This window comes from Vibrio owensii CAIM 1854 = LMG 25443, assembly GCF_000817815.1.
GTDB lineage: Bacteria > Pseudomonadota > Gammaproteobacteria > Enterobacterales > Vibrionaceae > Vibrio > Vibrio owensii.
The window spans coordinates 57,672-114,497 of the sequence record NZ_JPRD01000024.1; the positions used below are offsets into that span (position 1 = coordinate 57,672).

Below are 56,826 nucleotides of genomic sequence, written 5' to 3' on the forward strand. Positions count from 1 at the left end.
GTTCATTTTCTTCAGTAGGATTGGGATGGTAACACCGGCAACACCCGCGACCAGTAGGTTGGTCAGCATAGCTGCTGAGATAATCCCACCAAGCATCCAGTTACCTTTCCAAGCAACCACAATACCACCGATGATCAGCGCCCACATGATGCCGTTTAGTAAGCCGATAGCGGCTTCTTTCATCAAGAGTTCGCGTTTGTTCGAGTCACCGATATGACCGAGCGCTAAGCCACGGATAACAAGCGCTACGGTTTGGTTACCGGCCACACCACCCATGGAAGGCACGATCGTCATTAGGACTGCAATCGCAGCCATTTGGTCTAGAGTTGCTTCAAACATGTTAGAGACAGAAGCAGCGGCCAGTGCAGCAAGTACGTTGGCACCTAACCAGATACTACGTTTACGCGCTGATTTAACTACAGGCGCGAAGGTATCTTCGTCGTCATCCATACCAGCCATACTCATCATTGAGTGTTCAGCGTCTTCACGGATAACGTCGACCACGTCATCGATGGTAATACGACCGACAAGATGCTGGTTTTCATCCACAACAGGAGCGGACACCCAGTTACGACGTTCAAACAGGCTTGCTACGTCAGAGTCACTGGTATCTACTGTAATTGCATCGTCGGCGTCTTCCATGACTTCACTGACTTTGACATCAGGCTGCGTCGTGATCAGTGTTGTGATAGGCAGTTCACCAATCAGTTTGCTGTCATCATCTATCACGTACAGTGCATCGGTTGCTTCGGGCAGTTCGCCTTTCATGCGCAGGTAACGCAGGACTACGTCGACATCAACGTCACCACGAATGGTGATTACGTCGGTGTTCATTAGTCCACCTGCGGTATCCTCAGGGTAGGATAGGGCGGTTTCAACGCGCAGACGATCGGCAGAGTCCATCTGGGAAAGAACTTCGCGTGAGACGTCGTCAGGCAAGCTACGCAGTACGTAAGCCACGTCATCGGTGTCCATGCCTTCCGTCGCTTCTGCAAGCGCTTCAGGAGCCATTTTGGACACAAGACTGTCTTTAACGTCTTCGTTTAGCTCGTCAAGAATCTCACCGTAATCTTCTGGGTCGGTAAGTTGCCAAAGAACCTCACGACTTTTACGCGGGGAAGCTTCTAAAAGGTGGGCAATATCCTCAGGCTCCATGTCCTGAAGTTGGCGACGAACATGGACGAAGCGGCCGTTTTCCAGCGCTTCAGTGACTTCTTGGAGGGCTTGGTGAGCTTGGTCGAATTCTATTTGCTCTGCCATTCATTCCTCCCAATTCCTGATATTTACAATGCTTTGAATAATAACTTAATTCTAGGCACCTTTTAATAACAACTTATGAAAGTCGACAAAATTATTTATCGGAATTTAAGTCGGAGGTGAAACTTATGTGGGATATCTGGCTAGAGATAATAAAAAAGCGAGTGAATCACTCGCCTTCATCAAACTTGTCTTCAATCAAATGACAAACCGCATCAAGGGCTTGCTCAGATTGATCACCAGTGGCGTGGATAGTCACGTATTGTCCTTGGGCAGATTCCAGCATCAACAACCCCATGACACTGTCTGCGGTCGCGGTTTTGTCTTCTTCGTTGTCGATGGTGATCACCGCATCGAAGCTTTGCGCCAGTTCTACCAGTTTAACCGCAGCACGGGCGTGCAAGCCTAAGCGGTTTTGGATCAATACTTTACGACTTATTTCCACCGTTATTCCTTAACGTTCTTTTCCAATGAAGTGTGGCGAATTTGTACTTGGTGTCCTTTGTCCGCAAAGAACTCACCGATTTTTTGAGTTAAGTACACTGAGCGATGCTTACCACCAGTACAACCAATCGCAACCGTTAGGTAGCTGCGGTTGTTTTTCTCTAGCAGTGGTAACCAAGTCTCAATGAAACTCTCAATTTGGTATTTAAGATCAAGTACCGATTGGTGTTGTTCTAGGAAAGCACCGATTGGCGCATCTAAGCCGGTCAGTGGGCGCAAGGCTGGTTCCCAATGTGGGTTTGGCAAGAAGCGTACATCGAACACGTAATCGGCATCAGAAGGAAGGCCGTATTTGAAACCGAATGATTCAAACACCATGACTAAGTCTTTACGATCACGCCCTTGAACGCGCATACGGATCGTTTCGCTGAGATCATGCAAAGATTGACCGCTGCTGTTCAGCACTAAATCAGCGTGCGCTTTGAGTGGCATTAAGATCTCTTGTTCAAGCTCAATGGCCTGATCAAGCGACAATGACTGACTACCAAGCGATAACGGGTGAATCCGTCGTGTTTCGCTGTAGCGAGTAAGGAGCGTTTCTTTATTCGCGTCTAAGAACAGTACCGTCACATCCAGTTCAGCTTTCAGCTTCTCTAGGGTGGTGTTCAGTTCTTTGAGTTTCTTAGGAATGTTTCGAATATCAATGCTTACTGCAACGTTCTGTTTGCTCTCTGATACAGATTGAACAAACGCGTCAAGCAAGTTTACTGGTAGGTTGTCTACACAGTAATACCCCAAGTCTTCTAGTACGCGCAGGGCAACACTCTTCCCGGCACCGGAATGCCCGCTAACAACGATTAATCGCATGGTGATCGTCCTGATTACTGATGAATCATAATGTCGTAGAGTTCTTCATCACTCTGAGCGTTACGCAGGCTCTTTAGCACTTGCTTGTTGCTCAGGCGTTCTGCCATAGAGGATAGTGTTTTGAGGTGCTCTTTGCACTGTTCTTCTGGAACAAGAAGAGCAAAAAGAAGGTCGACAGGTCGGTTGTCGATAGCATCAAACTCAATCGCCTCGTCACATTGCAGTAATACGGCGATGGCTTTGTCGCTAGATTGCATTCTTGCGTGAGGGATAGCAATACCGTTGCCGATACCCGTACTACCCATTTTTTCTCTGCTGAGCATACACTCAAACAGTTCTGTAGAATCTTGGCCCGTGTTCTCAGCAACAATTTGGCTGATCATCTCTAGGGCACGTTTCTTACTTGTACAATGGACTGCACTTTTGGTGCAGTCCAGTGACAGTATCTCGCTCAATTGCATGATTAATGACTGTTTAGTTTTTCTTTGTGCTTGTTAAGTTGACGAACTAATTTATCCACCAGCGAATCAATTGCTGCATACATACTTTCGTCGTTCGATGACGCGTGGATTTCGCCCTGATTGATGTGGAGCGTAGCTTCCGCTATTTGGTTGAGTTTTTCAACTTTTAGTACGACTTGGACTTGGTTAATGTGGTCGAAGAACCTTTCGAGCTTCTGAAACTTAGATTGAACATAGTCTTGCATTGAATCGGTAAGATCAACGTGATGGCCTTGAATATTGATTTGCATAGACTTTCCTTTTCAGTTGGTGCCTTAAAGTAGGCGTTTACGCTGACTTGAAGGGGCGATACCCAAGGATTCGCGATATTTCGCTATCGTTCGTCTCGCGACTTGAATCCCTTGGTCAGCCAGAAGAGCAGCAATCTTGCTATCACTTAGTGGTTTAGCGGTATTCTCCGCTGCGACCAGTTTTTTGATAAGAGCACGAATTGCTGTGGACGAACATTCTCCACCATTGTCTGTACTAACATGGCTAGAGAAGAAGTACTTCAATTCAAAAATGCCACGTGGGGTATGCATAAACTTCTGTGTTGTTACACGAGAGATTGTCGATTCATGCATGTCCACATCCAATGCTACATCGTTTAGTACCATTGGTTTCATGGCTTCTTCACCATACTCGAAGAAATCTTGTTGATGTTCAACAATACATCTTGCAACTTTGAGAAGCGTCTCGTTTCTGCTTTCTAGGCTCTTAATCAGCCATTTTGCCTCTTGCAAATTGCTGCGAATGTACTGGCTATCCGCACTGTTGCCTTTGCCTAGTTGCGCATATTGTTGATTTACTTTTAGTTTCGGAATGCTGTCAGGGTTAATGGACACAGTCCACTTACCATGATCTTTAAATACAGACACATCCGGAATGACGTATTCAGTGTCATCGGGTGTGATGCGGCTGCCTGGGCGAGGGTCAAGTTGTTGAATCAACTTCAATACTTCACGCAGGTCAGCTTCTTTAAGCTTAGTCTCTTTGATAACAAGCTTGTAGTCGCGATTACCAAGGTGATCGATATGATCGCTAAGAATCATCTTTGCTTCAGCAAGCCACGGCGTGTCTTCAGGGAAAGTCGCAAGTTGCAGCAGTAGGCACTCTTGTAGATTGCGAGAAGCAACGCCAAGTGGGTCAAACTGCTGAATACGCTTACGTACTGCTTCTACTTCATCCAATTCTACTTCTTCGTTGTCGAAGCTCTCGTGAATTTCTTCAGGAGAAAGGGTTAGGTAGCCGTAGTCGTCGATGGCATCGATGATCGCGAGGGCAATGGTGCGGTCGGTTTCACTGAAAGGCGTTAAATCTAGCTGCCACATAAGGTAATCATGCAGCGATTCGGTAGTTTCACCTTGGTAGACAGGCATGTCGTCATCAAGCGCTAGGCCTGTACTGCCCGTATTTGCGCTATAAACATCATCCCAAGTGGTATCGATTTCTAGCTCAGAGCTGATTTCTGATTTCTCAATTACATCTGAACTGTCTGGCAGATCGGGCTCTGAGGCATCGTTGGCTTCGTTCGCACTGTTATCAGCAGATTCAGACGCTGATTTGTCTTCACCGTTTGCTTGAGGTTCTTCGTGGCCTTCTTCAACTTCCAGTAGCGGGTTGGAGTCCAGTGCTTCTTGGATTTCTTGTTGAAGATCGAGCGTCGACAATTGCAACAAACGAATCGCTTGCTGCAGCTGCGGCGTCATGGCTAACTGTTGACCTAGCTTGAGTTGTAATGAAGGTTTCATTCAGTGTTACTTACCTTGTAATGCTCAGAATCTTACCGTTCCTAATGTAATCATAGACGGAATTGTTCGCCGAGATAAACTTGTTTCACCTGCTCGTTATTGAGAACTTCATCCGGAGTTCCCGATGCAATTAGGTGTCCTTGGCTTACGATATAGGCTTTTTCACAAACGTCCAAGGTTTCGCGAACGTTATGGTCAGTGATTAACACGCCAAGGCCGCGATCACGCAAGTGTTCAATGATTTTTTTGATGTCGTTAACCGAAATTGGGTCAACACCCGCGAACGGTTCATCCAACAAAATGAATTGAGGGTTAGCAGCCAGTGCTCGCGCAATCTCTACACGGCGGCGCTCACCACCTGATAGTGCCATACCCGCACTGGTGCGTATGTGCTGTATGTGGAATTCTTCCAACAAATCTTCAAGCTTATCTTGGCGTTCTTCTCGAGTAAGCTCTTGGCGAGTCTCTAAAACAGCCATAATGTTATCTTCCACCGACAGCTTACGGAAGATCGACGCTTCTTGTGGTAGGTAGCCAATACCCAAACGAGAGCGGCTGTGCATCGGAAGGATACTGATATCCTGATTGTCGATAGTAATGGTGCCTTCATCACGTGGCACCAAACCCACGATCATGTAAAACGATGTGGTTTTACCCGCACCGTTTGGCCCCAAAAGACCAACGATTTGGCCAGATTCTACTTCGAGACTTACATCGGTAACGACCTTGCGCTTTTTGTAGCTCTTCGCAAGGTTCTTTGCGCTCAGTACTGCCATATTAGTTCTCGATTTGGTTCGGTTGTAGGATGGTGGTTACGCGCTCATCCTTCGAGCTGTCAGCGACAAGCTTCTGTTGACCAATTTGGTAACGGATCGACGAACCTTTGATGGTATTGCCGTCTTGTGCTAGTTGCGCTTGACCTTTCATGGTCAGTTCATCAGTAGAGATTCGGTAGTCTAACTCAGTTGCTTGACCACTGAGTGTTTTGCCATCGTCCATCAACTGAGAAAACTTCGCAGGTTTGCCAAAAGCTTGTATCTGCTTAATAGACTCAGTCTTAGGATCGCGAGTCACAACGATTCTGTCAGCATCGATATTGATGCTACCTTGCTTAAGCGACACATCACCTTTAAAGATCACCTGATTACTCTTCATGTCCACCTGTTGGGTGTCTGAATTGATGTAAACTGGCTGTTGAGTATCCGACTTAAGTGCTAACGCTTGTGGCGCTGCTAAAACCAATGCCAATAGGCTAAGGTGTAACGGTTTCATATCGACCTTGAACTTCATCAGTCAGAGTCGCAGTGTGAGCTTTTAAGTTGCCCTGCATTGCGCCTCCGGTAGTTTCAAATTGCGGTCCAACCAACATCACTTGTTGATCGGCTTTAAAATCACGATTGCTTAGATTGATGACCAGTTTGTCTGTTGCCATGGTGTCGAAACTCGCATCAGGCAATAGATTCTGCATAAGTACTTTGTCGTACAAGGTCAGAATTTGGTCTTCATCTAGCACTGCTCTTGTTGCAGTAACTTTCCACTCCACAACGCTACCTTCGCGGTAAACCATAAGCGTTGGGCTTTTAAAAATCGTGTCTCCACTCTTGGCATAATGATCCAAGTTAGTAGAACGGATGATGTAACTGCGGACACCATTTTCACCATAGGTGATGTTTTCTAGTCCAGTACCACTGAACATAGGCAGCTCTAAATTTGGTGCTACTTGGATATCTTCATTACCTTTTGGCGTGAGTAGGTAATAACCACACCAAGCGACAACAAAAACCAAGAGCAAATAAATAAGGCGAGTAAAACTCATAAAATAAAGGCCTTTATCTTAGCTCAGTACTTCCCTGACCATTGCCTTAATCTGTTAAATCAATTCGTTAAGTCTTTTGGGGGCGTGATCTTACATCACGCCTGCTTTAAGTAAATCATGCATATTCAGTGCGCCAACAATTTTATTGTCATCGCACAAGATCAGAGCATTGATGTTCTTGTCTTGCATTAAGTTTAGCCCTTCCACTGCCAGCATTTCTGGGTGCGCGGTGGTAGGGTTCTTCGTCATTACGTCACCGATCGCTGTGGTATGGATATCAATACGTTTGTCCAGAGTACGGCGCAAATCACCATCGGTGAATATACCAAGCATAGCATCGTGCTCATCGACAATAGCGGTCATACCCAAGCCTTTTTCAGAAATCTCGAGTAAGGCGTCACGAATCAGAGCATCCGGTGATACTTTTGGTAGTGCATTACCGAAGTGCATTATATCAGACAGTTTAAGCAGCAATTTTCTTCCCAGTGCACCGCCAGGATGTGACAAGGCAAAGTCTTCTGCTGAAAAACCACGAGCTTGCAATAGCGCAACCGCAAGGGCATCGCCCATTACTAACGTCGCTGTTGTGCTGCTTGTCGGAGCAAGGCCCAGCGGACAAGCTTCTTTAGGGACTGTAATTTGCAAATGCAGATCGGACAGTTTCGCCATATTTGATTCTGGCTTGCCTGTCATACTGATGATTTTGATGTTCAGGCGTTTCAAAACTGGGAATAGAGACAAAATCTCATGAGACTCTCCCGAGTTTGAAATCGCAATAACAATATCACCCGCGCTGATCATGCCTAGGTCACCATGCGCAGCTTCGCCAGGGTGAACGAAAAATGCCGAAGTGCCAGTGCTCGCAAGGGTCGCAGCAATTTTATTGCCGATATGACCTGATTTGCCCATGCCCATTACGACAACTTTGCCGTTATTGGAAAGAATCAATTCGCAAGCTTGTTCAAACTGCGCGTCAAAGTATTGGTCAAGTTGTTGTAAGGCCGTTACTTCGATATCGAGAACTTGTTTAGCAGCAGCGCGAAAATCAAATTGAGTGGACATATCAGTGCTCCAATTTGTCTTTACTTATTATGTTATTAAGCGGCCATGTTTGCGAATAGGTACACTTGGTAAGCCAAGAAACACACAAACAGGATGCCACCTTCAAGGCGGTTAATGCTGCGTGATTTACCAAGACACATCGCTACCAAGAGTAGAGATACACCTAGCATCACCCAGAAGTCACGACCCATTGCGTACTCGCTCAAGGTTGAAGGGTTAATGATGCCTGGTAGGCCCATTACCGCAAGAATATTGAATACGTTTGAGCCGATGATGTTACCTACAGCCATGTCGTCTTCGCCTTTTAGAACGCCAGCAAGAGAAGCTGCCAGCTCAGGAAGACTTGTACCAATGGCAATGATGGTTAGGCCGATAACGAGATCACTCATGCCGAAGTACTTAGCAATAACCACGGCGTTATCAACCAGCATGCTTGCTGCCAAAGGAAGCAGTATCAAGCCAATCACTACCCACATAACGGCTTTTGAGTTGCTCACACCGTCTGGAACTTCAGACTCTTGCTCATCAACGAAAGCATCGCCTGCTTTTTGTTCTTTGCGGCTGATTTGCAGCATGGCAAATAAGAAGCCACCAAACAAAACAAACAGCAGTACACCTTCGTAGAAACCTAGATGACTGTCCCAAAGTAAAATACCCGCTAGAACCGTCACTGCTATCATCAAAGGCAACTCACGACGAATAACGGCAGAACTGATAGAAAGCGGTTTAATTAGGGCTGTAATACCTAGGATCAGGGCGATGTTGGCAATGTTTGAACCCAGAACGTTACCTACAGCAGTGTCGGTTTTGCCATCCCATGCTGCGGTTGCAGAAACCATCATTTCTGGTGCCGAAGAGCCCATTGCTAGAATGGTCATACCGATCACTAGAGGTGAAATACCGACGTTGCGGGCCAGAGCGGCAGAACCAAAAACAAGTTTATCTGCACTCCAAACAAGTAAAACAAGACCGACGATAAGCAACGCTACGGCTTCGAGCATGATGATTCCTAAGTAATAAAATAAGTGAAATGAGTAACCGCTAATTTTGACCTTTTGCGGCCAAAAATGGAAGATAAACAACAAATAAATTAAAGGTTAGTAACGAAATTGTGTTTAATTGTTGCTCATATACGCGTCGTTCAGAATACGGTTAATCTGGCATGGGATATAAACACCTTCCTGTCATTTCGTCATAATTTATGAAGAATTGCTTGAATTTCGCGGGCTTTATTTAATTGAACAGTGCTTTTAATTAACGTTCAATGTGCTTATGATTGCAGCCTAATAAGTGTACCGAAGTCACTTTAGGATATTCTCGACGTAATATCTTGAAAACAATCGGGGTTGAGTTGGATTGCAACTCTGTGAGAACCGCTCACAAACAGTAGAAGAGATAGTATGTCGAACAACGATTTAGTTACCGTTAACAATCTCACTTTTTCACGCGGCGAACGCAAGATCTTCGATGGTGTTGATTTGTATGTGCCAAAAGGAAAAGTGACCGCCATTATGGGGCCGTCAGGGATTGGTAAAACGACACTGCTGCGCCTGATCGGCGGGCAGCTTTATCCTGAGCAAGGAGAGATCTGGTTTGATGGCGACAATATCCCATCACTATCTCGTAAAAAGCTTTACCACGCGCGAAAGAATATGAGCATGTTATTTCAGTCGGGCGCTTTGTTTACTGACTTGAACGTGTTCGACAACGTGGCGTTTCCTTTACGTGAACACACGGAACTTTCTGAAGAATTCATCCGTACCATGGTGCTGCTAAAGCTTGAAGCCGTTGGCTTACGTGGTGCGGCAAAGCTGATGCCTAGCGAATTATCTGGCGGTATGGCTCGACGTGCTGCGTTAGCGCGTGCAATTGCACTTGATCCAGACCTCATCATGTACGATGAGCCGTTTGTTGGGCAGGACCCAATCACCATGGGTGTGCTGGTTGAATTGATCAGTAATTTGAATCGAGCACTGGGTTTGACTTCAATTGTTGTTTCTCACGACGTTCCTGAAGTGATGAGTATTGCCGATTGGGTTTACTTGATGGCTGATGGCAAAATCATTGCGTTTGGTACGCCGCAAGAACTGAGAGATAACCCTGATCCTCGCGTGCAGCAATTCTTAAAAGGTGAAGCTGATGGGCCAGTGCCTTTCCGCTTCCCTGCTCAAAGTATCGAAAAGGACTTATTTGATGGCCGATAGCTTTATTCAATTTGTCGCTTCTTTAGGAAGACGCACGCTCGCCATCTGTGAAGCGTTTGGTCGCGCGACTTTAATGCTCATTGGCGCCTTGGTGACTCGACCTCAGCCAATAAAAAACTTTCCGTTACTGATTAAACAGCTTTACTCGGTTGGCGTACAGTCATTGGCGATTATCGTCGTTTCGGGTTTGTTTATCGGTATGGTGCTTAGTCTGCAAGGTTATGTTGTGCTGGTGGACTATGGTGCAGAGGGTAGCCTTGGTCAAATGGTGGCTCTATCGTTGCTACGTGAACTTGGCCCTGTTGTTACGGCGCTTTTGTTTGCTGGCCGTGCTGGCTCTGCTCTGACAGCAGAAATCGGACTCATGAAAGCAACGGAGCAGCTTTCTAGTATGGAAATGATGGCCGTCGATCCACTAAAACGTGTTATCGCACCGCGTTTTTGGGCTGGTGTCATCTCAATGCCTCTATTGGCTATGATCTTTATGGCGGTTGGCATTTGGGGAGCTCAGATTGTCGGTGTGGATTGGAAAGGCGTAGACCACGGTAGCTTTTGGGCTGCGATGCAATCTTCGGTTGAATTAGGTCAAGATATCGGTAACAGCATGATCAAATGTATTGTGTTCGCGATTACCGTTACTTGGATCGCTCTATTTAATGGCTATGACGCTATTCCAACTTCGGAAGGGATCAGCCGAGCAACGACGCGCACTGTTGTGCATTCTTCTTTAGCAGTACTGGGACTAGACTTTGTACTGACCGCATTGATGTTTGGGAATTAATCATGCAACAAACACGTAAAACAGAATTATGGGTTGGCAGCTTTGTATTAGCAGGAATTTGCGCGATTCTTGTGATGATTTTTCAGGTTGCTGACGTAAAAAGCATTGGCTCTGGCAATACTTACACCCTGAAAGCCGAGTTCGATAATATTGGTAGTTTGAAAGTTCGCTCTCCAGTGAAAGTTGGTGGCGTTGTTATCGGTCGTGTAAGTAACATTACACTTAACCCTGATAGCCTATTACCGGTCGTGAGCTTGTCGATTAACAGCCAGTACAACCAGTTCCCTGAAACTTCTAGTGTGCAAATTTTGACATCAGGATTGATTGGTGAGCAGTACATTGGCTTGGTTCCGGGCTTTGTTTTTGACGATGAAGAAATGCTTGTTGATGGTGATACCATTGAAGACACTAAATCTGCATTAGTATTAGAAGACCTGATTGGTCAGGTACTGTACAGCATTGGTGGCTCAGGCGATTCTGGTGACACGAGTAAGGAATAACCCATGTTTTCTAGACTATTACTTTCATTCGTAGCGGCGTTTACTGCTTTTGGTGCAGTGGCAGCTGAAGTAGATAAAACTCAGCCATATTCAATGATGAAGCAGGTTGCTGAAGTGACGTTTGAGCGTCTGAAAAACGAGCAACCGCAAATCAAACAAGATCCAAACTTGCTCAAAACCATTGTTGAAGAAGAGCTGATGCCTTACGTCAACGATCGCTATGCAGCATTGAAACTGCTTGGTCCAAACTTGAAAGGGGCGAAGCGTGAAGATGTGGGTGAATTCATCACAGCATTCCGTGCTTATTTGGTGACTTCATACGCGCAAGTGTTAACACAGTACACGGATCAACAAATTGAATTTGGCCCTGAGCCAAAGCTGGACCCTTCTAAGCGCATTACGAGCATCAAAGTTGATATCATTGACGCGCCGCGTCCAAATATCAAACTTGAGTTCAAACTGCGTAAAGATAAGAAAACCGGTGAATGGTTAGCATTCGACATGGTTGCAGAAGGTATTAGCTTACTATCGAGCAAGCAATCAGAGTGGAATACTCAGATTCGCCAAGACGGTATTCTTGCGGTCGCAAAAGATTTAGAGAAACTGGCAGCACAGCCAATTCGCTTCGAGGCAGCAAAGTAATGGCGCAGTCTCATTCTCAGTGGCATTTACAAACAGACATTCTTAAGCTTACAGGGGCGCTGGATCGCGATACAGTGCCCGCATTGTGGGCGGTGGCACAGCAATGGCAACCTTCTCAAACCGAGCTAGAATGCTCGCTCCAAGAGATTGAACGCATTGACTCTGCGGGAATGGTGATGTTAATCCACTTATTAGAGCATGCAAAAAAGCAAAACTGTCATATAATGCTCAGTTTCGTGCCGGCGCAATTGCGCACTTTGTTTCAGCTGAGCAACGTTGAATCTTTAGTGGCCAAACATATACAGAATTATCAGGGGTAAATTGTGGATAGCGCAAAAGTACAACAGTTACTAGAAGAAGCACTAAACCTTCAAGAAGTGCATGTAAAAGGTGAAGGTAGCCACTATGAGGTGGTTGCTGTTGATGCTTGTTTCGATGGAATGAGCCGCGTTAAGAAGCAGCAGTTAATTTACGGTCCTCTGATGGATTACATCCAGCGTAACGACATTCACGCGCTATCGATCAAAGCGTTCACTCCAGAAGAGTGGGCTCGTGATAAGAAGCTAATGTCGCTTTAAGGTTTATTGATGGAAAAGTTTCGAGTTATTGGGTCAGATAAACCACTGGTTGGTGAAGTGACCATTTCAGGTGCAAAAAACGCAGCACTGCCGATTTTATTTGCGTCTATCTTGGCGGAAGAGCCTGTAGAAGTGGCGAACGTGCCACACCTTCGTGATATCGACACAACCATGGAACTGCTTAAGCGTCTTGGCGCAAAAGTAAGTCGTAATGGTTCCGTTCATGTCGATCCAAGCAGTATCAACGAATACTGTGCTCCTTACGATTTAGTAAAAACCATGCGTGCGTCTATTTGGGCGCTTGGTCCTCTTGTCGCTCGATTTGGCCAAGGTCAGGTTTCTCTACCTGGCGGTTGTGCTATCGGTGCTCGTCCTGTTGATCTACACATTACTGGTCTAGAACAGCTTGGCGCAACCATCACACTAGAAGATGGTTACGTGAAAGCGGAAGTCGATGGTCGCCTTAAAGGCGCGCACATCGTGATGGACAAAGTGAGTGTTGGTGCAACGATCACTATCATGTGTGCAGCAGCGCTTGCTGAAGGCACAACAACGCTAGACAACGCAGCGCGTGAGCCTGAAATCGTTGATACAGCGGATTTCCTAAACACACTTGGCGCAAAAATCTCTGGTGCGGGTACAGATACCATCACTATCGAAGGTGTTGAGCGTCTAGGTGGTGGTAAGCACAGCGTTGTGGCTGACCGTATCGAAACCGGTACCTTCCTAGTTGCAGCAGCGGTTTCTGGCGGCAAAGTTGTATGTCGCAACACCAATGCACATCTGCTAGAAGCGGTATTGGCGAAGCTAGAAGAAGCGGGCGTATTAGTAGAAACTGGTGAAGACTGGATTTCTGTTGATATGACAGACCGTGAACTGAAAGCAGTAAGCATTCGTACGGCTCCGCACCCAGGTTTTCCTACTGACATGCAGGCGCAATTCACGCTATTGAACATGATGGCGAAAGGCGGCGGCGTGATCACTGAAACGATCTTTGAAAACCGTTTCATGCACGTACCTGAATTGATGCGTATGGGCGCGAAAGCAGATATCGAAGGTAATACGGTTATCTGTGGCGACGTAGACTCTCTAAGTGGCGCACAAGTGATGGCAACTGACCTACGAGCTTCGGCAAGTTTGGTGATTGCAGGTTGTATCGCAAAAGGCGAAACCATCGTTGATCGCATCTACCACATCGACCGCGGTTACGACAAAATCGAAAATAAACTGTCTGCACTTGGCGCAAATATTGAGCGCGTGAGTGAGGCAGGTTAAACTGCATCGCAGTTGACCTAGATATAAAGAGAGCCGAAACTCAGGTTTCGGCTTTTTTATATCGCGCTTTCTGTCATAGTTCATGACTATGTTCAAAGAGACAATAATAGCTGTAGCTGGCGCAAAGCCGGTTCCTGGAGAACAACAATGATTGCACTGTTACGTGTATTTGCTGTCGCAATTTTCGCAATTGTGATGTTTATTGGTGGTTGTGGTTACTGCCTACTAAGCCCTCGAAACCCTAAGCACGTGTTCACCTTTGGTCGTCTATTCGGCAAGATGTCGCGCGTATTTGGTATCAAGCTTGAGCTGCGTCTTCCGGAAGATGCGTACTCTCGCGGTCAGCATGTTTACATTGCTAACCACCAAAACAATTGGGACCTTTTCACTGTCTCTTCTGCAGTAACACCAAAAGTGGTAACAGTAGGTAAAAAGAGCCTAGCGTGGATGCCGTTGTTTGGTCAGCTTTACTGGCTAACAGGTAACATCTTGATTGACCGTGCAAACAGCTCTAAAGCAAAAGGCACTATCGACCAAGTCGTGGACAGCATCAAAAACAGTGATGTTTCAGTATGGATGTTCCCAGAAGGTACGCGCTCACGTGGCCGTGGCTTACTGCCATTCAAGACTGGTGCATTCCATGCCGCTATCGGTGCAGAAGTGCCAATCATTCCAATCGTGTGCAGTTCGACAGACCATATCAAATTCAACCGCTGGAACAATGGTCATGTGATCATTGAGATGCTGCCACCAGTTAGCTCTGAAGGTTACGGTAAAGAAGGCGTACGTGAGCTAGCGAATATTTGCCGCGAGCAAATGAAAGAGAAGTTGGCTGAGTTGGATGAAGAAGTGAAACAGCGCAACGCTGCTTAAGTTTTACTGCGATATCATTACAAAAAGACAATAAAAAACGGGTAGCCTGAGCTACCCGTTTTTTTATGCTTGTCAGCAAATGCAATTATTTGCGAACTGCAATTGCTTCAATCTCGATGCCTACATCTTTAGGTAGACGAGCTACTTCTACGCAAGAACGAGCAGGGTAGTTTGCTACTTCATGCTCATCGAAGAACTTGCCGTAAACTTCGTTCACTGTACCGAAGTCGTTTAGGTCTTTCACGAATACTGTCATTTTAACGATGTCAGTCACTTTAAGGCCTGATGCTTCAACAACAGCTTTTACGTTCTCTAGAGATTGACGAGCTTGCTCTGCGATGTCTGCAGACACTTCACCTGTCGCTGGGTTTACTGGGATTTGGCCAGAAGTTAGAACCATGTTGCCTAGATCTACGCCTTGAACGTAAGGACCGATTGCTGCTGGTGCAGACTCAGTGTGAAGTACTTTCGTCATTTGAATTGTTCCATCTGTTTAGGGGGAATAAAGAGTTTGCTCAAGTATCTTGAGCGTTCTTAAGAAGAATCAGTTTGCCTTTAAACATGAAGCACGTAAAGAGCAAAATACCCCGCACTAGCGGGGTATTAGTCAATTTATCGTTAGCAAGAATCGAAGCGAGAAATTAACGCTCAGTCACGATCTCACGTGCGAATACTTTCTCACAGTATTTACACTTCAGACGGATTTCTTCCTTCTTCTCGAACACTTGGAAGCTGCTCGCAACTGGCTCGTTGTGGGTAATGCAGTTAGTGTTTGGGCATTCAAACACGTTTTTAACTTGCTCTGGTAACTCCAGAGCAAGCTTCTTCACAACTTCGTAGTTTTCGATTTGGTTTACTGTCGCATGTGGTGCGTAAAGTGCCAGCTTACTTGCCTGCTCTTCGTTGATGAACACGTTCTCAATCTTCAGTAAGTCTTTGTGACCGAGTGCTGATGAAGGCAGGTTCAGACCGATGGTTACGCGTTGAGAAGAGTTGTGCATATCGAACAGTTTCAGCACCTTAATACCAATTTGCGCTGGAATGTGGTCGATTACCGTGCCGTTTTTGATTGCTTCTACCTGCAATTGAGTTTCTTTAGCCATGTTATTCTCTCCCTCGATTACAGTGTTTCGTTAAGAACCAGTGCCAACAACGCTTGGCGCGCGTAAACGCCGTTTTCTGCTTGTTGGAAATAGTAAGCGTGTGGTGTTACGTCGACGTCTGTGGTGATTTCATCCACGCGTGGAAGTGGGTGAAGTACTTTCAAGTTCTCACGCGCACCTTCCAGTAGTGCCGCTGTTAGGATGTAAGCTGACTTGATGTGCGCGTATTCAGATTCATCGAAGCGCTCTTTCTGTACGCGAGTCATGTACAGAATGTCTAGCTCAGGAATCACGCTTTCCATATCTGTGTGCAGGCTGTATTGGATACCTGCTTCATCTAGCTCTTCGCATAGGTAGTCTGGCATCGCAAGTGCTTCTGGTGCAACGAAGAAGAAACGGATGTTATTGAACTTCGCCAATGCTTGCGTCAATGAGTGTACGGTGCGGCCGTACTTTAGGTCACCAACGAACGCAACGTTCAGGTTGTCTAGACGACCTTGTGTTTCCGCGATGGTGTATAGGTCGAGTAGCGTTTGCGTTGGGTGTTGGTTTGCACCATCACCAGCGTTGATAACTGGTACGCCGTTAGAAAACTCAGACGCCAAGCGCGCTGCGCCTTCTTGAGGGTGACGCATCACGAATGCATCGACATAAGAAGAGATCACTTGAACTGAGTCAGACAGCGTCTCGCCTTTTTTCGCCAGAGAGGTGTTACCACCGTTATCAAAACCAATAACATCGCCACCGATACGTTGAATCGCTGTTTCGAATGACAGACGAGTACGTGTGGATGGCTCAAAGAAACAGCTCGCTACAACCTTGTTTTTAATCAGTTCTGGACGAGGTTCTTTTTTTAGCTGACCTGCAGTTTCTACAATCAGTTCCAGTTCTTCACGTGAAAGCTCTGGAATAGAGATGATGTGCTTCTGGTAAAGCGAGTTCGCCATGATCTTCTTCCCTATAACAGTGGTGACTATCCCCAAAATTACCCTGATGGAATTTCGGACATAAAAAAACCTCCCCAATTGGGGAGGTTTTAAAATTCAATAGAATTAACGAAAATAACAGCACGTAAGCGTAGTCGCTTAGCTAGAGCAAATCGCGTTTTTACGTCAGCAATCGGCGTGGTCATTTCGTAATCCTCAGACAAATTGCCGAGCATTATACGCTTAACTTTCGTGAGCGCAAGCGATTACATCATGGTTTTTGTTACCATTTTTAATGCTTTGGTTTAGCTGCCTAAGGTTGCCACCATCACGGCTTTAATCGTGTGCATGCGGTTCTCGGCTTCGTCGAATACGATAGAGTATTCAGACTCAAACACCTCTTCGGTGACTTCAAGCCCTTTCATTCCGTATTTCTCTGCTACCTCTTTACCCACAGTCGTTTCATCGTTGTGGAAGGCTGGCAGACAGTGCATGAACTTCACATGAGGGTTACCCGTTTGCTTAATCACATCCATATTGATTTGGTATGGTGTCATCAGCGCAACACGCTCATCCCAAGCCTCAGCCGACTCACCCATCGAGACCCAAACGTCAGTGTATAGGAAGTCACAGCCTTTAACGCCTTCTTCAACGTTTTCCGTCAGCGTGATTTTCGCGCCGGTTTGTTGGGCAATTTCTTGGCAAGTTGCTACTAATGCTTCTTCTGGCCAGAACGCTTTTGGCGCCACAAGGCGGATGTCCATGCCCATTTTTGCTGCGCCAACCATGAGTGAGTTACCCATGTTATTGCGAGCATCACCAAGGTAGGCAAACGTCATTTCATGCAGTTGTTTCCCACGTCCGTGCTCTTGCATGGTCAGGAAGTCTGCAAGGATTTGAGTAGGGTGGAACTCATTCGTTAAACCGTTCCAGACAGGTACACCAGCATAAGTACCAAGCTCTTCAACGATCGATTGACCAAAGCCACGGTATTCGATGCCATCGTACATACGACCAAGAACACGAGCGGTATCTTTCATCGATTCTTTATGACCGATCTGTGAGCCAGAAGGACCGATGTAAGAGACTTGAGCGCCTTGGTCAAAGGCCGCGACTTCAAACGCACATCGGGTACGAGTAGAAGATTTCTCAAAGATTAGTGCGATGTTTTTACCTTGAAGTTTCTTCTGCTCTGTTCCTGCATATTTAGCTTTTTTCAGCTCTGCAGACAGTTCGAGCAAAAACTGGATCTCTTTAGTTGAGAAGTCCAATAGCTTCAAAAAGTTGCGATTACGTAGATTGAAAGCCATAGCTCGTCCCTTAGGTCGTTTGGTTGATAAAGAATAAAAGCATTAAAACATATAAATGCTTTTATTGTGAATAATTATTTTAACTAAAAACAAAAAAAGGTTGATGCATTCACATCAACCTTAGTCTCAATTGGTTTTATTTGGTGGGAGAGGTTTCTCAAATATCGTCACGTTCGATTGGGCAACTCATACAACGTGCACCACCACGACCGCGACCAAGCTCGTTACCCGGAATAGTCAGGACTTCAATGCCAGCTTTGTCGTACTTCTCGTTAGTGTAGACGTTACGTTCGTAACCAATCACAACACCAGGCTTCACCGTCAGTACGTTGTTGGCATCGTTCCATTGCTCTCGCTCAGCTTCGTAGCTGTCACCACCGGTTGTGATGATCTTCAATTGGTCTAAGCCAAGTGCCGATTCAATGGCATGCAGATAGTTGTGTGATGCTTCGACATGCATTTCACCGTTGCCTTTAGGTGTTAGGCGCCAAGTATCTAAATCTTTACGCATGATTTCTGGGTATACCGAGAAAGTGTCTACATCCATGTGCGTCATGACCGTATCAAGGTGCATGCACGAGCGGTGTTTTGGTAGGTCGATAGCAATCACTTCTTTCGCCTGACCAGATTTAAACAGGCTTGCCGCTAAGTTTTCTACACCTTGCGGGGTTGTGCGCTCAGACATACCAATTAGAACCGCACCTTTACCGATAACCAGTACATCACCACCTTCAACGTTGGCATTGTCGTAGTGTTGGTCTTCATCACCAAAGTAGTTAATGAAGTCTTGACCCGCGAAGGTTGGGTGCCAGCGATAAATGGCGCGCAGATGGTTGGTCTCGCGTTGACGTGCAGGCATCATCATTGGGTTAAGAGAAACGCCGCCGTATACCCAGCATGACGTGTCACGGGTAAAGAGGTGGTTAGGCAGAGGTTCGATGACGAAATCCAGTGGGCGCTTCATCTTCGGCAACATTGATGAAGATTTGATTGGCAGTTCGGAGTAAGCCAAGCCGCCAAGAAGAATGCTTGCTAAGTGCTCATCGTCCATCTCTGCGAAGTACTGACGCAAATCACGAGCGAAAGTCGGACCGTAACGGAAGTCAGAGATCTGAGTATTCAACAACCATTGTTTTGCTTCTGGAACCGCAAGGGTTTCAACCAGCAGATCATGAAGCAGTAGTACTTCGACATCTTGTTCACGCAGTGTGCGCGCAAATGCGTCGTGTTCTTCACCAGCCGCTTCGACCGCCAATACGTCATCAAACAGTAGCTCATGGCAGTTCGATGGCGTTAGGTGGGTGAGGGCGCGCTCTGGGCGATTTAATAGAACTCGTCTTAGTTGACCAACTTCTGATCCAACGTACAGCTTACTCATTTTGCATCCTTACAAATATTCCAGCCGTTAGTTATGACAAGCTTGATGCAAAGATGCAAGTCTTAGAGCTTTGCTTATATATTGCAAAAATATCGTTTTTTGGCGTTATATTTTGTAAATGGTTCCTTGGTGTATTTTAATTCTATATTTTGTTGTTTGTTCATGAGTTTTAAAAAGTGCGTTTTTATTCTTTTTCGTTTGAGAAAGAACTCATACATCAAAAGTGCATAAAACGTGCATAACCATTCTGAAATATGCAGTTTTTAGCTTTCTTTTATTCGTTAGGTCAGAATTACCGAGCCGTTGCTGTATTCACTCCAAGATCATAAACACGCAAACATGTCTAAAATTACTCGTCTTAGGTTCAATTAGGATCTTCTGAATATTAAAGATTAGCCGTTTTTGTTAATTTTTTGTTTCTGTGAGCGGGGTTTAGATTTGCGAGCAAAAATTATCATCAAGAATCACCGCAGTTTGGTGTTTGTTTGTGGCTTTTCATCGCAATCCGTGCCATATTTCACCGCATTAACGTACTCAGTTTAGAGTATAGTGTTTCCATCAAGTAACTAATCTGGAGCCAAAACATGTCTCACGAAGATGAATATCTATCAGTAGAAGAATTAATTGAGATTCAAAAGGAAGAGACTCGCGATATCATTGCAGCATTGCTAGAAGACGGCAGCGATCCAGATTCACTATACGAAATCGAGCACCACCTATTTGCTGAAGACTTCGACACGCTAGAGAAAGCGGTTGTTGAAGCGTTCAAAATGGGCTTTGAAGTTCTTGAAGCTGAAGAAACAGAAGATGAAGACGGCAACAAACTGCTTTGCTGTGATGCAACAATGGAATCTGCACTAAACGCAGAGGCGATTGATGCACAGGTTGAGAAACTGGTTCATCTTGCAGAAAAATACGACATCATTTACGACGGTTGGGGTACTTACTACGAAGGCGAAGATGCGCTTTACCCTGAAGAAGATGATGAAGACGAAGAGTAATCCTCTTATTCAATCTAAGAAGCCAGCGTTTATCGCTGGCTTTTTTGTGCCTTGAAAATGATAACCGCCGATGACGATAAATAATTCTCATTGAGTTTGTCTGCTTATAGCCTGTAACCCTAAGTTACTTGTGTATATAATGCGTGAAAATTGATCTAGCTCAAGGTGTATATGCAACTCTCACTCGCCGGTTTATGGCAAGTCTCTCCACTGACGGACCTTTCTATCCCACAGGATGACATTACTTTCCCTGCTCCTTTGAGTCAGGTATTGCCTGCAGAACTGACTGAAGAAGCGATTCGTCAGCAAGAGTGGCACCTGATGCACGACATTGAAGTGGACGAATCCATGATGGCATTCCCTGCGGTAGAAATGGTGTTGGGTGGTGTGGATTACCATGCAGAAGTGCGTTTGAACGGGGTAGCATTGTTCGACTGTGATGGCTCACAAAGCGTGTACAAAAAAGACATTCGCCCGTTCATGCAGATGGGGCGTAACCGTTTTGAGCTCCTGTTCCTTGAAGAAGAAGAAGATCTTCTGTTGGATGAGGATAAACCAGAGTTGTGTTCACTTGCGGATCATGAATACCAAAAGAGTGATGAGCGCTTCGGGGTATGGCAAGAGCCGTATCTGCAGTTTATTCGCAATGTGCGTTTAGACCGTGTAGCAACCGAGCAGATTTGGCACCACGGTGGTGGTTGTGAGTTTAAAGTCGACTTGTACTATCAAACTTTTGCGCCGGGTTTAGTATCGGCATCGGTTAAGTTTAATGGCATGACTTACCATATTCCTATTGATGTCCGAGCGGATCATGCGAGTGCTTTATTCCAGATCGAAGCGCCAAAGTATGCCGATCTTAATGATCCCGATCCAAAAGATCTCTACGAACTCGTGGTGGAGTTGGATGGGCAACGTCAAGCATTTACAGTGGCGCTTAGCCAAGAGCTCTGTGTTACCCACCTTGTACTTTAAGTTTTGGGATAAAGCGCTATAACGTTTTAAGCATCACGACTTCACATGCATCATGCCCCGTTTGTCCTAGCGGGGCATCGAGATGCTCAAAGCCTAGTTTTTCATACAAGCCTACCGCTTCTCTTAGACATTCTGTCGTTTCTAAATAGCACTGCTGATACCCAAACTGTTTCGCCAGTTGTAAGCTCAATGCGACGATTCGTTTGGCTAAACCGTGCCCTCTTGTTTGAGGTAAGAAGTACATCTTTTGCAACTCACACACATTTGGCTCACCAGCTAAAGGTGCAAAGCCGCCGCCGCCCACAATCTCGCCTTGGTATTCGACTACCCAGTAGGCTGCGCCTTGCTGGTCGTAAACCGAGTACATGTCATCAAGCGTTGGATCGGCCACACCATAACCTTTGTCTGCGGTTAAACCGTATTCTGCAGAGACTTTACGAATCACGTCTGCAACTTGCGAGTTATCTGCTTTGGTAAGAGGTCGAAGAACGTATTCCTCAGCCTGACATACTTTTGTTAGCCCTTTTAGGTAAGTCTCCAGACCAAGTTTGAGTTGCTCTTGCTCGCTGTCATCCAGTTGGGTAAGCAGTTGTTCAAAGAAGCTGTTTTGCTGCTGGTCTAGTTGCGATAACGCCAGTTGCCCTCGCTCTGTAAGCGCTACAAGTTGGCTACGTTTGTCTTTTGGGTTTTCGATGCTCTCAACCAAGCCTAATTTAATCAGACCGGTAACGGTTCGACTCGCATTGGACTTGTCGACATTAAGCTGCCGTGCCAGTTGATTGATGGTCAACGGCTGCAGCTGGATTTCACCTAACGCGTGCGCTTGCACTGGAGTGAGAGCGACATCGCCGCATTGTTTATCGAGCATACCAAGCAATCGGACGGCTTGACGGGAATAGTGTCGAAGTTGACGAGCATTCATTATCACTTACCTCTAAAAATAAAGTTGCGCACCGCAGTTAAATTAATTGCGGTGCGCAACTTTGTCAATGGTGAATGTTATTTTGCTCGTTAGGAGGCGTATTGAGCCTCCATGTTTAAGCGTGTTGGTGTAAACAGAACTGTGGTGCTTGGTTATCTGATTTACGCATCCATACTTTCTCGTGGAAGTAGTAAGCCACAGTGTTCAAGCTTGGCTCTAGCATCGCCATGATACCACCGACAAACGCATCACCTGTTAGTAAGTAAACCACGCTAAACGCAACACTGAAGTGGATAGTGGCAAAGCTTGCGGTTTTTAATTTGGTCATCCACTGACGAGCTTTAAGCGCTGGGACTTTTGCCCATGCCTTTTCATGAAAGTAGAAAGCGACGGTGTTCACTGAAGGCTCAATCATGGCAATTAAACTACCAATTAGAATGTCGCCAGTAAGCACGTAAGCGACACTAAACGCGATAGTAAAATGGAGTGCTGCAAAGGTTAGTGTCTTTTTCATGATAATTACTCAATCGTTGTGTTGTTTCGATAGGTCTATTATTGAGAATTATTATCATTAAATCTAATGGGCAGTTAAGATTAGTTTGATAGGTAAAAACTATTAAATAGGAGGGAGAGTAGGAGAGAAGAGCGAATATCTTTGAAAGCTTTCCGAGCGATAAAATGCAAAAAGGGTTGATGCTTTCACATCAACCCTTTGATTCTTTCATTCTAGCCTTTAGCGATTAAAGTGCAGCGATCGTTGTCTTCTGCTCTTCTAGCTTAGCTAGTGTCTCTTTGTAGCCTTCAAGCTTCTCACGCTCTTTAGCAACAACTGCTTCAGGTGCTTTCGCTACGAATCCTTCGTTACCTAGTTTACCTTCGATACGCTTGATTTCGCCGTGAGTCTTCTTGATTTCGCCATCTAGACGAGCAAGCTCAGCGTCTTTGTCGATCAGCCCCGCCATTGGGATCATCAGCTCAGACTTAGCAACCAATGCTGTTGCACACGCTGGCGTTTCTTCGTCAGCAGCAAGTACGCGTACAGATTCTAGTTTCGCTAGAGACATTAGTACTTGTTTGTTTGCTTCTAGACGCGCTGCGTCTTCTGCGTTTGCAGCTTTCAGCATAACGTCAAGCGGCTTACCTGGGTTGATGTCGTATTCAGCACGTAGGTTACGGATGCTGGTAATGAACGCTTTCACCCATTCAATATCGTCTAGCGCTTCTTGGTTGAAGTTTGCTTCGTCAAATTGAGGCAGTGCTTGCAGCATGATTGTCTCGCCTTCTACACCTTCAACTAGTGGCTTGATGCTTTGCCAGATAGTTTCAGTGATGTAAGGAATCACTGGGTGAGCTAGACGTAGAGTCTTCTCAAGAACCGTGATTAGTGTACGACGAGTGCCACGCTGTTGTGCTTCAGTACCTTTCCATAGAACTGGTTTAGTTAGCTCTAGGTACCAGTCACAGAATTGGTTCCAGATGAATTCGTAAAGCGTGTTAGACGCCATATCTAGACGGAAGTTGTCGATATGGTTGTTGAACGCTTTCGCTGCAAGTTCAAACTGAGACTCGATCCATTTGTCCGCTAGTGAATATTCAATCTCACCACCGTTGAAGCCACAATCTTGCTCTTCTGTGTTCATCATTACGTAACGGCTTGCGTTCCATAGTTTGTTACAGAAGTTACGGTAACCCTCAAGACGCTTCATATCCCAGTTGATATCGCGACCTGTTGATGCCATTGCTGCAAGAGTGAAACGCAGTGCGTCTGTACCGTATGCTTCGATACCGTTTTCAAACGTCTTACGAGTGTTCTTCTCGATCTTCTTCGCTAGCTGAGGCTGCATCATGTTGCCACAACGCTTCTCTACTAGAGACTCTAGGTCGATACCATCGATCATGTCGATTGGGTCAAGTACGTTACCTTTCGACTTAGACATCTTGTCGCCGTTTTCGTCACGGATTAGACCAGTAACGTAAACTGTCTTAAATGGTACTTGTGGTTTGCCGTTTTCGTCTTTCACGAAGTGCATGGTCATCATGATCATGCGCGCAACCCAGAAGAATATGATGTCGAAACCAGTTACTAGTACGTCTGAAGGGTGGAATACTTTCAGGTCGTCAGTTTGCTCTGGCCAACCTTGAGTACCGAACGTCCATAGTGCAGAAGAGAACCATGTATCCAGTACGTCTTCATCTTGGTGAAGTTCAATAACTGACTCTAGGTTGTTGTTCTTACGAACTTCTTCTTCGTCACGACCTACGTAAACATTACCTTGGTTGTCGTACCAAGCTGGGATGCGGTGACCCCACCATAGCTGACGAGAGATACACCAGTCTTGAACGTCACGCATCCAAGAGAAGTACATGTTTTCATATTGCTTAGGAACGAATTGGATGTCGCCGTTTTCTACTGCTTCAACTGCTGTTTTCGCTAGAGGTGCAGTACGTACGTACCATTGGTCAGTTAGCATTGGTTCGATAACCACACCACCACGGTCGCCGTAAGGAACTTGTAGATCGTGATCTTTCACTTCTTCAAGTAGGCCTAGCTCGTCGAATTCAGCAACGATAGCTTTACGAGCGGCAAAACGCTCCATACCGTGGTACTTAGCTGGTAGCTCAGTGCTGTAAGCGTCGCTTGCTTCGCCGTTTGTGTTGAAGACTTCAGAAGCGTCACGGATGTTCGCGTCGAAAGTCAGAATGTTGATCATTGGTAGCTGGTGGCGCTTACCAACTTCGTAGTCGTTGAAGTCGTGCGCAGGTGTGATTTTCACACAGCCAGTACCTTTTTCCATATCTGCGTGCTCATCGCCCACGATTGGGATGCGACGATCAACGATAGGAAGAATGATTTCTTTACCGATAAGATCTTTGTAACGTGGATCTTCTGGGTTAACTGCAACACCAGTATCGCCTAGCATGGTCTCTGGACGAGTCGTTGCAACAACGATGTAGTCTTTGCCATCTGCTGTTTTAACGCCATCTGCTAGTGGGTAGCGGAAGTGCCACATGTTGCCTTTAGTGTCTTTGTTCTCTACTTCTAGATCTGAAATCGCTGTGTGTAGCTTTGGATCCCAGTTAACTAGACGCTTACCGCGGTAGATTAGATCGTCTTCGTATAGACGTACGAACACTTCTTGAACAGCGTTAGATAGACCATCGTCCATCGTAAAGCGCTCACGATCCCAGTCTACAGATGCGCCAAGACGACGAAGCTGCTTAGTGATAGTGCCGCCAGATTCGCCTTTCCATTCCCAGATTTTGTCGATGAAGGCTTCACGACCGTAATCGTGTTTTGTTTTGCCTTCTTCTGCAGCGATCTTACGCTCAACAACCATCTGAGTTGCGATACCTGCGTGGTCCGTACCTACTTGCCAAAGAGTGTTTTTACCCTTCATGCGCTCACAACGGATAAGCGTATCCATGATCGTATCTTGGAACGCGTGGCCCATGTGTAGGCTACCAGTGACGTTTGGTGGCGGGATCATGATGCTGTATGATTCTTTAGTAGTGTCACCGTGTGGCTTAAAGTAGCCTTTCTCTTCCCAAGTCTGATACAGAGCTTGTTCGATTGAAGTTGGGTTGTATGTCTTTTCCATAGCGCTCTTTTAATGGATACGTTGATGGTTGAATCTAAGTCAATCTTTATAAGTGAACTCTCTGAGTGGAGAGCTTAACTATAAGGATTGACCGTTAAGGATATTGAATTTCGATCGTTTGCAGTTGATAACCTGCCTGACGGTAAATTTTATACCTTTCTCTTGCGAGCTGTTTAGCTTTTTCTTCGCAAGGCACGAAGTCTACCACTTGAGCAAACTTGTTCGCAAAGGTTGTCTCATTTTCCGCCAAATTAATTACCAGCTGACGGTTCCAATTAGGTTTTACACCTTCATGGCCGATCTCAATATTGGTGGCGTATTTCGGTCCTTCGCCTACAAGATTATGTGCCATGAACTTGTCTGCATCAATTTGCCAAAAGGCTTCAGCGAGCTGCTCGGCATGCGGTTTGTCTTGGCAGTTCAGATATACTTTTGCGCCTTGGCGAGCAAAGTGCTGAGCCAAAAAAACAATGTATTCTTCAAAGCCAGTCACCGTTGCTTGTGGGCTCTCTTCGTTAATGATGTAGAAGGTTGCAGTTTGCATCATTCTCTCACTTGCCGTTGGTCTCTTCCTGAAACCATATTAAATCCGATTTTCAATCAAGAAAATCGAGGTAATAAAAAAGGGCCTTGCGGCCCTTTTAGATGTTGTTCAGAAATTACTCTTCTGTCTCTTGGCCGCTGCGGTTCAAAAGGAATTGGACAAGCATTGAGACAGGACGGCCCGTTGAGCCTTTCGCTGCGCCTGATTTCCACGCAGTACCTGCGATATCGACGTGTGCCCAGTTGTACTTTTTAGCAAACTTAGACAGGAAACAACCCGCAGTGATAGTACCAGCAGGACGACCACCGATGTTTGCCATATCAGCAAATGGGCTCTTCAACTGCTCGTGGTACTCGTCTGCCATTGGTAGACGCCATGCACGGTCACTTGCTTGCTCAGAAGCATTCACTAGCTCATGAGAAAGTGGGTTGTGGTTAGAGATTACGCCGCTGATATGGTGGCCTAGTGCAATAACACAAGCACCAGTTAGCGTTGCAACATCTACTACGCAGTCTGGTTCGAAACGCTCTACGTAAGTCAGTGCATCACAAAGAACAAGGCGACCTTCCGCGTCCGTGTTTAGAACTTCTACAGTTTGACCAGACATGGTTGTTAGGATGTCACCTGGACGGTAAGCGTTGCTGCCTGGCATGTTTTCACAGCCTGCTAGAACACCAATAACGTTGATTGGTAGGTTTAGCTTCGCTAGCGCTTTCATTGTACCGAATACAGACGCAGCACCACACATGTCGTACTTCATCTCATCCATACCTTCACCAGGTTTTAGAGAGATACCGCCTGAATCGAACGTCAGACCTTTACCGACAAGTACGATAGGTTTTGCTTCTGACTCTGGGTTACCTTTGTATTCGATAATCGACATCATTGATTCGTTCTTCGAACCACGACCTACTGCTAGGTAAGATGTCATGCCCAGTTTTTCCATCTCTTGCTCACCAATGATCTTGGTGGTTACTGTTTCGTAATCGTCAGCAAGGCGACGTGCTTGAGAAGCAAGGTACGCTGGGTTTGCGATGTTTGGCGGCATGTTGCCAAGATCTTTTGATGCTTTCACACCAGATGCGATAGCTAGACCGTGAGTGATTGCTTTCTCACCTAGGTTTAGTTCACGACGCGTTGGTACGTTGAATACTAGCTTACGCAGTGGACGACGAGTTTCTGGCTTAACGCTCTTGAACTGATCGAATGTGTAAAGACCATCTTTAGTCGCTTCTACTGCCTGGCGAACTTTCCAGTAAGTGTCACGACCCTTAACGTGAAGTTCAGTTAGGAAACATACTGCTTCCATAGAACCTGTTTCGTTAAGTGTGCTGATCGTCTTTTGAATGATTTCCTTGTACTGGCGCTCGCCTAGCTCACGTTCTTTACCACAACCTACAAGTAGAACGCGCTCTGACAAAACACCTGGTACTTGATGCAGTAGCAGCATCTGACCAGGTTTACCCTCTAGATCACCACGGCGAAGTAGTGAACTGATGTAACCGTCACTGATTTTATCAAGTTGTTCGGCTACTGGAGAAAGGCGACGTGGTTCAAACACACCAACAACGATACATGCGCTACGTTGTTTCTCTGGACTGCCACTTTTAACACTGAACTCCATGCGTACTCCTACATCCTGAAGACAAATTGCTCTAAATGTTAGATAATGATCGCTTACTTGTTGAATTTAAGCTCAGGTCTTACCAACAGAGCTGATTTAAGCGCTAACATCTAGTTTATAATTTTTAAAAAATAAATGGTTCAACGGGAAACTATAGTGATTCGACCAAAAAAACAAGTTTTGTATAGGTAATTTCAGCGTGATTATTGTTAGATATTTGATCCGCGAAACACTCAAGAGCCAATTTGCGATTTTCTTCGTGCTTTTTTTGGTGTTTTTGAGTCAGAAGTTTATCAGTGTTCTTGCTGACGCTTCGGACGGGGATATTCCTGCTGGATTAATTTTCTCAATTGTTGGTTTAAACATGCCAGCAATGGGGCTATTAATGCTGCCATTGAGTTTGTACATCGGCATATTGATCACGTTTGGTCGTTTATATGCAGAAAGTGAAATCGTGGTGATGAACGCGACAGGTATTGGGAATAAATTCCTAGTACAAGCGGCGTTGTATTTGGCGATCATTACTTCTGGTGTTGCGGCGTTTAACGCATTATGGCTATCACCTTGGTCGCAAGACCGCGTAGAGCAGCTTTATGAACAAGTCGCTGCCGAAAACAGCGTTGATCTACTAAAGAAAGGTCAGTTCCAAGGCACGCCAGATGGTTCTTCGGTTGTTTTCATCGATGACATTAAAGACAGCACGTTAAGTAACGTGTTTGTAGCACAGATGCGCCCACGTGATTCTATTTTGCCTAGCGTGATGTTCTCTTCTTCGGGTGAAGTGAAAGAATTGTCGGATGGCCGTCAGATCATCACCATGCATGAGGGGACGCGTTATGAAGGTGTGCCGACTCGCGTTGAGTACATGGTGACTAAGTTTGATCAGTACGAAGGTGTGATTGGCCAACGTGAGGTGAAGCAAAAAGGACGCGACTGGGAAGCATACCCAACGGCGGACTTGATTGGCCATCCAGATCCTGAAGCGCAAGCAGAGCTGCAATGGCGTATCTCATTGTTCGTATGTATTCCACTATTAACGATGCTGGTTATTCCTTTATCCGCAGTTAACCCACGTCAGGGGCGTTTCGCTAAAATGGGACCGGCCATCTTGATTTACCTTGCGTACTTCCTTGCAATCAGTGCAACGAAATCGGCGTTAGAGGATGGTGCGATTCCTGCAGCTATAGGTATGTGGCCGATCAATGCAATGTTGTTGATAGTGGCTATTTTGGCAAACATGATGGACAGCGTTCCTGTTCGACGAATGAAAGATAAATTCCGCAAGAAGAGGCTCGCGTAAGCTGTGTTTAAACTCTTAGACCTTTACATCGGTAGAACGATCATCTCTACCACTGCCTTGGTTCTGGCGACCTTCGTTGGCTTGTCGGGCATCATCAAATACGTAGAGCAGTTGCGTAAAGTCGGCCGTGGTGCTTATGACTTAATGCATGCGCTTTACTTCGTTCTTTTGAGTATTCCTCGCGACATCGAAATGTTCTTTCCAATGGCCGCGCTACTGGGTGCTTTGATTGGCTTGGGCATGCTGGCATCAAGCTCTGAGCTTGTGGTAATGCAAGCGGCGGGTTTCTCTAAGTTGGACATCGGCTTATCGGTGCTTAAAACGGCCGTACCATTGATGCTTATCGTTATGACGCTCGGTCAATGGGGCGCACCAGAGGCGCAAAAGATGGCTCGTGATTTACGTGCGTTTGCTCTATCTGGCGGTAGTATTGTATCCGTTCGGGCTGGGGTATGGGCTCGTGATGCCAATGACTTCATTTTTATCGGTAAAGTAGAAGACGACAAACTCTACGGCTTGAACATGTGGCGTTTCGATGAAGATAAGAACTTAGACAAAGTTATCTTCGCAGAAGAAGTCGACTACCAACAAGATAACAATTGGTTGATGCGTTATGTTCAAATCACCGATATGGAAAATGAAAACGTCATTACCAAGCGTGATTTAGAGCAGATGGAATGGCACACCTCATTAGCGCCAGATAAGTTGGCGGTGGTAACGGTGAAACCAGAAGAGCTTTCATTAAGTGGCTTGTATGACTATGTGACCTATTTAAAAGCGTCAGAGCAAGATGCTTCACGTTATGAACTGGCATTTTGGCGCAAGCTATCTCAACCGCTCTCTATTGCGGTAATGATGTTGATGGCGCTGTCGTTTGTTTTCGGTCCATTGCGTAGTGTCACCATGGGCGCAAGGGTGCTCTCAGGGGTAGTTGCAGGTTTTACCTTCTACATATCCAGTGAGTTCTTTGGACCTCTTACCTTGGTATACGGTATTCCACCAGTGTTCGGTGCATTGGCCCCTAGCTTGGTGTTCCTAGCAATTGCGGTATCCTTGCTTAGAAGGAAGTTGTAGGTTTTCAAAAGCGATAAACATAAAAAAGGAAGGCACTGTGCCTTCCTTTTTCTATTCTGCTTACGCGGCTTCGTTATTTTGCTTTCGGCAAGACAACGACTTCAGTTTTTGCCCAGATGTCGTGGAAGCCACGTTTTTGCGGATCGATTGGCACAGTCAAGTTAGCTAAGCCAAAGCCCGACGTACCTAAACGAATTAACGCCTGAGTAACCGTAATTGGTGCACCATCCTTACTGTTACGAATTTGCATTTTCCAAGCTCGCATCCCTAAGGTTTGTCCTGCTCGTGTCCAGAAGAAGACAAAGAAATATACCCAGACTGCCGCCAAGTAGAATGTAAATAGTGGGCTCAGTACAGGATGTTTTCCCAGCATGTCAGCTGCATCTGCATATTCCCCGTAGCTCAGCAATCCTGCTGCATTCAGCGCAAAGACGATTGCCATTACAACACCAGCAGCCATCATTTCAATCGCCAAGATAATCAGCGTGTCGTAGAACAACGCCGCTAATCGACGAAAGAAGCCTGCTGGTGGAAGAGTTGTAGAAGTCGTCATAGTTCCATCACTTACCTTTAAAATTGTGCGTCAGGATATAGATTCCGCTTGTTGGTGAAAAGAGAGCTAACGCACAGAGTCTCTAATTACGAATAAATCACCGCAGCAGAAGACACTTTATATCCATCCTTCCACTTAACAAAGCTATCCAGTTCAAACTTCGCGCCACCCAGCCTGTGAAATCATCAAACATACGGTACCTTGCTGAGTTAACGAAATTACGAATGACGTGATAGAGGTACAAGATGATCGTAATTACTGGCGCGAGTAGTGGCTTAGGTGCGCAGCTAGCTAAGTTGTATGATGCTCATGGCGAAGAAACACTGTTAACCGGACGCAGTGAAGAGAAGTTGGCGACTCTTGCTCAGCATCTCTCCAATAAAGCGCAAACACGTAGTTGTGATTTGGTTGATACATCCCAAGTCGAGAATTTGTTTGATGGGCTGCCTAAAGTGCCTTCTACGCTGATTCACTGTGCGGGAAGTGGGTATTTTGGTTTATTAACTGAGCAAGACCCGCAAGAGATTCAAAAGCTGATTGAAAATAACCTCACTTCGGCGATTAATATCCTTCGAGAGTTGGTCAAACGTTATCAAGATCAGCCAGTAAACGTTGTGATGGTGATGTCGACAGCAGCACAGCAGCCTAAGGCACAAGAATCGACGTACTGTGCGGTGAAGTGGGCTGTCAAAGGTTTGATTGAATCCGTTCGTATGGAGTTAAAAGGCAAACCAATGAAAATTATCGCTGTGTATCCCGGGGGTATGGCGACGGAATTTTGGGAGACGAGCGGTAAGTCATTAGACACCAGTAGCTTTATGAGTGCAGGTGATGCAGCGCGGATGATTCATGGTGCGCTTTCTAATATTGGTAATGGTTACGTTTCGGATATTACTGTTAATCGTTTATAGGGCTGAATGGTGGTATTACAACAAAGCGAAACGGCAGACCGAGCTAAGATGAGATCTCCTTTGTCACACTTTGTGGCGAAATTATCAGCAAACGATAGTTATTTAAGGTTTTTCTGCTTGCGCAGGTCAAAAGCTTACGTATAATGCCAACCATCAAAGGGCAATAGCCCAGAGATGCCGGTGTGGTGAAGTTGGTATACACGACGGATTCAAAAAAAGTTTTAAATCAAGTCGTTACAATCAAAACTAAAAGCATCATCACCAAGCATTGCCAGTAAGTCGCTAACTAAAGCGGCTTTTTTTATGTCTGCAATAAACCACCTTCATACTGAACTATGGTACATACATGGTTCATCTACTGTTTATCAAGTCACTTCTCTAAGCCAAGTAAAGCAACGACGTTACGACGCTAAAGCCTTCCAACTCTAGTATTCCCAAGCCTGATGTATCCCAAGAACCATGGTCAAAGCATGGTGACTTTGCGTGGTATGAGGTTTTTTAAGCGTAGGCAAGGGTCGTAAGTAATTTTAATCAATTTCTTACGACAAATAACGAGTGCGATGCTTCATTGAAGATAAGTATCAATTAGATAAAGTACAGTGAAGTAAATGATCAACCGGATAATTTGTTTTTAACTGTGTAAACCGTTAATCCAACGGCGGCAACAGTTCCTAAAACATTGCTTACAGTTCTCAAGGTGTTGTGCGTTTTGCTTTGCTCTACATGTTTTGCAAGCATATCAACAAATTTATTCTGCATCTGAAATAAATGTTGTTTGTCGGATTCGGTCTTAGCGCTAGCACTCAAAAGGTGCAATAATTTAATTTGTTCATTGAGTATAGCAGCTATTTCACTATCAAATTTTGCACTATCTTTTGTGAGTGTTTCTACTTCATTGGTAAAGTGTGATAATAATGCTGAATTGCTCATTAAACGTTGCTTTACTAAGCTGCCTGCGTTTTTATCTCCATCCGTAACTTGCTTTGTTAATTCTCTTATTTCCACGATATCGTCATGTTTAGCATATTCTGTCATTTTAATCGCGACTCCTGAGCAAATGTTTCTTTACAGTGACTGATAAGATAAACCTAGTTACTCTGAAAGCAAGAAAAATCAGACCATTCGTGGGAATAAATAGCTTATCTATTTACGCCATGAAGTTGTTAGAAATCCTGACCTGCCCAAGTACAATGTGTCCCAACCAGAGAAAATTTCAAATCTTGTTTATGGTAGTAGTGATGTGTCGCTACTGCCTGAGACTATCCAGATTGATGCCGGAGGTTGGTTCTTTGAAGGAATCTCGTCTTCGATGGCTATGATAAAACTAAACGAAATCACAGCAATGAATACATTGCTAAGAACTGGTTTTGAAATTGTTCATCAATCTACGTTTTGTCGTAGTTTTCAAGATGCCTTCCTTTAGTTCATTGCAGCATTACTTGAGATTAAACTATCAATCTAAAAACTGTGAATTAGCATCACAAATCTTGATTTTTAGGTAAAACGACAGGCTTAATCGTTGTTTGGGTTGTGTCTTTAGGCACTCTTTGGTCGTCAGTGTTTCATATAATGCTATGAATCAAAAAGTAAACAATGAAACGTTTTACTATGGAAGACTCGAATCCCGATCTAAAATCAGAGCGAGAACATCACTACGACTTTAACTACCCTTTCCCACCTAGGCATCATGACTGGTACTGGCGTGATGCTTCAATGAGCTATGATGAGGCTCTTGAAGCGTTCCATGCTCAAAGTGAAGAAGATCAGCACATTAGACGTAATCCCGTAAATCGAGATACTCCAAAGAAAGTTGTTGATCCTATCTCGCATGATGGTAAGGGGTATCCATTTCCACCAAGGCACTCAATGACTTGGCAGAATAATGAATATGGTGTGAGTTATGATGAAGCCGTTGCTTTGTATGAGCATGAAAGGGCAAAGGCAGTTAACCCTAGAATGGTTCGTAATCCCCTTGTGAATGTTTCGCCTAAAACACCTGACGGTTCACGTTTAGCTGTTCAAGCTATGAATCAAGAATTAGCTAATGCTGAAGCTGCGATGAAATCTGTTCAAATTCCGTCGGATATGTCCCAACTAAACACAAAGCACGTAAATAACCGTGAAGTTGAGCAAGGAGTTTTTCTGTGGATTGAATCGAAGGGTACAGGGCATACGTTTGTCTCCGTACATCAAGCAGAGAAAATTACAATATTTTCGTATGGGCGCTATGATGATGTCGGGTTAATCCCTGCTGTAGGTGAAGGTGTTTTGATCAAGCTGGAAGCAAGTTATGCTAATGAGTATATATTGCGGCAGCTATACAGAATGGAAGCAAAAGTTTTTAAAATTTTTGATGTTCCCCCCGATAAGGTGATTAAACATTTCAATTCGTTATGGGAGGGGAGTTCTGAACGCCCTGATGCAAAAGATACACCTGAGACAACAAAGTTATTTGGTCGAGTTATTGATAATTACGATTTGTCAGGAAACAACTGTACAACGCACAGTGTTAACGCATTAAAAGTATCAGGCTCACGCATTTTTGACAATGAACTGTTTAGTCTTAAGTATTCAGAGGATTTTGTTATTCCCTCATCTTTAGAACGGTACATGATTGATGTTAGTAATAGCTTTGAAATGATTTCGGTAGATGTGACTAGCGAGATGAAGAATCGTTTTCCTAACACAGGTAACCTATCGTCATTAGATAAGGCTGGGAAGTTTGAAGAAAGCCTTGGTGCTTCTGGCGAAAGTTCTGGATATGTAGGAAGTTCGTCAGGTTATTCTGGTGGTACTAATGGTGGAATATTAGGGAGTAGTAATGAGTCGTAAGTTGATAATGTGGATCGGAGGGGGGAGTGTTGTATTTGTCTATATTGCATTCTTTATTGCTGCGATGTTTGCTTCAATGACTTTTAAAAATTGGGTTAGTCTTGGAGCATCGGTCAATGATTCTGATATTGCGACTGTTCAAAATATAATGAATACACTATTTAATATTCCAATTATGGTGTTTTCACTGCATGCGATTTTGATCGCTTTTATGTATTGGTACGGTCGAAACAAAAAGCGCTAGTTCTGGGTGATCTTTATGTGAACAACAACCGCAATAAACCACCCTTGAAACTCATATTAACTTCCTGAATAACCCAAGACATTCAGGAGGTTAAATGAGCAAATCACAACGTCTCACCACTGCATTTCTAAACAATCTCAAGCCCAATTCTGCCAACGCTAAATCCACCGATTACGAAATTAACTTGTCTGCTATGAAAGATAGCGGATTACCAACAGGTGTTCGTTGTCTCGTCGGTAAGTCAGGTAACAAGCGTTTCCTTTTGCGATACACCAGTCCAGTGACAGGTAAGAAAGCCTCTATCGGTCTTGGTAAGCATCCTGAAACAGACTTATCGACACTGAGAAAGGTGTCGAGAGAACATCGCCAACAAATCCTTGAAGGCATTGACCCGAAGTTAGAGCGCGATACTGAAAAGGTTGACGCTTCCATGACGCTAGAGCGCTTCTTCAATGAGGTGTACTTACCGTTAGCCAAGCAAAAGCGCAGTTGGAAAGATGATGTTGCCAGATTTAACCAACACGTTAAGTCGATACATCATGTACCTATCTATGAACTGACAGCGGCTCACATCGTGAAAGTTCAGATGGAAATGCAAGGTAAAGTCAGCAGCACAACGGGGAAGCCTTATGCGCTTGCAACCATTAATCGAGTATTGGCTTTGCTGAAAACCATCAATCGCCAAGCTTACAAGTTGATGGATGCGCCGTTAGTGGCGGATAAAGTGAGTTTGCTGCGAGTGGATAATGTGCGAACCGGATATTTGAGCGAACAGCAATTGCAAGCGTTCGTATCCCATGCGCTCAATTATCAAGATAAGCAAACAGGGGCATTTCTAGCGTTGTTGTTTTTAACAGGAGCGAGGGACAAGGAGCTTCGCTTTCGCTTATGGACAGACATTGATTGGCAAGAGCGTTCAATTCATATTCCACATACCAAGAACGGCACAAGTCATACCCTCTTTCTTAGTGACTTTATGGTCGATATCCTACGCTCGATACCTAAGGTGACCAATAACCCTTATATCTTTGCAGGACATAAACATCGCAAGCCCATCAGTCCCGCCCGTCATGCTTTGAAAGTCATCAAAGCAAAAATGGGATTGCCTGATATTCCAGGCGATAAGGAAAACATCACCCTGCATAGTGCAAGGCACACCGTAGGCTCGTTACTCGCCAGCCAAGGTGTGCCACTTCACGATATCGCAAAACAGCTAAACCATGCTGACCTAGCCAGCTCAAGACGTTACTCCAAGCTTACCGTTGGTCGACGACGAGAGATTGGCGCTAAGTTGTCAGATATGGTTAGCCAAATCCATTGATAAATAACCGTAATGAACGCCCCCATGCAGTCCATCTGCATGGGGGCTTTCTGCATTTAAGGACAAGCAAAATGAAAAAGATACGCCACTTTAACGAAATCAAAACCCTACCTATCCCAGACGACATCAAAGCCAAGTTGCTCGACCATTTGATTGAACCGTTCGGGGATGAAGCGACAACGAACGCATTTTGGCAAGACGTAGGCACTACCTTGTACCTCATTGAACATGCAGATACGGACGCTTTACTTGCTTCTGAAAGTGAGGAAGACCAACACTTTCTTCGCTTTGTGATGAATTATCCAGAGTGGGTGTTTGTACTCAGTGATGAAACTTGTCCGTGGATATTAGCCGTTGCCATTATCACGATGGAGGGGGCTGGCGTGTACTTGCTGGCACCCTCTACTAGCCCAACTCAACTGGTCAATCGACTGTCCACTCAAGCCGTAGACTCAATCTAATACACCATCGAAATAAGGAAAAAATAGCATGACTCGTAAAACCAACAACAAACAGAAAGCGCCTGAGACGTTGAATGAAAAAGAGCAAGGAAAGAGTGACGTTCAATCTCAGGGTGTTGCACAGATTACCCATCATATTTTACAGGAGGGGAAAGCATTGAAATTGAGCCCTAAGTCCACCAACCATGTGTTTTATGAAATCGGTCGCGCCGTCGTCGACGGTGAGTTGTATGTCCGTTTAGTCGGTAACGAAGGCGGTGGTTTGCACAGTAAAGAGTGGATAAAACTGACGGATGTGCTGGATGTATTGGCAGAGCAGGAAGATAAACCCTTTAAGAGCAGCTTATTTAAAACGGTATTCAAAGGGGGCAGTGCCAACAATGCGGGCTTTCTGGCGGCTTGCATTCGTGGCATGGGGTTAACCATCAAGTCGGAGACATCCGTGTTCTTGCATGTGGTTGCGCCAGAGTTTGACCAACAGAGAACGCAACTGCTGGCGCTTAGTGAGCCAGAGTCCGATAACCAATAGCCAACCATCCTACCGTTTCATACCGAGCACGACCTAACCGTGCATTCTTAACCACCAAAAAGAGATTTTATTATGAACTTAACTTTTAATGTTGAGCGTTTGCTGCTGCCTGTTAGCATCGACTTACAAGAGAAGCTGTCCAGTCTGGCGAATGAGGAGGGCGTGGCGTCGACGACGACAGCGGTTGTGTTTAACTTTCGAGAGACTAGCTACAGCGCAGAAGAGGGCGGTTGGCATCCAGTGGAAATTCGAATTGAACAAACTCAAGGACAATGGGCTTTCAGTTACATCACGGACTTTGCATATTGTGGCGGGGCTTTTCCTGAGCTGGTTAAAGAAGTGGATTTCTGCTTTGATTCCGGTGTTGCCCACTTTTCCTATGTTCCAGAACTACCAATAGCAAGTAGTGAAGTGATGGAGTTCTACTCAATATGGGAGAGTAACTTTTTAAGCTACATCGACATGGACGTGTTTGATGAAATAAAAGTCACTCTTTACTAGACCATTAACCACAACTTGCGTTGAAAGCACCATGTATGAACCATAAAATACCACGCTCACTTCCTAGTGAAATTAAGGCTTCCTATTGCACCATGTCAGTCATGGAACAATGGGAAGCCTTTTTCATTTGGGTAACTAACAGCAACGTTTTACTTAAACGTTGAAGACGAGAGCCAGAGGGAAGCGATTCGATGAAGTCGGTTGCAATCGGAGAGAGGTTAAATTTAACCCGTTTGTGTGGTTCGTACTGGTGTTTTTGTTATAAACGCTCAAGAGAAGCATTGAGTTCACGGATTAACTCAAGCTTGAGGCTTACGGGTGAAAGCACTTCTATTTTTGGCATCCAAGCTTTTAATGTGGGTATCACGTCCCCTAACTTCGTCACTCGACAACTGACCAGCAAACTGCCATCAGCCAACTCTTTCAATATCTGTTGATTGGGAAGAACACCACCACCCATAAACACAGAGGCAATGTCTTGGTCGACTTGCAATAACACATCGGCATTTTCTGCGGTTAACCACTCCATACCTTGACGGTAGATGTCTTCGCGTATCTTCGCGTCGGGTTGGTACTTCTCAGCGCTTTGAAGCACCTGAGTAATCTTACTCATACGATAAGAATAGAGAATGCCTAAATGCGTCGCTGCCAGATACCAAATGCCACGGTCATTGACGAGCAAGTAAGGATAGACAGCATCAACCGCTTGTTGGTTGTACATCATACTCACGACAGATTGAGAGCGAATGGCTTGAGCCAGTAGATTGAATACAGAATCAAAATGTTCGGTATCTTCAATACGAGGATGCTTAAACAAGAGACTACGATAGACCTGACTCATGTTGATGTTTTTTGGCAGCAAGCTAGAGAGTCCGGAATCACTCATGACTTTTTGAATGGATGGCATGGTCAATCTGGTTGGCGCTAACTTGTATCCCTCAGCATCACGCACAATCGGCGCTTTAATCAATCTTTCATTGAAGTCACGGCGCAAGGTCTTTTCGCTGACCTGATAATCTCTCATTAGCTGCTCGATAGAAAGCACCTCACCCATGAATAAACGGGTCAGGATATCACTCAATCGAAAGGCTAACTTTTCACTCTTATCACTCATTTCTACATCGTAACGGTCAGTTTGGACAGGTTGCGTCCGTCTGATTTTTAAATGGATGAGCCTGTTACGCACTTAGATTTGATATAGGTTTTATCCGCCTTAGCCTTTCTTACTTTTCTATGTAAAAGCAACCACTTGGTGCATTTGGACACCACCTGTCCTTAGTGCGCCAGATAATACTTTCCCTTATATCCATGACCTTATTTTTAAAGGAGACAAGCAATGTCAAACATTGTATTTGAACAAACAGACAACGCAGTACTGACAACGAGTGGAGACTATGCTTTGGTCTTTCAGCACTGCCAGCAGGTACTCATTCATCTTGGTGGTCGTATCAAAGCAGAAGACTTGAACGCAGGTTTACTCGAAGCGGCATGGCGATATGGCGTTAATCCATTTGGCTTGAGAGGGACGTTGCACTTTAGAGCGATGGAAGACGGTCAGATTTCGGTCACAGTAAAATCGGGCTTTAAAGATAGCTTTAATACCAGTTCAGCGGTTGATAAGAAGACGCAGGAAATTCTCTCCGCATTACTGGGGGGAGCGTCGACGTCGACGACCCTCTCACCTCCTGCCTTTGATGCCGCACCAGTCAACCCATCGAGAAACAAAACCAAATTAGCCATGGCACTGCTGACCTTCTTTTTAGGTGGCGTAGGTGGTCATAAATTCTATGCCGGATGTTGGGGATGGGGATTGGTGTATCTTGTGAGTTGCTTGCTACTGCCGGGCGTTTCAGCGGTAGTGGCATTGGTGGAGCTTATTCGTGTACTGACCTTGTCTCAAGAGCGCTTTGATGAGAAGTACAACCTAACCGCACCTAAACCTTTTACGTTTATTTGGTAGAGCATGATGAAGAAAACATTCCTAATTCTGGCATTAACTTGCGCGCTACCTGTACAAGCAGGTTGGTTTGATTCACAAGAAGTCAAAGCGGCGAAAGGGGCAAGGTTGAATGCTTGTCCGAATGTCACACTAGAGCAGATGGTGGATAGCTTTCTCGCTTCTCCGTCTTGGGCGTCATTTGAAACAGAGGGTAGAAGCTTTGTGAATATTGAGGGGGGATTAGAGTTCAATGACAAGCCTGTGAAGGGACTTATTCAGTTCGAGCTGTTTGAGGATGACTCATTGAATATCAACGCGTTTGAGATGAACGAGATAGCGCAGAATCAACTTATGACCATGGGGTTGATAGATAAGATGTGTGAGAGCGCGGTATCAGAGCATCAAATGACGGATGATGTGACATCGGGGAAACTGACTGCCAAGGTGTTATCGGTTGAACCGAATGGCGGAGAAGCTTTAAAGGTGATAACAGACAAAGGACACTTTGTGCTGAATGGTTCCATCTTAACGGTGGACGAGATAGTGATGCTTGAAATGGCGGCATTGAATGATAGTGAGCTGTGTTTCTTGGGGACAGATACGGTTTACAAAGACAGCTTTACCGCGCAATGCTCAGAGTGAGATTAAGCAGATAAGCAAATGAATAGAGCGCCCGATAGGTATGTACTTATCGGGCTTTTTTACACCCAAAGAAAAGGAGCATGATGGTGTTGTCATTAATGAGTACGGGTATCAGTGCCGTGAAGATACATAAGCGAAACGATGATGTTGATATTGAAATCAAACCGAGCACTAAAGGGGCGATTAAAGGTGCAGCAACGGGCATGGCAATAGGACGTTCTTTTGGGAGTATCGGTTTAGCGGTTGGTGCAGGGCTTGGTGGCGTACTTGGATACATTCTAGAGGCTGACTAGCTATAAGCAATCTAAGGGGAGCGATCCCCTTTTTCTTTTTTTGGGTGGAAAATCGGGACGCACATTGGGCGCAGGGAGTCGGGAGATAGTTAGTGGATAGGGCTTATTTACTGGCTAAGTCAAACATATATGAGTTTGCTCCTAATGATTCAGGCGAGATGCTCTCTCAGTGCGCTAGCCTAGGATCATTTGCCTATATGGATACCAACACCACTTTAGCCTTTGTTTTTATAAAAAACTTCGTTGAAAAAGTTACAACAACTTAATTATAGGACTGTTTGCTATTTAGCTTAGAAATGCTCCTATTTTAAACAGAATCGTTAACACCGATGAGGCATTATATATGAACAATCTATTTGAAATTTGTAACTTGGAAAGCAGTAAAATTGAAGAGCTGAAAGTGATTCTTCCTAAGAACGTCATGAATACTCGCCCTATAACGGGACGACCATTGAGAGCGTCTAAAAAAGTATTGTCAGTAGCTGTAATGACTAAGTATGAAGAGGAAAGAAAGTTTACCTACTTGATAAATAGTGAAACAGCGAAGCTATTACCGAAGTCTGCATATCAAGTGAAGGATTTATTTACTACTTACGACGAATTCGGTTCGATAAGGTTTCTAATTTTAAGTTCGGAGTCAAATAATACTTGGCAACGCTCGTTACGTGAATCTATAACGTTAGCGCAAAGTACGGCTATCGAACTAAAAACCGATCACGAAGCTAAAGTTTATGTCTATCACCAGAAAGAAGGAGCGATAGTAGAAGAGCCTAGTAGTGAGTCAATTTCAGAGCAGTTTCAGCAGACCTTTGATGAGTTCTACATTGATACACCTGAACATCCTTTGATTCGAGAAAAGTCAGGCAAGCACGTTGTCGTCGTCGACGAGGGGATTACCGACGACGTCGACACTAAACCGACGCAGTTGCAAGCAGCCTTAGAAGTTGAGAGTGACAAGGAGCCTGACCTTTTTGAAGGTGAATTCGACAACTTGACTGTTGAAGTACCAGAGTTCGATTTTGGTGAGCTAAACATTGATGATCTTGACCTATGAAGGGTTCTCGCCCGTTATAGTCTGTCTTCTGATACTCCTTACTTCTTAAGAGTACAGCTTCAAAAAAGCTCAGACTTAAAGAAGATCGTTAAGCAAAACCATCTAACCTTAGCCACTGTCCCACAAGGCATAATCACTCGTATAGAGAGCCACTTAAGCCATATCCATAAACGTCAAGGCATTCGAGTTAATCGCGATGCCATTGAGCGCAGGATCCACAAATATTTAAAGAAGAACTCGAAAGTTAGTCAGCATGTAGCCAAATTGTTAGGAGGCATGCTGGCAGGACTTACGTTCTGTGATGGAGCGTGGTTACACAGACCACAAGTATCCCCTTTTCACACGAAAACAGGGCGGGATACCTCTATAGGTTCAGCATTGAACTATGTACCTAAAGAATATTGGTCATCATTTCTTCTTCCGCCTGAAGAATATTCATACGTACTGCTGGATTATGAACAGCAGGAGCCAGTTATTGCAGCACATTTAGCCGGATGTAACGCTCTCTTAGATATTTACAGTGCAGGTGATATCTATGAGCACTTGGCTTGCTTGTTGGACGACCCAAGGTTGGGGCGTCCCCAAGTTAAACGGCTATTGATTGCCCAACTGTACGGGATCAGTGAGAAAAGATTAGTGGAAGATTTTGGTGTACCTAGCTCTTTAGTCAGAAGTTGGGTGAATAAAGTAAAAGAGGCAACGAATCCAATTAGTTCATATTTAGATCGTATAGGTCGAACTATTCAGCAGAATAAAGTCGCAACGTCTCTAGATTGGCGATATGCCATAGATGTAAAGGATCCCTTTAACTCATTGCGAAACTGGTCAATTCAAGCGACAGGGGCGGACATTATGCGCCGAGCTTGCTTAGGCTTTGACGCCGCAAAAATTCCCTTACTCCTAACAAACCATGACTCATTTCTGATTCAAGTGAAAACGAGCAACATTGAGGAAGAAGTAGAAAAAGCAATAACGCTTCTTGAGGTTGCTAGCGCTGATGTCTTGAGTGGGTTCAAGTTAAAAACAAAGGTCGAAATGACCTTGTCTTAAGGAATAAAAAATGACAAGTAAGAAAGATGAATTAAAAAAAGTGATAGAGCAAATCCCATCAACGCAATTTAAGCTAGATAAGAAGAATGACAGTAGTGTTTTTCTAGATATCAGTAAGGGGATTGCAGAAGTTATCCCTGTCAGAGGGGATAAGTTTAAAAAGGTTATCCGCCAGAAAGCTAAGCAGATTGGGCTCCGACTAAAACAGGCTCAGGTTGATGAGTTAGTCGAAGAGTTTGATGCTATCGCTTTTGAGAATGACGAGGTGATCGAGGCTCAGATCCGTTACGCGTTGAGTGAGGATAAACAAACCGTTTGGATTGATTTATGTAATGGTTCTATCGCCAAACTTTCAGCGGGAAAAGTGGAGCTCGTTGACGTCGTCGACGACGGGATTTACTTCTCGCGCCCGACTTATCAATTACCAATGACGATGCCGAACGTAGAAATTGATAGTGGAGGGGTCAAAAAAGCGCTCAAACAATTCAAGAGCTTGGTGAATACAGATACAAATACCTTTTTCTTATTATTAGGGTATATGACATACGTGATGTCTAACCCTAAAGCGAGAGGTGTGCCATATCCCATTTTAGCGATACAAGGAGAAAAAGGGTGTGGAAAGAGTTTTACGTGTAACAATGTGCTGCGTGGACTGCTTGATCCAAGCTCAATGTCAGGTCTGTCGTTAACGCGCAAGATGAATGACTTTATGTTGGTCATCAACAGTATGTATCTGTCGGTATTCGATAATTTACGTTCGCTAACGAAAGAACAAAGTGACATTTTATGTACGACCGCAACCAATGGAAGCACAGCTAAGAGAGAGCTTTATTCCGATACTCAACTTACGGTGTTGCAATTGCATAGCCCTCTAGTGCTGAATGGTATCCACGACTACATAAAAGAAAGTGACTTAGCTTCTCGCTGTGTTCACATCAAATTACAGCCCATGCCTGAAAAGATGCGTCGAACCGAGCAAGAGTTAAAAGCCGATTTAGAAGCCCTTAAACCAGATTTGTTTGGTGCCTTGTTAGTGTTGTCTTCAAAAATTCTTATTGAATTAGAGAGTGTAAAGGTCATCTATTCGGCGAGAATGATGGATTTTGCAAAGTGGTTGAGTGCATTAGAGGTTGTATTGAATTTACCAGAGGCTCAGCTTCAAAAAATGTACGCAGAAAATGTGAAGTCCTTGATGGCATCGGGAACTGCGGATGATAGCTTAACGATAGCGCTACAAAAACTGGTTAAAACGCTAGGAGCTGGAGAAGCTTGGCAGAGTACACCATCGGCTTTATTAGAAAAGCTATATGACTTTGAGAACAGCCAGTTTCTTCCAAAAGGAGCAGGAGCGTTAAGTGCCAAGTTGAAAGGTCAGGAGGCAAGCCTAAATGCTAACGGAATTTACCTCAAGTTTGGTCGAGGCAGTGAACGCTTCGTTATGGTATCGAGTAAGATGCTAGTGGAGTAGCGCCAATGCGATAGAAATCGAGTATACAGAAATGTTTTAGTCTATTTTTGTCGGGTGTTCGCGTCGTCGTCGACGGTTATTGTCGACGACGACAAAATTTTATTCTAACGGAGGTAATTTGTTTTCACATCGTTGAGCGTTTGCATGGGCTAGTACTCGACCAACAGATGTTACTTGAAAGCTAACATCCATCTTATTCCACCATTCTGACAATGCTTTTAAATTATGTTTCTCATTCCATTTTTTCATGAAAAGAATTGTATTGTTTTCCTTCAATGTGTTCTCGTTAGAGTATAAATCGTAAATAGAGTTTAGAGCTTGTATTTGTATGTCCGTAAGCTTTAATGGTATATCGGCAGGAGTTCCTTGATATAATACTCTATGATATATTAATATAGAACTTATGTGTTCTTTTCTTGTGACAGGAATTCTTACGTAGTTTTCATTTAGTTCATGTACGATCAATAAGTCTTTCGGTAATTGATTTGATTGAAGTATGGCTACAGCCTTTAAATAGTCATCAGAATCTTTTTTTATACCAGCATCAATATATCCAGACAATAATTCAGGGTAAAATTGTTCTATCTTTTTTAAACCACCAAACGGGCTTAATCGTACAGCATCTAGGATGTCTAGATGATCAAGCCAATTAGAACCTGTAGGCATAGTGTTATACATGACCTTTCCAAATAAACTATCTAATGCATCTAGTCCTGAATTGATATTACCAGCTACAGGTAAGAAAGTATTAACGGAGTGGAAAACTGTTAAACCAAGTAGTGCATCATCTGCAATTTCGTCCACAATTTCAACGGCACGGGTTACACCTGCGCGAACTATTCTGTCTTCTCTTTTTTGAAAACGATGAAGTAATAATTCTGCCAGTAAATCATAATCTGCGGGTCTTTCTGTTGCAGCGGCTGTTTTTTGTGCTTCAAGTAAAAGTAGTTGAAAGCTTGGGTCTGCAAACGCTTCTAATGCTCCGTCTACTATCTCCATTTTAGGCATTAATCTATTTTCAAACTCATTTATTCTTATGTTGGCGATGTCAAATGCTTCCTGAGAATATTCTTTTCTTAGTTGTAAGTTCATCTCTTGGTATATTTCTCGAGCTCTTTTTTCATCAATGCCAACATTTAAAGTTATTTGTTCGGCTTGAATGTTTGTTGACGAATCCCCCCCTTCTTGAAGTTTCTTATTTATCATCATGTTTTCCCCTTAAGTTTAAATTTTTACCGATTTGGATGTTCGTTGAATTATTACCGCCTTTTTGTATTTGCTTATTATTTCTATTTGAAAAGAAGTAACTTAGGACAGCTATAGGTACAGCGATAGCTACCCCACTAAATAGCCATTCTTTATTTTGCATAATCCAATCCATTTATCCCATCCTCGGTAGTTATGTTTGTTTAGTTTTATATGTGTGAAAATTATTTTGGGGCTAGTTTTGCACTTTCAACATCATATAGAGTTTCATGGTTTCGTAACCATAGATGAAATTCAGTACCTCTTAATGACGCATCTTTAGAGCAATCTACATTCCATAAACGAAGCCAATATCCAGCGACAGCAGCTCTTACTTGAATAACTTTGACACCATCTTTCATATCTAGATCACGTTCAATCGTCTTTGGATTCAATACATTTTCTGAACAAGGGTGAGGAACTAGTTCTAATCTTACATACCTATTCCATTGATAATCTAGTGTGCTTGTTCGTTCGAAAGGAACAAACTCGTCTAGTTGCTCTGCTTTTATAATTCGGCTTAAAACAAAATCACAAAACTTTTTCCTTTTATAATCATAAGCTCTTACATGCAGTCTGAGCCCGTTGTCTACCAATGAGTGAGGAACTATCTTTCTATCGGAGTTCCCGTTTTTAACTGATAGGTAGTTTATTCTTAATGCCTGTTTGTTGATTATGGATCGTGATAGGGACATTAACACATCCAATTTTGGCATTGATAGGCGAGGTGGTGCTGAATAGCTTTCGTTCTCACCTAAACCTAAAGCCAGTGCTAATGCTGGATTCCGAAGCTTTCCAAGTGCTTCATGAATCCTAATCGTAAAGACAGGTTTGAAGCTGCTATCTTTTATGGTGTATGTCTTAGAGCTATCGTCAAAGTCCAAATTCTCAGGTGCTATATCCTTATATTTTCTGAAGTCCCTTGTGGCTGCAGGTGCTGAAATAGCAAATTTATCAACCAAATCACTTCGAGATAACCATCCCCGAAATTGGAGTAGAAACTCGATATATTGCAGTCTTTCTCTCACTGAAAAAGACAGTTCTTCAATACTCATGGTGTGTTCTCCTTTACAAAAAGAAAGTATTACACAACAAGATCTAAATAACCACTTGATCTAATCATTTTGATCATGTTATTGTGTGTTTTGTGAACTGTGAAGTTCGGTTTTTATACTTTAACTAAGGACAAAAAATTATGGCGGTTAATAGACCTTACGGTGATAACAAGCGGATCGGGGCAGTGAGAAAGCGTTCTCAATTTAAACTTCCTTCTGGTCTTTGGGCTAAAAGAAATGCAGAAAACGGTCAGATTATGGACGTGAAAATGGATGGGGAACCATTTAAGGGGGTAAGGAAAGAGCATAAATGAAGAGGGACAATGAAGCTGCAACTTCATTGTCCCAGTATAGGCGCAACTAAATCGCATATGGACTGCAATCCATTTGTTTCAAAAAAACTATGCCACCTAGCTACGACTCGGAGATTACGCAATAAGTATCGCTCAGGTCAAGTTTTAGTGTGGTTTTCTTAGAAGGAAATCAAGTAATGACTAGTGATAATACACAGTTAGAATCTGATGTTGAGTATATTTTTAGACCTTACATTACTGTCAAAGGTAAGCGTATAACACGCAAAAACGGCGGTATGTTTAAAATTCCTGTTAATAAAAAGACGAAAGATTGAACCACTAAATTTGATGTTTTTTAGTCGTTCTGTGAGGGGCATTGTCGTCGACGAACGTAAGCACGGTGAGTGCTCCTTAACTACTTACAATGAGACTTTTTTGGGAAACAAGCCACGATATTCAATCTGTTTTCTATTTATTATGAAGTCTCTTGAATGTTAATGAGTGAGGTATCTTAAGATGGCAGTATATTGCGTAAGTTATGATTTGAACTCTCCGGGTCAGAAATACGAAAAAGTACATGAAGTTTTGAAAAACTTTTCTAAGTGGTATCACATCATGGACTCTACATGGCTCATTTCTACTCACTACAATGCTACACAGATTCGAGATATGATCTCCCCTTATCTAGATGGAAGTGACAGAATGTTCGTTTCTCGTGTTGATGAGTACTCAGGTTGGTTGACTGATGATGAATGGACGTGGTTATCTCAAAACGTTTAGTTCCATCATCATCGGACGCTTGAACCTCACGCCCGAAGCAACGAGATTTTGAATCCGAAAGTGACCGAAAAGATTCATGGTGCATTCATGGTCTTTTATCGCTGATTTATCAGGTTATATGGCAGACTGGACTGTGCTGAGATCTCCTTTGTCACACTTTGTGGCGAAATTATCAGCAAACGATAGTTATTTAAGGTTTTTCTGCTTGCGCAGGTCAAAAGCTTACGTATAATGCCAACCATCAAAGGGCAATAGCCCAGAGATGCCGGTGTGGTGAAATTGGTATACACGACGGATTCAAAATCCGTTGCCTTCGGGCGTGGCGGTTCAAGTCCGCCCACCGGTACCATATTCCAAGACAGAGCCTCGACGAAAGTCGGGGCTTTGTTGTATCTGGGTTTTGTGAATTCAAATCCAGCGTGGCGGCAGGAGTGCCTGTCCAATCAAGTCGCCCACCGATACCATATTCTAAGACAGAGCCTCGACGAAAGTCGGGGCTTTGTTGTATCTAGGTTTTGTGAATTCAAATCCAGCGTGGCGTCAGGAGTGCCTGCCCAGTCAACTCACCCTCCGGTACTGTACATAGAAAGGTCGCTTTTATAGCGGTCTTTTGTCGTTTTGGGTGTTTGAAAATAGCGGAAGAAAGTTAGCGTTGCCTTCGCGTTAGCAGCAGGAACGTTTGTCCAGTCAGGTTGGTGCGCCGATACTGTAGCTTAAAGCGTTGCCTCGAAGTTTCTGAATCCTCAAAACAAAAAAAGCGCGAGGGGTATGCCTCGCGCAAACTACTACATGGTGATAGTAGGAACAGCCTATAGAGCTGTGAACAAGGTGTTCTGTGTATTCGGAGTCCAGTCTGCTTGTGATACGTGCGGTACGTTGACTAGGTAGCGCAGACCTTGGTAAGTCACCACGTCGCCTGCTTCATACGCGACATTTAGAGCCCAGTTGGTAGCAGGATCTGCATTGGTCCAAAGGCTAGAAGTAGAAGATGGTGCCCAATCTTGTTGCGCGATGTGTGCTGTCACGGCTTTGTAAACAGTGCTAGAATGCGTTACGTAATCACCAGCAGCGTATGCGTTGCCGACCTGCCAAATAGGCGTGTAGTTATCAATGGTATCGAATACGTAACCTGCTTCTTTAGCGATTCGAAGGAATTTTGCTAATTTAGGAAGGTTTTGCGTAGCCCCCATACCACGCTTGCCATCTTCGTATAGAAATTCGTGTGTTAAGACCACGACTTTGTCAGCATGCAAAGGCGTACCACAAGGGAAACCATGGGCTTTTGAGTTGATCGGATTGATCGTTGTTGGTGCGCAGCTGTTTAAGGCGGCATCAACGTAGCCAAGAAATGCTTCTGCTTCCGTTAAACTGTTAGCTGGCATTGGGATTCCCCAGTTTTCTGGTGCCCAATCTACATCCCAGCCATGCGTTTGATATCCTTTATTCGCCAAGATGTTTTGCACTTCGATAGAAGCTTTTACACTGTTTGATGGATTATCTAGATCGCAGACATAACCAGGTTCCCAAGGCTTTAAATCATCAGAGGTTGCACATAATCCGTCGGCTTTAAAATCTTTTGTGATACGCCAGCCATTGGTATAAGGCAAGCGCGCCAGCTCTTCGCCAAGGTAGTTCGGGTAACTGTTGATGTTAGGCAGGTATCTCTCAAACACGACTAAGTTATCTGCAAATGTCGAAGCATCGTAAACAGGATCTTGGTAAGCATTGATTTGGTGATCGCCGGTTGCATTACATTCTGCACCACTCGTTGGGCCAAATTCATCAACACAGTTGTGCACCATATGAGCATAGCTGTGGTTCGCGACGACATGCCCTGTATCAAGCGCTAGTTTCAAAGCTTCCAATGCACGATCTTCGTTCTCATCGCCAATGCCATCCAAGTGCCAAGCATTAAAGTAGAAAGTGCCTTTAACGCCTTGTTCATTAAGCACATTAATCACATCAATAGAAGCGTTAATAGGACCGTCATCAAAGGTTAAATATATCGTGCCTTTTGGTGCAGTTTGGGCAAATGAAAATTGAGATAGCGCAGTACCTAAAAATGTAACCATAGCCAGTTTATTTAATTTCATTTTCTATTCCTTTTTAGAAATTAATTATGACGTTGTCAGTAGTAATATATTGATAGTTATAAATATAAGTTAATACATTTTGTTATTTTGTTATTTTGTTGGCTTTTATCCTAGACCTAAATAATTAATAAAAAATAGGCTGTATTTTCTAAAATGAGATTTGGTTCACGAACAATGCAACCGGTTGCGCTTTTTTGCGTTGGTTATTTTTGCTACAGTTTTTGTAGATTGAAATTTACACAACGGGAGTAAGGCTATGAAAAAAATTCTTTTGTGCTGTAGTGCTGGGATGTCGACCAGTATGTTGGTTAAGAAAATGGAGCAAGCAGCTGAAAAACAAGGCATTGACTGCAAGATAGATGCGCTGTCAGTGAATGCTTTTGATGAAGCAATTAAAGAATACGACGTCTGCTTGTTGGGTCCACAAGTGCGATTCCAACTAGAAGAGCTTCGTAAAACAGCAAATGAACACGGCAAAAATATTGAAGCGATTTCCCCTCAAGCTTACGGAATGATGAAAGGGGAAGAAGTACTACAACAAGCATTAGAACTTATTAACTAATTCAATAATTTAAATAAAAGTAAGAATTTTAACTGAATATAAATATTCGGTGCGGAATTCTTTTGTCTGAAATAAGGATGGAATCTATGAAGCTTTATGATGCGATTATCGGAATCGTCGAAAAGCATATAGCCCCAATTGCGGCTAAAGTGGGTAATCAACCTCATGTTAGAGCAATGAGAGACGGATTTATTGTGGCAATGCCGTTTATTATTGTCGGCAGTTTTATCTTAATTTTTGCGTTTCCCCCATTTGCTGAAGGTACCACGTTTACTTTAGGGCAAATATGGTTGGATTTCGCGACAACGCATTTCGATACCATAATGATGCCCTTTAATATGTCTATGGGGATCATGACCATATTTGTCTCGCTTGGGGTCGCCTACAGTTTGGCGAAGGCGTACAAGATGGACGGCATTACCAGTGCAGTTTTGTCACTCATGAGCTTTTTATTGGTTGCTGCTCCTGCCAAAGATGGTGCTTTAGCGATGAATCACATGGGAGGAACAGGGATCTTTACAGCGGTTATGTGTGCTTTCTTCTCAGTTGAACTGTACCGATTTATGAAGAAGCATAACATTACTATTCGTATGCCAGAGCAGGTACCGCCAGCTATCGCTCGTTCTTTTGAAGTTTTACTGCCAGTCTTGGCAATTTTCATTACGCTCTATCCGTTGAGTATTTTTGTTCAAACTCAATATGACATGTTGATCCCTGATGCCGTGATGGCCATGTTCAAACCATTGATCAGCGCTTCTAATACTTTACCAGCGATCATTGGTGCGCTGCTTGTGTGTCAGTTGTTGTGGTTTGCAGGTATCCACGGGGCTGCAATCGTTGTTGGTCTGTTATCCCCAATCTTCTTAACTAATATCAGTGCGAATATTGATGCCTTTGTTGCTGGTCAGCCTATTCCAAACGTATTCACTCAACCTTTCTGGGATTTCTATATCTTCATTGGTGGTTCGGGTGCAACACTGGCGCTAGTCCTGCTGATGTCTTTCAGTCGTTCAGCACACCTCAAAAGTATTGGTCGCATGAGTGCTGTTCCGGGGTTCTTCCAAATCAATGAACCAGTCATTTTTGGTAGCCCTGTAGTGATGAACCCAATTCTATTTATTCCATTCGTATTTGCTCCAATCTTGAACGCAACCATCGCATATTTTGCTGTGCATCTTGGTTTTGTTGGTATGGGTGTCGCGACCACGCCTTGGACAACGCCTGCGATTATTGGTGCGTCATGGGGAAGTGGTTGGACATTCTCACCTGTTTTGTTGGTGATTGGCCTGCTTATTCTTGACCTCTTTATTTACCTGCCGTTCTTCAAGATGTTTGAGAAACAGGTACTTGAGCAAGAGTTACCGACCAATAAAGAGTCCAAAGAAGCAGAGCAGCCTTCGGGTGAAGGCGTGACGGCTTAACTATTAATTGGGCTGTGACTTGGCAGCCCTTCTTTTCGGAGAGAAGACATGGAACAAGAATTAGTTGTAATGGAAATCATCTGCAATGCTGGTGAGGCTAGAAGTCTAAGTTACGAAGCGTTACGTCTATCGAGAGAGAAAGACTTCGTTGCCGCAGAGGAAAAGCTTTCTCAAGCTAGAGAGTGCATTAACAAAGCACACTTGATTCAAACTCAATTGATCGAAGAAGACCAAGGAGAAGGCAAAGTACCAATGACGTTAGTGATGGTACATGCTCAAGACCATTTGATGACCACAATATTGGCGCAAGAAATGGCCGTTGAAATCGTCGCGCTGAATAAGCAACTCGCTGAGAAGTAAGGAAACCATTATGCCAAGAGATGCAATCAAGCTTGCCATTATTGGTGGCGGCAGCAGCTATACACCGGAACTGGTAGAAGGGGTGATCAAACGCTTGGAGTTTTTGCCAGTCAAACAGATGCACTTTGTGGATATTGAAGCAGGCGCTGAGAAGCTAGAGATCATCAAGGGCTTAGCTCAGCGTATGGTGGATAAAGCTGGTGCAGATATTGAAATCAAAGCTGGATTTGACCGACGTGAGGCAATCAACGGAGCCGATTTTGTTATGACTCAATTCCGAGTCGGTGGTTTAGCTGCACGAGCTAACGATGAGCGTATCCCAATTAAGTACGATGTCATCGGTCAAGAAACAACAGGCCCTGGTGGATTTGCAAAAGCATTACGAACTATTCCCGTGATTCTGGATATTTGTAAAGATATTGAGGAGCTTGCGCCAAATGCTTGGATGCTGAATTTTACCAATCCTGCAGGTTTAGTCTCTGAAGCGGTGAGCAAGTACTCTAAGGTTAAAAGTATTGGTTTGTGCAATGTCCCTGTCTCGATGGAGATGATGATAGCTGAAATGATGGAGTGTGAACCGAAGGAGCTTCAACTCGAGTTTGCAGGCTTGAACCATCTTGTTTGGGTGCTAAAAGCTTGGTTGAAAGGCGAAGACATTACTCAAACGGTGCTAGAGAAAGTCGGTGACGGTGCCAATTTCAGTATGAAGAACATTTGGGAAGAACCATGGGATCCTGCATTTCTAAAAGCGTTAGGCGCAATACCGTGTCCTTATCATCGTTACTTCTATCAAACTGACGCGATGCTAGCAGAAGAAAAGCAAAGTGCAGGGGAGCAGGGGACACGTGCTGAGCAGGTGATGGAAACAGAAAGTGCACTCTTCAAACTTTACCAAGATCCAAATTTAGACCACAAACCCAAGGAGCTAGAAGAGAGAGGTGGTGCTTATTACTCTGATGCTTCTTTAAATCTTGTGGATTCGATTTACAACAATCGTAACAGTATTCACGTTGTTAATGTGCTAAATAATGGTGCAATCAATGGCTTAGCTGATGATGCCGTTATTGAATGCAGTGCCGTGATCGGAAGTTGGGGGGCAAAACCTCTGGCTGTTGGTAATTTATCTATCAATATCAGTGGATTGCTTCATCAAGTAAAAGCCTATGAACAACTCGCAATAGAAGCGGCGGTTGAGGGGAGTTATGACAAAGCCTTAATGGCATTAACTAACAACCCGTTGGTTCCAGATATTGGTCGTGCGAAATCCATCTTAGATGAAATATTGGAAGTGAATGCGCCATACCTGCCGCAGTTTAAACTGACGACTTTGTAACTCGAGGAACATCGCGAATGAAAGTGATTTTTAACGCAGATGATTTTGGTTTAACTCAAGGTGTAAACAACGGCATTATCAAAGCGCATCAACAGGGTGTTGTGCTATCGACAACCATGATGATGGGTATGGACGCAGAGCAACACGCTGTTGAGTTAGCGAATCAGAATCCGAACTTAAAAATTGGCGTCCACCTTCGTTTTACTGCAGGGAACCCTCTAACTGGCCATCCAAATCTTACCAGTGGTGGGGAGCAGTTTGTTCGTTTTAATGAGTTATGGAAGAAGCGTGATTTCCAAGAAGAGGCGGTTTACCAAGAAGCCGTTGCTCAAGTTGAGCATTTTCTTTCATTGGGATTACCGCTTAGCCATATAGATAGTCATCATCATGCTCATACTCATCCTCAATTATTGCCAGTGATTCGAAGAGTGGCTGAGCAGTATCGAGTGCCGTTGCGTGGTAGCGGTTTGTGTCATATCGACTGCGATACCACGTATCATTTTACCGATGAGTTCTATGATCAGGGAGTGAGTTTAGATGGTGTTATGGCGCATCTAAAAAGTCTCAAGTCTCAATATGATGTGGTTGAAGTTATGTGTCACCCTGCTGATGTCGATCAACACTTATTGTCTATTAGCGGCTACGCTCTGCAGCGAGAGTTAGAACTTCAGGTGCTGACCTCTCCAATATTAAAACAAGAGCTGGGCGAACACGGTATGAGAATCACGGATTATTCGACTCTCATTTCTACTCGTAAATTTGCCAGTGTATGATTAAGGCTGCCAGCATCGCCCCCCCCAACACACCTTACGATTTGCTGGCAGTCACTTTCTGGTATTGTCTCCATTAACAAAAAGCAGTTGGATTGAATAAGCACGATGGCAAGGATTAAAGATGTCGCTGAACTTGCGGGAGTAAACCGCTCTACCGTTTCTCGCATTATTAATGGAGAGGGGAAGTTCCGGGAAGAAACAAAGAAAAAAGTTGAAGCTGCGATGGCTGAACTTAACTACCGCCCAAGTGCTATTGCCCGTTCGCTTGCAACTTCATCTAGCAACATGGTTGGTTTGTTGGTGACGTACTATACCGGTGGATTCTTTGGTGAGATGATGGAGCAAGTGCAGACCGAATTGGACATGCATAAGAAGTTCCTAATTACAGCGCAAGGGCACCATTCGGCGGAAGGGGAAAAGGAAGCCATTCAGCGTTTTAATGATCTGCGGTGTGATGGTTACGTGCTTCATAGCCGCTATCTATCTGATGATGATTTACGAGAACTCGCCAAGTTGCCAACGCCGTTTGTGTTACTCGATCGTTATGTCGAAGGCATAGAAGAGCGTTGCGTCACCTTCAACCATCACCACGCCAGCCGAATTGCCGTTGAACATTTAATTGCTGGTGGGCATAAACATATCGCTTGTATCAGCGGGCCTTCTCAGCGTCATAACAGTTTATTGCGAAAACTCGGCTATGTGGATGCAATGAAAACGGCTGGCATTAATATAGACGAAAGTTGGTGTGAAGAAGGCAATTACGGACGCCAAAGTGGTTATGATGCAATGGCCGCTATTTATCACCGCCATCCTGAAGTGACGGCTGTGTTTTCATGTAGTGAAGAGATGACGGTCGGAGCGATGCAGTTCTTGCATGAAAAACGTATCCCGGTGCCAGAACAAATCTCATTGGTGAGTTTTGATAGTGTGGATTTGTGTGAAAGCTTATATCCAACGGTGTCTGCCGTACACTTCCCAATCAGCGAGATGGCTAGAGTGGCAGTTCAAACATTAATGGGGTTAATCAAAGATCAGCAACCACACACCAAGCCAGTATTTGAAGCTGAGTTAAAACTACGCAAAGCGGATCGAACTCTTTTCTAACACCTCTTTATTACTCTCTGTGCGAGTTTGTTGATGACATGCACAGAGAAGCTTCATTCATCACCCTTATTGATGAATTCATTTACAAAATCTACTAGTATTATAGGCTTATCAATAAAGTCTTATCAGCAGTGGAACAGTGGCAGCAATTAAACTTACAGTGGATCGTATTCAGCCCGGGTTACATATCCGTCTTCCGCTAAAGTGGAACGATCACCCATTCCTACTTAACAGCTTCAAGATTAAAGACCAGGAACAAGTGGAGATGATTCGTCACCTTGGTGTGAAGTTTGTGTACTTTAATCCGGAACAAAGCGATGCATCTCCTCTTCCTGCGAATCAACCTCAAGCCGAAGTAAAGAAAGACGATGCCTTAGATCTTGAGGCTCAAAAATTATGGCAAGAGAAGCAAAAACGAATTGAAAAGCTGAGTGCTTATCGTCGTCGCGTCATTCAATGTGAAAAAGAATTCGAACGGTCACTCGCTCGAATGCGTTCTGTGATGACGAAAATTCGTAACCGTCCCGCAGATGCGGTAGGGGAAGCAAAACAACTGATCGACGACATCGTTGATAAGTTAATGTGTGATGACAATGTGACTTTGCACTTAATGAACGGTAAGAACGAGTTCGAAGATATCTACTTCCACTCTCTTAACGTTGCCGTTATTGCGATGATGATTGGGCGAGCGAAAGGCTATTCCGCCGAGCAACTTAAAGCACTTTCGTTTGCTGCTTTGTTTCATGACATGGGCAAGATCAAAATCCCAACCGCTATATTAAGGAAGCAAACGCCACTGAGTGAGCCCGAAATCAACTATCTAAAGCTGCACACTAAGTACGGCTTAGACATGGCTAACCAGATTGAAGATTTTCCTGATAGCGCAAAAACCGTGATCGCTCAACATCATGAACTACGCGACGGCTCTGGTTACCCTGAGGGTTTGAAGGGGGATGAGATTGATGAGCTCGCACAGGTGATTATTGTTGCTAATGCTTTTGATAATCTGTGCCATACCCCAATCGCTTCTGAACAGAAAATTCCATATACAGCACTTTCCCACTTATATAAGAACTGCAAGCACTTATATAAAGAAGAGAACCTTAATATCTTAATTAAGTTTATGGGCGTATTCCCTCCAGGGACGGTAGTTCAGCTTTCTAACAATATGGTGGGCTTGGTTATCTCAGTGAACGCATCTCACTTATTGTTCCCGAATGTACTAGTCTATGATCCTGCTGTTCCAAGAACGCAAGCGCCAATCATTGACCTCGCATCTAAAGATATAAAGATAGTTAATGCGATTCCCCCGTCTAAATTGCCGGAAAAAATCAAAGAGTATCTTAATCCGCGCTCACGCATTTCCTACTTCTTTGATAGCGACGAGTAGTTATCCACAGTTTTTTGTGGGTAAATTGTAGAGATCCTGAGTGTTATTTCTGGGTAATTTTAAGGTTGGATGGAAAGTGTTCGCTTGGCATGTTCTTTTAGAAAAAATGCATTTTTAGTCTTGCCAAAGAAAATCTTCTCCCTATAATACGCATCCAGCGACACGGCAGACGCCACAAGGCTTCAGCGGAGTCGAAGAGGTGAAAAGCTTCTGCGAAAATTAGTTGAAAAAAGTGTTTGACACTCTCAATTATCTCGCTAGAATGCACCTCCGCTTTGAGAGAAAAACTTCTTGATAAGCAAGCTCTTTAACAATA

63 protein-coding genes and 1 tRNA gene (1 of these 64 cut by a window edge) are annotated in these 56,826 nt (G+C 44.2%); 35 read left to right on the forward strand and 29 right to left on the reverse strand.

Going from position 1 to position 56,826, the window contains the following annotated elements; genetic code table 11:
* The 11 genes from mgtE to H735_RS14995 form a co-directional block, all read right to left on the reverse strand.
* Positions 1-1,260, reverse strand: the 5' portion of a protein-coding gene (mgtE, locus tag H735_RS14945; protein WP_005432861.1) for a magnesium transporter. Its footprint begins 96 nt before the window's first position; 1,260 of the gene's 1,356 nt are visible here — the first part of the coding sequence; the start codon lies at positions 1,258-1,260; its stop codon lies off the left edge, out of view.
* Between the two features lie 166 nt (positions 1,261-1,426).
* Positions 1,427-1,702 carry an HPr family phosphocarrier protein gene (locus tag H735_RS14950; RefSeq protein ID WP_005442213.1) on the reverse strand — a complete coding sequence of 92 codons (276 nt, stop codon included), beginning with the start codon at positions 1,700-1,702 and terminating at the stop codon, positions 1,427-1,429.
* Between the two features lie 2 nt (positions 1,703-1,704).
* The gene (rapZ, locus tag H735_RS14955) at positions 1,705-2,568 is read right to left on the reverse strand and encodes an RNase adapter RapZ (protein ID WP_005442214.1); all 864 of its coding nucleotides are present in this window, start codon (positions 2,566-2,568) and stop codon (positions 1,705-1,707) included.
* Positions 2,569-2,582: 14 nt separating this feature from the next.
* Positions 2,583-3,029: a PTS IIA-like nitrogen regulatory protein PtsN gene (gene ptsN, locus H735_RS14960; protein WP_020195889.1), complete on the reverse strand. Its 447-nt coding sequence runs from the start codon at positions 3,027-3,029 to the stop codon at positions 2,583-2,585.
* Positions 3,030-3,031: 2 nt separating this feature from the next.
* A complete protein-coding gene (hpf, locus tag H735_RS14965) occupies positions 3,032-3,319 on the reverse strand; it encodes a ribosome hibernation promoting factor (protein WP_005432838.1) in 288 nt (95 codons plus the stop codon).
* Between the two features lie 24 nt (positions 3,320-3,343).
* Entirely contained in the window at positions 3,344-4,819 is a 1,476-nt protein-coding gene (locus H735_RS14970) for an RNA polymerase factor sigma-54 (RefSeq protein WP_005442216.1), read from the reverse strand.
* 50 nt (positions 4,820-4,869) lie between these two features.
* Positions 4,870-5,595 (reverse strand): LPS export ABC transporter ATP-binding protein, encoded by a 726-nt coding sequence (gene lptB / locus H735_RS14975; RefSeq protein WP_005432855.1) that lies wholly within the window; start codon positions 5,593-5,595, stop codon positions 4,870-4,872.
* Between the two features lies 1 nt (position 5,596).
* A complete protein-coding gene (lptA, locus tag H735_RS14980) occupies positions 5,597-6,091 on the reverse strand; it encodes a lipopolysaccharide transport periplasmic protein LptA (RefSeq protein WP_005436379.1) in 495 nt (164 codons plus the stop codon).
* Positions 6,072-6,635, reverse strand: coding sequence for an LPS export ABC transporter periplasmic protein LptC (gene lptC / locus H735_RS14985; RefSeq protein WP_009707639.1), 564 nt, complete (start codon positions 6,633-6,635; stop codon positions 6,072-6,074). Before lptC ends, lptA begins: the two co-directional genes overlap by 20 nt.
* A 90-nt stretch (positions 6,636-6,725) precedes the next feature.
* Positions 6,726-7,697 (reverse strand): arabinose-5-phosphate isomerase KdsD, encoded by a 972-nt coding sequence (kdsD, locus tag H735_RS14990; protein ID WP_020195888.1) that lies wholly within the window; start codon positions 7,695-7,697, stop codon positions 6,726-6,728.
* A gap of 35 nt (positions 7,698-7,732) precedes the next feature.
* The gene (locus H735_RS14995) at positions 7,733-8,698 is read right to left on the reverse strand and encodes a calcium/sodium antiporter (RefSeq protein ID WP_009707637.1); all 966 of its coding nucleotides are present in this window, start codon (positions 8,696-8,698) and stop codon (positions 7,733-7,735) included.
* A gap of 399 nt (positions 8,699-9,097) precedes the next feature.
* Here H735_RS14995 and mlaF point away from each other — a divergent pair, with 399 nt between their 5' ends.
* The 8 genes from mlaF to H735_RS15035 all read left to right on the forward strand — a co-directional run bounded on the left by mlaF (position 9,098) and on the right by H735_RS15035 (position 14,550).
* Complete coding sequence (mlaF, locus tag H735_RS15000; RefSeq protein WP_020195887.1) at positions 9,098-9,901, forward strand: phospholipid ABC transporter ATP-binding protein MlaF; 804 nt, start codon at positions 9,098-9,100, stop codon at positions 9,899-9,901.
* Positions 9,891-10,682, forward strand: coding sequence for a lipid asymmetry maintenance ABC transporter permease subunit MlaE (gene mlaE, locus H735_RS15005; protein ID WP_005436385.1), 792 nt, complete (start codon positions 9,891-9,893; stop codon positions 10,680-10,682). The genes mlaF and mlaE overlap by 11 nt, the downstream gene beginning before the upstream one ends.
* 2 nt (positions 10,683-10,684) lie before the next feature.
* Positions 10,685-11,182, forward strand: coding sequence for an outer membrane lipid asymmetry maintenance protein MlaD (gene mlaD / locus H735_RS15010; protein WP_005436386.1), 498 nt, complete (start codon positions 10,685-10,687; stop codon positions 11,180-11,182).
* A gap of 3 nt (positions 11,183-11,185) precedes the next feature.
* Positions 11,186-11,824: a phospholipid-binding protein MlaC gene (gene mlaC, locus H735_RS15015; RefSeq protein ID WP_005436387.1), complete on the forward strand. Its 639-nt coding sequence runs from the start codon at positions 11,186-11,188 to the stop codon at positions 11,822-11,824.
* Positions 11,824-12,144 (forward strand): STAS domain-containing protein, encoded by a 321-nt coding sequence (locus H735_RS15020; RefSeq protein WP_005436388.1) that lies wholly within the window; start codon positions 11,824-11,826, stop codon positions 12,142-12,144. The genes mlaC and H735_RS15020 overlap by 1 nt, the downstream gene beginning before the upstream one ends.
* A 3-nt stretch (positions 12,145-12,147) precedes the next feature.
* Complete coding sequence (ibaG, locus tag H735_RS15025; protein ID WP_005432865.1) at positions 12,148-12,402, forward strand: BolA family iron metabolism protein IbaG; 255 nt, start codon at positions 12,148-12,150, stop codon at positions 12,400-12,402.
* Between the two features lie 9 nt (positions 12,403-12,411).
* Positions 12,412-13,677, forward strand: coding sequence for a UDP-N-acetylglucosamine 1-carboxyvinyltransferase (murA, locus tag H735_RS15030; protein ID WP_020195886.1), 1,266 nt, complete (start codon positions 12,412-12,414; stop codon positions 13,675-13,677).
* A gap of 147 nt (positions 13,678-13,824) precedes the next feature.
* Positions 13,825-14,550: a 1-acylglycerol-3-phosphate O-acyltransferase gene (locus tag H735_RS15035; protein WP_020195885.1), complete on the forward strand. Its 726-nt coding sequence runs from the start codon at positions 13,825-13,827 to the stop codon at positions 14,548-14,550.
* Between the two features lie 85 nt (positions 14,551-14,635).
* Here the strand turns inward: H735_RS15035 and H735_RS15040 are convergent, their stop codons facing one another.
* From H735_RS15040 to arcA, 6 genes are all read right to left on the reverse strand, one after another.
* Positions 14,636-15,025, reverse strand: a complete 390-nt coding sequence (locus H735_RS15040) for a RidA family protein (RefSeq protein WP_005432832.1) — start codon at positions 15,023-15,025, stop codon at positions 14,636-14,638.
* Positions 15,026-15,191: 166 nt separating this feature from the next.
* Positions 15,192-15,653: an aspartate carbamoyltransferase regulatory subunit gene (pyrI, locus tag H735_RS15045; protein WP_020195884.1), complete on the reverse strand. Its 462-nt coding sequence runs from the start codon at positions 15,651-15,653 to the stop codon at positions 15,192-15,194.
* Positions 15,654-15,670: 17 nt separating this feature from the next.
* Positions 15,671-16,600, reverse strand: coding sequence for an aspartate carbamoyltransferase (gene pyrB / locus H735_RS15050; RefSeq protein WP_005441998.1), 930 nt, complete (start codon positions 16,598-16,600; stop codon positions 15,671-15,673).
* 89 nt (positions 16,601-16,689) lie between these two features.
* Positions 16,690-16,815, reverse strand: a complete 126-nt coding sequence (locus H735_RS32030; RefSeq protein WP_005432831.1) for a hypothetical protein — start codon at positions 16,813-16,815, stop codon at positions 16,690-16,692.
* A gap of 69 nt (positions 16,816-16,884) precedes the next feature.
* Entirely contained in the window at positions 16,885-17,889 is a 1,005-nt protein-coding gene (locus H735_RS15055; RefSeq protein WP_020195883.1) for an ornithine carbamoyltransferase, read from the reverse strand.
* A 157-nt stretch (positions 17,890-18,046) separates the two neighbouring features.
* Positions 18,047-19,267, reverse strand: a complete 1,221-nt coding sequence (gene arcA / locus H735_RS15060; protein ID WP_005432859.1) for an arginine deiminase — start codon at positions 19,265-19,267, stop codon at positions 18,047-18,049.
* A 584-nt stretch (positions 19,268-19,851) separates the two neighbouring features.
* Between arcA and rraB the strand changes: the two genes are divergently transcribed.
* On the forward strand, positions 19,852-20,268 hold the full coding sequence (gene rraB / locus H735_RS15065; protein ID WP_005432867.1) for a ribonuclease E inhibitor RraB: 417 nt from the start codon (positions 19,852-19,854) through the stop codon (positions 20,266-20,268).
* A gap of 171 nt (positions 20,269-20,439) precedes the next feature.
* Complete coding sequence (locus H735_RS15070; RefSeq protein ID WP_020195882.1) at positions 20,440-21,240, forward strand: glycosyl hydrolase 2 galactose-binding domain-containing protein; 801 nt, start codon at positions 20,440-20,442, stop codon at positions 21,238-21,240.
* 16 nt (positions 21,241-21,256) lie between these two features.
* On the opposite strand, the gene H735_RS30150 is transcribed toward H735_RS15070, so the two are convergent.
* From H735_RS30150 to pepA, 5 genes are all read right to left on the reverse strand, one after another.
* The gene (locus H735_RS30150; protein WP_020195881.1) at positions 21,257-22,162 is read right to left on the reverse strand and encodes a bifunctional helix-turn-helix transcriptional regulator/GNAT family N-acetyltransferase; all 906 of its coding nucleotides are present in this window, start codon (positions 22,160-22,162) and stop codon (positions 21,257-21,259) included.
* A 115-nt stretch (positions 22,163-22,277) separates the two neighbouring features.
* Positions 22,278-22,676, reverse strand: coding sequence for a DUF2061 domain-containing protein (locus H735_RS15080; RefSeq protein WP_005432839.1), 399 nt, complete (start codon positions 22,674-22,676; stop codon positions 22,278-22,280).
* 226 nt (positions 22,677-22,902) lie between these two features.
* Complete coding sequence (locus H735_RS15085) at positions 22,903-25,761, reverse strand: valine--tRNA ligase (RefSeq protein WP_005432830.1); 2,859 nt, start codon at positions 25,759-25,761, stop codon at positions 22,903-22,905.
* Positions 25,762-25,855: 94 nt separating this feature from the next.
* A complete protein-coding gene (locus tag H735_RS15090; RefSeq protein ID WP_009703970.1) occupies positions 25,856-26,305 on the reverse strand; it encodes a DNA polymerase III subunit chi in 450 nt (149 codons plus the stop codon).
* Between the two features lie 115 nt (positions 26,306-26,420).
* Positions 26,421-27,929, reverse strand: a complete 1,509-nt coding sequence (gene pepA / locus H735_RS15095; RefSeq protein ID WP_005432840.1) for a leucyl aminopeptidase — start codon at positions 27,927-27,929, stop codon at positions 26,421-26,423.
* 199 nt (positions 27,930-28,128) lie between these two features.
* Between pepA and lptF the strand changes: the two genes are divergently transcribed.
* Together lptF and lptG are read left to right on the forward strand one after the other, a co-directional pair.
* Complete coding sequence (gene lptF, locus H735_RS15100; RefSeq protein ID WP_009707625.1) at positions 28,129-29,229, forward strand: LPS export ABC transporter permease LptF; 1,101 nt, start codon at positions 28,129-28,131, stop codon at positions 29,227-29,229.
* Positions 29,230-29,232: 3 nt separating this feature from the next.
* Positions 29,233-30,303: an LPS export ABC transporter permease LptG gene (gene lptG / locus H735_RS15105; protein ID WP_005441983.1), complete on the forward strand. Its 1,071-nt coding sequence runs from the start codon at positions 29,233-29,235 to the stop codon at positions 30,301-30,303.
* A gap of 73 nt (positions 30,304-30,376) precedes the next feature.
* Here the strand turns inward: lptG and H735_RS15110 are convergent, their stop codons facing one another.
* Positions 30,377-30,856 carry an RDD family protein gene (locus H735_RS15110; RefSeq protein ID WP_005441982.1) on the reverse strand — a complete coding sequence of 160 codons (480 nt, stop codon included), beginning with the start codon at positions 30,854-30,856 and terminating at the stop codon, positions 30,377-30,379.
* Between the two features lie 245 nt (positions 30,857-31,101).
* On the opposite strand from H735_RS15110, the gene H735_RS15115 reads away from it, so the two are divergent.
* Positions 31,102-31,767, forward strand: a complete 666-nt coding sequence (locus H735_RS15115) for an SDR family NAD(P)-dependent oxidoreductase (protein WP_020195880.1) — start codon at positions 31,102-31,104, stop codon at positions 31,765-31,767.
* A gap of 612 nt (positions 31,768-32,379) precedes the next feature.
* On the opposite strand, the gene H735_RS15120 is transcribed toward H735_RS15115, so the two are convergent.
* Positions 32,380-32,802, reverse strand: a complete 423-nt coding sequence (locus H735_RS15120; RefSeq protein ID WP_020197017.1) for a hypothetical protein — start codon at positions 32,800-32,802, stop codon at positions 32,380-32,382.
* Positions 32,803-33,360: 558 nt separating this feature from the next.
* Here H735_RS15120 and H735_RS30155 point away from each other — a divergent pair.
* The 6 genes from H735_RS30155 to H735_RS15150 all read left to right on the forward strand — a co-directional run bounded on the left by H735_RS30155 (position 33,361) and on the right by H735_RS15150 (position 37,655).
* Positions 33,361-34,599, forward strand: a complete 1,239-nt coding sequence (locus H735_RS30155) for a hypothetical protein (RefSeq protein ID WP_152447655.1) — start codon at positions 33,361-33,363, stop codon at positions 34,597-34,599.
* Entirely contained in the window at positions 34,589-34,843 is a 255-nt protein-coding gene (locus tag H735_RS15130; protein ID WP_020197019.1) for a hypothetical protein, read from the forward strand. Before H735_RS30155 ends, H735_RS15130 begins: the two co-directional genes overlap by 11 nt.
* 94 nt (positions 34,844-34,937) lie before the next feature.
* On the forward strand, positions 34,938-36,164 hold the full coding sequence (locus H735_RS15135) for a tyrosine-type recombinase/integrase (RefSeq protein WP_020197020.1): 1,227 nt from the start codon (positions 34,938-34,940) through the stop codon (positions 36,162-36,164).
* A gap of 71 nt (positions 36,165-36,235) precedes the next feature.
* Positions 36,236-36,625 carry a hypothetical protein gene (locus tag H735_RS15140; protein WP_020197021.1) on the forward strand — a complete coding sequence of 130 codons (390 nt, stop codon included), beginning with the start codon at positions 36,236-36,238 and terminating at the stop codon, positions 36,623-36,625.
* A gap of 28 nt (positions 36,626-36,653) precedes the next feature.
* Positions 36,654-37,154 (forward strand): hypothetical protein, encoded by a 501-nt coding sequence (locus H735_RS15145; protein WP_020197022.1) that lies wholly within the window; start codon positions 36,654-36,656, stop codon positions 37,152-37,154.
* Positions 37,155-37,226: 72 nt separating this feature from the next.
* Positions 37,227-37,655 carry a DUF2787 domain-containing protein gene (locus H735_RS15150; RefSeq protein WP_020197023.1) on the forward strand — a complete coding sequence of 143 codons (429 nt, stop codon included), beginning with the start codon at positions 37,227-37,229 and terminating at the stop codon, positions 37,653-37,655.
* 259 nt (positions 37,656-37,914) lie between these two features.
* On the opposite strand, the gene H735_RS15155 is transcribed toward H735_RS15150, so the two are convergent.
* Positions 37,915-38,769, reverse strand: a complete 855-nt coding sequence (locus H735_RS15155) for a helix-turn-helix transcriptional regulator (RefSeq protein WP_020197024.1) — start codon at positions 38,767-38,769, stop codon at positions 37,915-37,917.
* A gap of 222 nt (positions 38,770-38,991) precedes the next feature.
* Here H735_RS15155 and H735_RS30160 point away from each other — a divergent pair, with 222 nt between their 5' ends.
* The 6 genes from H735_RS30160 (at position 38,992) to H735_RS15185 (ending at position 44,101) form a co-directional block, all read left to right on the forward strand.
* On the forward strand, positions 38,992-39,615 hold the full coding sequence (locus H735_RS30160; protein WP_020197025.1) for a TM2 domain-containing protein: 624 nt from the start codon (positions 38,992-38,994) through the stop codon (positions 39,613-39,615).
* Positions 39,616-39,618: 3 nt separating this feature from the next.
* On the forward strand, positions 39,619-40,236 hold the full coding sequence (locus H735_RS15165) for a hypothetical protein (protein WP_152447656.1): 618 nt from the start codon (positions 39,619-39,621) through the stop codon (positions 40,234-40,236).
* A gap of 80 nt (positions 40,237-40,316) precedes the next feature.
* On the forward strand, positions 40,317-40,529 hold the full coding sequence (locus H735_RS15170; protein ID WP_152447657.1) for a hypothetical protein: 213 nt from the start codon (positions 40,317-40,319) through the stop codon (positions 40,527-40,529).
* Between the two features lie 343 nt (positions 40,530-40,872).
* Positions 40,873-41,583 (forward strand): hypothetical protein, encoded by a 711-nt coding sequence (locus H735_RS15175; protein WP_020197028.1) that lies wholly within the window; start codon positions 40,873-40,875, stop codon positions 41,581-41,583.
* A gap of 276 nt (positions 41,584-41,859) precedes the next feature.
* A complete protein-coding gene (locus tag H735_RS15180; RefSeq protein ID WP_020197029.1) occupies positions 41,860-42,633 on the forward strand; it encodes a DNA polymerase in 774 nt (257 codons plus the stop codon).
* 10 nt (positions 42,634-42,643) lie between these two features.
* Positions 42,644-44,101, forward strand: a complete 1,458-nt coding sequence (locus H735_RS15185; RefSeq protein ID WP_020197030.1) for a hypothetical protein — start codon at positions 42,644-42,646, stop codon at positions 44,099-44,101.
* 99 nt (positions 44,102-44,200) lie between these two features.
* Here H735_RS15185 and H735_RS15190 read toward each other — a convergent pair whose 3' ends face one another.
* The 3 genes from H735_RS15190 to H735_RS15200 are packed head-to-tail and all read right to left on the reverse strand — an operon-like array spanning position 44,201 to position 46,401.
* A complete protein-coding gene (locus tag H735_RS15190; protein ID WP_202905994.1) occupies positions 44,201-45,310 on the reverse strand; it encodes an LPO_1073/Vpar_1526 family protein in 1,110 nt (369 codons plus the stop codon).
* Entirely contained in the window at positions 45,297-45,482 is a 186-nt protein-coding gene (locus H735_RS15195) for a hypothetical protein (protein WP_020197032.1), read from the reverse strand. Before H735_RS15195 ends, H735_RS15190 begins: the two co-directional genes overlap by 14 nt.
* 49 nt (positions 45,483-45,531) lie before the next feature.
* Positions 45,532-46,401: a BrxR family helix-turn-helix transcriptional regulator gene (locus H735_RS15200; RefSeq protein WP_020197033.1), complete on the reverse strand. Its 870-nt coding sequence runs from the start codon at positions 46,399-46,401 to the stop codon at positions 45,532-45,534.
* Between the two features lie 490 nt (positions 46,402-46,891).
* On the opposite strand from H735_RS15200, the gene H735_RS31410 reads away from it, so the two are divergent.
* From H735_RS31410 to H735_RS15210, 3 genes are all read left to right on the forward strand, one after another.
* Positions 46,892-47,029 (forward strand): hypothetical protein, encoded by a 138-nt coding sequence (locus H735_RS31410; protein ID WP_020197035.1) that lies wholly within the window; start codon positions 46,892-46,894, stop codon positions 47,027-47,029.
* A 181-nt stretch (positions 47,030-47,210) separates the two neighbouring features.
* Positions 47,211-47,474, forward strand: coding sequence for a hypothetical protein (locus H735_RS15205; RefSeq protein ID WP_020197036.1), 264 nt, complete (start codon positions 47,211-47,213; stop codon positions 47,472-47,474).
* Positions 47,475-47,738: 264 nt separating this feature from the next.
* Positions 47,739-47,823, forward strand: a tRNA-Leu gene (locus H735_RS15210).
* Positions 47,824-48,283: 460 nt separating this feature from the next.
* Here the strand turns inward: H735_RS15210 and H735_RS15215 are convergent.
* Positions 48,284-49,567, reverse strand: coding sequence for a polysaccharide deacetylase family protein (locus H735_RS15215; RefSeq protein WP_020197391.1), 1,284 nt, complete (start codon positions 49,565-49,567; stop codon positions 48,284-48,286).
* Between the two features lie 256 nt (positions 49,568-49,823).
* Between H735_RS15215 and H735_RS15220 the strand changes: the two genes are divergently transcribed.
* The 7 genes from H735_RS15220 to H735_RS15250 all read left to right on the forward strand — a co-directional run bounded on the left by H735_RS15220 (position 49,824) and on the right by H735_RS15250 (position 56,510).
* Positions 49,824-50,129 (forward strand): PTS sugar transporter subunit IIB, encoded by a 306-nt coding sequence (locus tag H735_RS15220; RefSeq protein ID WP_020197390.1) that lies wholly within the window; start codon positions 49,824-49,826, stop codon positions 50,127-50,129.
* 86 nt (positions 50,130-50,215) lie between these two features.
* Positions 50,216-51,550, forward strand: coding sequence for a PTS sugar transporter subunit IIC (locus tag H735_RS15225; protein ID WP_009707622.1), 1,335 nt, complete (start codon positions 50,216-50,218; stop codon positions 51,548-51,550).
* A gap of 48 nt (positions 51,551-51,598) precedes the next feature.
* Entirely contained in the window at positions 51,599-51,910 is a 312-nt protein-coding gene (locus tag H735_RS15230) for a PTS lactose/cellobiose transporter subunit IIA (protein ID WP_005441971.1), read from the forward strand.
* 10 nt (positions 51,911-51,920) lie between these two features.
* A complete protein-coding gene (locus tag H735_RS15235) occupies positions 51,921-53,243 on the forward strand; it encodes a 6-phospho-beta-glucosidase (RefSeq protein ID WP_020197389.1) in 1,323 nt (440 codons plus the stop codon).
* A 17-nt stretch (positions 53,244-53,260) separates the two neighbouring features.
* Positions 53,261-54,016: a chitin disaccharide deacetylase gene (gene chbG, locus H735_RS15240; RefSeq protein WP_020197388.1), complete on the forward strand. Its 756-nt coding sequence runs from the start codon at positions 53,261-53,263 to the stop codon at positions 54,014-54,016.
* A 105-nt stretch (positions 54,017-54,121) separates the two neighbouring features.
* Positions 54,122-55,120 carry a LacI family DNA-binding transcriptional regulator gene (locus H735_RS15245; protein ID WP_020197387.1) on the forward strand — a complete coding sequence of 333 codons (999 nt, stop codon included), beginning with the start codon at positions 54,122-54,124 and terminating at the stop codon, positions 55,118-55,120.
* A 139-nt stretch (positions 55,121-55,259) separates the two neighbouring features.
* Positions 55,260-56,510, forward strand: a complete 1,251-nt coding sequence (locus tag H735_RS15250; protein ID WP_020197386.1) for a cyclic di-GMP phosphodiesterase — start codon at positions 55,260-55,262, stop codon at positions 56,508-56,510.
* The last annotated feature ends 316 nt before the right edge of the window (positions 56,511-56,826 follow it).

Coding starts and splice junctions, on each gene's coding strand:
- rapZ (WP_005442214.1), bottom strand. CDS start 2,568: ATGCGATTAATCGTTGTTAGCGGGCATTCCGGTGCCGGGAAGAGTGTT.
- ptsN (WP_020195889.1), bottom strand. CDS start 3,029: ATGCAATTGAGCGAGATACTGTCACTGGACTGCACCAAAAGTGCAGTC.
- hpf (WP_005432838.1), bottom strand. CDS start 3,319: ATGCAAATCAATATTCAAGGCCATCACGTTGATCTTACCGATTCAATG.
- H735_RS14970 (WP_005442216.1), bottom strand. CDS start 4,819: ATGAAACCTTCATTACAACTCAAGCTAGGTCAACAGTTAGCCATGACG.
- lptB (WP_005432855.1), bottom strand. CDS start 5,595: ATGGCAGTACTGAGCGCAAAGAACCTTGCGAAGAGCTACAAAAAGCGC.
- lptA (WP_005436379.1), bottom strand. CDS start 6,091: ATGAAACCGTTACACCTTAGCCTATTGGCATTGGTTTTAGCAGCGCCA.
- lptC (WP_009707639.1), bottom strand. CDS start 6,635: ATGAGTTTTACTCGCCTTATTTATTTGCTCTTGGTTTTTGTTGTCGCT.
- kdsD (WP_020195888.1), bottom strand. CDS start 7,697: ATGTCCACTCAATTTGATTTTCGCGCTGCTGCTAAACAAGTTCTCGAT.
- H735_RS14995 (WP_009707637.1), bottom strand. CDS start 8,698: ATGCTCGAAGCCGTAGCGTTGCTTATCGTCGGTCTTGTTTTACTTGTT.
- mlaF (WP_020195887.1), top strand. CDS start 9,098: ATGTCGAACAACGATTTAGTTACCGTTAACAATCTCACTTTTTCACGC.
- mlaE (WP_005436385.1), top strand. CDS start 9,891: ATGGCCGATAGCTTTATTCAATTTGTCGCTTCTTTAGGAAGACGCACG.
- mlaD (WP_005436386.1), top strand. CDS start 10,685: ATGCAACAAACACGTAAAACAGAATTATGGGTTGGCAGCTTTGTATTA.
- mlaC (WP_005436387.1), top strand. CDS start 11,186: ATGTTTTCTAGACTATTACTTTCATTCGTAGCGGCGTTTACTGCTTTT.
- H735_RS15020 (WP_005436388.1), top strand. CDS start 11,824: ATGGCGCAGTCTCATTCTCAGTGGCATTTACAAACAGACATTCTTAAG.
- murA (WP_020195886.1), top strand. CDS start 12,412: ATGGAAAAGTTTCGAGTTATTGGGTCAGATAAACCACTGGTTGGTGAA.
- H735_RS15035 (WP_020195885.1), top strand. CDS start 13,825: ATGATTGCACTGTTACGTGTATTTGCTGTCGCAATTTTCGCAATTGTG.
- H735_RS15040 (WP_005432832.1), bottom strand. CDS start 15,025: ATGACGAAAGTACTTCACACTGAGTCTGCACCAGCAGCAATCGGTCCT.
- pyrI (WP_020195884.1), bottom strand. CDS start 15,653: ATGGCTAAAGAAACTCAATTGCAGGTAGAAGCAATCAAAAACGGCACG.
- pyrB (WP_005441998.1), bottom strand. CDS start 16,600: ATGGCGAACTCGCTTTACCAGAAGCACATCATCTCTATTCCAGAGCTT.
- H735_RS32030 (WP_005432831.1), bottom strand. CDS start 16,815: ATGCTCGGCAATTTGTCTGAGGATTACGAAATGACCACGCCGATTGCT.
- H735_RS15055 (WP_020195883.1), bottom strand. CDS start 17,889: ATGGCTTTCAATCTACGTAATCGCAACTTTTTGAAGCTATTGGACTTC.
- arcA (WP_005432859.1), bottom strand. CDS start 19,267: ATGAGTAAGCTGTACGTTGGATCAGAAGTTGGTCAACTAAGACGAGTT.
- rraB (WP_005432867.1), top strand. CDS start 19,852: ATGTCTCACGAAGATGAATATCTATCAGTAGAAGAATTAATTGAGATT.
- H735_RS15070 (WP_020195882.1), top strand. CDS start 20,440: ATGCAACTCTCACTCGCCGGTTTATGGCAAGTCTCTCCACTGACGGAC.
- H735_RS30150 (WP_020195881.1), bottom strand. CDS start 22,162: ATGAATGCTCGTCAACTTCGACACTATTCCCGTCAAGCCGTCCGATTG.
- H735_RS15080 (WP_005432839.1), bottom strand. CDS start 22,676: ATGAAAAAGACACTAACCTTTGCAGCACTCCATTTTACTATCGCGTTT.
- H735_RS15085 (WP_005432830.1), bottom strand. CDS start 25,761: ATGGAAAAGACATACAACCCAACTTCAATCGAACAAGCTCTGTATCAG.
- H735_RS15090 (WP_009703970.1), bottom strand. CDS start 26,305: ATGCAAACTGCAACCTTCTACATCATTAACGAAGAGAGCCCACAAGCA.
- pepA (WP_005432840.1), bottom strand. CDS start 27,929: ATGGAGTTCAGTGTTAAAAGTGGCAGTCCAGAGAAACAACGTAGCGCA.
- H735_RS15110 (WP_005441982.1), bottom strand. CDS start 30,856: ATGACGACTTCTACAACTCTTCCACCAGCAGGCTTCTTTCGTCGATTA.
- H735_RS15115 (WP_020195880.1), top strand. CDS start 31,102: ATGATCGTAATTACTGGCGCGAGTAGTGGCTTAGGTGCGCAGCTAGCT.
- H735_RS15120 (WP_020197017.1), bottom strand. CDS start 32,802: ATGACAGAATATGCTAAACATGACGATATCGTGGAAATAAGAGAATTA.
- H735_RS30155 (WP_152447655.1), top strand. CDS start 33,361: ATGAAACGTTTTACTATGGAAGACTCGAATCCCGATCTAAAATCAGAG.
- H735_RS15130 (WP_020197019.1), top strand. CDS start 34,589: ATGAGTCGTAAGTTGATAATGTGGATCGGAGGGGGGAGTGTTGTATTT.
- H735_RS15135 (WP_020197020.1), top strand. CDS start 34,938: ATGAGCAAATCACAACGTCTCACCACTGCATTTCTAAACAATCTCAAG.
- H735_RS15140 (WP_020197021.1), top strand. CDS start 36,236: ATGAAAAAGATACGCCACTTTAACGAAATCAAAACCCTACCTATCCCA.
- H735_RS15145 (WP_020197022.1), top strand. CDS start 36,654: ATGACTCGTAAAACCAACAACAAACAGAAAGCGCCTGAGACGTTGAAT.
- H735_RS15150 (WP_020197023.1), top strand. CDS start 37,227: ATGAACTTAACTTTTAATGTTGAGCGTTTGCTGCTGCCTGTTAGCATC.
- H735_RS15155 (WP_020197024.1), bottom strand. CDS start 38,769: ATGAGTGATAAGAGTGAAAAGTTAGCCTTTCGATTGAGTGATATCCTG.
- H735_RS30160 (WP_020197025.1), top strand. CDS start 38,992: ATGTCAAACATTGTATTTGAACAAACAGACAACGCAGTACTGACAACG.
- H735_RS15165 (WP_152447656.1), top strand. CDS start 39,619: ATGATGAAGAAAACATTCCTAATTCTGGCATTAACTTGCGCGCTACCT.
- H735_RS15170 (WP_152447657.1), top strand. CDS start 40,317: ATGATGGTGTTGTCATTAATGAGTACGGGTATCAGTGCCGTGAAGATA.
- H735_RS15175 (WP_020197028.1), top strand. CDS start 40,873: ATGAACAATCTATTTGAAATTTGTAACTTGGAAAGCAGTAAAATTGAA.
- H735_RS15180 (WP_020197029.1), top strand. CDS start 41,860: ATGCTGGCAGGACTTACGTTCTGTGATGGAGCGTGGTTACACAGACCA.
- H735_RS15185 (WP_020197030.1), top strand. CDS start 42,644: ATGACAAGTAAGAAAGATGAATTAAAAAAAGTGATAGAGCAAATCCCA.
- H735_RS15190 (WP_202905994.1), bottom strand. CDS start 45,310: ATGATGATAAATAAGAAACTTCAAGAAGGGGGGGATTCGTCAACAAAC.
- H735_RS15195 (WP_020197032.1), bottom strand. CDS start 45,482: ATGGATTGGATTATGCAAAATAAAGAATGGCTATTTAGTGGGGTAGCT.
- H735_RS15200 (WP_020197033.1), bottom strand. CDS start 46,401: ATGAGTATTGAAGAACTGTCTTTTTCAGTGAGAGAAAGACTGCAATAT.
- H735_RS31410 (WP_020197035.1), top strand. CDS start 46,892: ATGACTAGTGATAATACACAGTTAGAATCTGATGTTGAGTATATTTTT.
- H735_RS15205 (WP_020197036.1), top strand. CDS start 47,211: ATGGCAGTATATTGCGTAAGTTATGATTTGAACTCTCCGGGTCAGAAA.
- H735_RS15215 (WP_020197391.1), bottom strand. CDS start 49,567: ATGAAATTAAATAAACTGGCTATGGTTACATTTTTAGGTACTGCGCTA.
- H735_RS15220 (WP_020197390.1), top strand. CDS start 49,824: ATGAAAAAAATTCTTTTGTGCTGTAGTGCTGGGATGTCGACCAGTATG.
- H735_RS15225 (WP_009707622.1), top strand. CDS start 50,216: ATGAAGCTTTATGATGCGATTATCGGAATCGTCGAAAAGCATATAGCC.
- H735_RS15230 (WP_005441971.1), top strand. CDS start 51,599: ATGGAACAAGAATTAGTTGTAATGGAAATCATCTGCAATGCTGGTGAG.
- H735_RS15235 (WP_020197389.1), top strand. CDS start 51,921: ATGCCAAGAGATGCAATCAAGCTTGCCATTATTGGTGGCGGCAGCAGC.
- chbG (WP_020197388.1), top strand. CDS start 53,261: ATGAAAGTGATTTTTAACGCAGATGATTTTGGTTTAACTCAAGGTGTA.
- H735_RS15245 (WP_020197387.1), top strand. CDS start 54,122: ATGGCAAGGATTAAAGATGTCGCTGAACTTGCGGGAGTAAACCGCTCT.